Genomic DNA, 56547 nt, shown 5'->3' on the forward strand with positions numbered 1-56547 from the left:
CGATACCGTCTTCATCACACCAGATGATGCCAAAATCCACAGGTTCGATGACAAGGGCATCGCGATATGACGCCTCAAGTTCAGGCCTCGTCGATCCTGACACCGTTTCGGTCAAAAACATGAAGCCGTTCCTGCGGGAAACCGACCCGCATGGACTTGCCCGGCTGCAACAGCGCCCGATCAGACGAAAACAGCTTGAAGGGCAATCCATGCACGGTCAGGTGCAGGATGATGCCGAGACCCGTCGGCTCGACGAGATCGACGGTCGCCTCGACAGCACCATCCGCAGGCGAGACGGTGACATGTTCCGGCCGGATACCGAGTGTGACCGGCTCACCATCGGCAAGCTTCACGTCGCGGCCGAGTTCGAGGCGTGTGCCATCGCCGAGCACGACGAAACTACCGCCATTCTCCCGCCCGAGCCGTCCTTCCAGAAAATTCATGCCCGGCGAACCGATAAAACCAGCGACGAACAGATTGGCTGGGCGATCGTAGAGATCGAGCGGTGCGCCGATCTGCTGCACATGGCCGGCATTCATCGCGACGATACGGGATGCAAGCGTCATCGCCTCGATCTGGTCATGGGTGACATAAACCGAGGTAGCGCCAAGATCAGCATGCATGCGCTTGATTTCGGCCCGCATCTGCTCGCGAAGCCGTGCATCGAGGTTGGAGAGTGGCTCATCGAACAGAAAGGCCTTAGGCTGGCGCACGATGGCCCGGCCCATGGCGACGCGTTGGCGCTGGCCGCCGGAAAGCGCCTTCGGACGGCGTGCCAGATAGGGATCGAGACCGAGTTTCGCCGAAGCACCGGCCACGGCCGCCGCGATTGTTTCCTTGGTGCTGCGGCGCAGGCGCAGGCTGTAGCTCATATTGTCGGCGACGCTCATATGCGGATAAAGCGCATAGGACTGGAACACCATGGCGATATCCCGGTCCTTCGGCTTGCGGTCGTTGACGCGCTCACCGTCGATGGTCAATTCGCCTGCTGAAATCTCCTCCAGACCGGCGATCATTCGCAGCAGTGTGGATTTTCCGCAGCCGGATGGGCCGACGAGGACGATGAATTCTCCGTCCTCGATCTTCAGATCGACCCCGTGCAGGACCGCAAGGTCGCCATAGGTCTTGCCGACATTCTTCAGCTCGATGGAAGCCATGGGATTATCCTTTCACCGCGCCGGCCGTCAGGCCCTGCACGAGATAACGTTGAATGAGCAGGAAGAAGAGACAGGCCGGAATGAGCGCCAGAACACCCGCCGCCATCATCTGCCCGAAATCGACGGAAAACTTTGAAACGAAGGTCAACAGCCCGACCGGGAATGTGGCGCTCTGGTTGCCCGAAATCAGCATCAGCGCAAACAGCAACTCGCTCCACGCGGCGGTGAAGACGAAGCCCAGCGTCGCAGCGATGCCCGGCAATGTCAGCGGCAGGATGATCTGGCGGAATGCCGTGAAGCGGCTTGCCCCGTCGATCATCGCCGCCTCTTCCAGATCCTTCGGAATACCGTCGAAGAATGACTGCATGAGGAAAGTGGCAAACGGCACGTTGAAGGCGGTGTAGACGATGACGAGACCCGTCAGGCTGTTGGTGAGGCCGAGCGGCGACAGCATCTTGAAGATCGGCGCGACCAGCATGACCAGCGGAAACATCTGGGTAATCAGCATCAGCGCGACGATCCAGTATTTGCCCTTGAAGCGGAACCTCGACAGCGCATAACCGGACAGTGACGAGAGTACCGTAACGGCAAGTGCCGTGGAGCCGGCAACGATGACGCTGTTCTTAAAAAATGTCGGGAAGGCACTGTTTTCTATGACATATCGATAATGATCGAGCGTCGCGTGCGACGGCCACATTCGCACGCCTTCGCTATAAAGCAGGTCATTCGGCGTGACCGAGACCTTGAGCAGCCAGAACAGCGGAAACAGCGCAAAGACGATATAGGCGAGGATCGCCAGGCGATGGGCAAGGGTGAGGAATATCCTTGATGTCATCGGTCAGTCCTTCTCGATAAGGCGTTGGCGCAGGAGCACGATGAGTATGGAATAGGCCAGAAGCAGCACCAGAAGTACCAGCGCGATGGCCGAGGCATAACCGAAATCGAGCCGCCGGAAGGCCTGCGTAAAGATGTAGCTCGCAACGATCTGGGTGCGGTCTGCCGGTCCGCCATTGGTCATGACGATGATGAGATCGGCAAAATTGGCGATCCAGACGGTGCGCAGCAAAACGGTGATGGCGATGGTGGGTGCGAGAAATGGGAGGGTGATAGAAGTAAAGCGCTGCAACGGGTTTGCCCCATCGATGGAAGCGGCCTCGTAAAGATCACGCGGGATCGCCTGAAGTGCGGCAAGCAATGTGATGGCGAAGAAAGGAATGCCCCACCAGACATTGGCGATGATCGGCCCCCACATGGCAAGCTGCGGATCGGCAAGAATATTGTTGGGCGCGGAGAGAAGCCCGAGCGAGACCATCCAGTGCGGCAGCGGTCCTATGACCGGGTTGAACAGCCACGCCCAGTTGAGACCGGCAAGAAAGGTTGGCACGGCCCATGGAAGAAACACCAGCGCCTGGGCCAGCCCCCTGCCCGCGAACGGCTTGTCCAGCAGCAGCGCCAGAATGAGACCAAAGAAAAACTGCAGGAATACCGAAGCCCCCGTCCACCACAGCGTATTTTTCAGCGCCCGGTAAAAGGCCGCATCCTGCGACAGTGCCTCCAGATGTTTCAAGCCAACGAAACCGCCGGAAAAAGGATTGAGCAGCTGCACGTCGCGAAACGCATAGGACAGGCCGAGCACCAGCGGCACCAGCATGACGGCAACAATGAGCACGAGAACCGGCGCACTATAGAGCCAGGGTTCGGCCCAGTCGGCAAAACGCTGCATTGCCGGCTTGCCGGCGCGGTTGCGCGCGGCCACGGGTCCGGCGCCATGGGCATAGGACATGATTGATCGCTCCTGATCGGACGGCGGGGCGGACAGGTTTTTCTAACGCTTCTGGCCAGCCGGTCCGCACGTTTTGAAATGGGGCCTGCCGTTGGTGACAGCCCGCAAGAACGGCCGCGCGGGTTCAAACCTCGCGCGGCCAACCGTGTGGTTTATTTGGAGGCGAGGAACTTCTGCTGCGCCTTCGTCATATAGTCAGCCCATTGCTTGGCGAGGTCTTCCGGTGAGATATCGCCAAGAAGCGCTTCCTGCGATGTCTTGATAACCAGTGAATCCTTGAAGAATGCGAATTCCTCAAGATAGGTCGGCATCTTCGTCGGCACGGCGTTCTTGTCCGCCAGTTCGTCGAACCAGCCCTTGAACTGCTCGCTGGCGTAGAAGGGGTCCTTCTCCGCCGACTTGTGCACCGGCAGCGCACCCGTCTTCTTGTTCCACTCGATATTGCCTTCCGGCCCTTCCAGCGTCTCGACCAGTTTCCAGGAGAGGTCCTTGTTGGCGGATGCCGACATGATCGACCAGCCGGCGAAACCGATGGTCGGGAAGGTCTTGCCGTCAGGTCCCTTCGGCATGGTCATGACGCCGAAATCTTCCGGCTTCATGCGCTGGGCAATTGCGATAAGGGCGTCCGGATCCTGATCGAGGAAGGCGCAGGTGCCGGAATAAAAGCCCGCGACGATCTCGTTGAAGCCCCAGTTGACGCTGTCTTTCGGTGCCAACCCGTTCTTGTAGAGATCGATCACATAGGTCAGGCCTTTCACCCAGCCAGGGCTGTCGAAGGTGGAGGTGCCGTCCTTGGTGAAGAACTCGTTCGATCCCGCCATGGACGCGCCGAACATGACCCAGCCGTTAAGTCCGCCCGGCCCGCCACGCAGGCAATAACCGTATTTGCCGGGAAGTGCTGCAACCTTCTTGGAGGCATCGGCGAATTCGTCGAGCGTCTTCGGCGGCTCCTTCACTCCAGCCTGTTCCAGCAGTTTCTTGTTGTAGAACATGGCCCGGAGATAAAAGCCGTAGGGAAGCATATAGGCCGTGTTCTTCACATCACGGCCCAGTTCCAGCGTGCGTTCACTCAGACCCTTGGTGTATTCCCATTTGGCGAGGTAGGGTTCGAGACTTTCGAGCATGCCGTTATTGGCATAAAGCGAAAGCCAGGTGTCGGGCATTTCCATGACATCAGGCACATCGCCGGCGGAGACCATCGTGGCGAATTTCTGGAAGGCCTCGCTCCAGGGCAGCGAGATGATCTCCACCTTGGTGCCGGGATTGGCACTTTCGAACTTCGAGACGATGCCCTTCAGCGTTTCCGTCCGTTCGGGACTTGTAATGACCTCTACCAGTTTCAAGGTCGTATCCGCCAGCGCCGTTCCGGTCATCAGGGCGGTAAAGATTGCTGCTGCTACCAGTTTTTTCATGTCGTTCTCCCCTTTTTGTCGTCAGTTTTAAGACGCGTCAGACGGCCGAGGCCGCCTTGATCGCGGGTTCGAGATCGTTCCAGAGCGCTTCTGTGCCCTCCAGTCCGACATGCAGGCGCACGGAACGCGCGCTGATGCCGAACGTGTGCGCGGAGTTTGGCTGCGCCTTCTGTTCAAGCACCACTTCACCCGGGACGATCAGGCTTTCATGCCCACCCCAGGAAACACCCAGTTTGAAAAGTTTGAGGCGGTCGGCAAAAGCGCGCACATCCACCCCTTCCTTGAAAATGAAGGAAAACAGGCCGGACGTACCGTTGAGGCCGGGCGGCAGGCGGTTCGCCAATCCCGGATGGCAAACCTTTTCCACCACATCGAGCGCCTGCAGGCGGCTGGCAATATCCAGCGCCGATGCCTGATGCGCCTTCATGCGCAGCGGCAGGGTGCGCAAGCCGCGGATGAGCAACCACGCATCGAAGGGCGACATCTTGCCACCGAGATAGGGATAGGTCTCTGCACGAATGCGGTCGATCATTGCCTTTGAACCGGCAACCACGCCGGAGACCACATCGCTGTGCCCGCCGAGATATTTCGACGCCGAATGCACGACGAGATCCACACCGAGCGAGATCGGCTGCTGGAAGACAGGGCTTGCCCAGGAATTATCGATGACGGTGACGGCGCCATGGCGCTTGCCGATCGCGGCGAGCGCACCGACATCATGGGCCTCCATCACCCAGCTGGTCGGGCTTTCCATGTAGAAGAGCTTCGCGCCGGGCATAGCCTTTTCAACCGCCGCCTCGTCGCGGCCGTCGACATAGACCACCTCGACATTCATGCGCTTCATGAAGGTGCCAAACAGGCGAAACGCATCGGGATAGACATGGCGCACCGCGACGATGCGGTCACCCGGCGAAACGAAGGAGAGAACGGTGGAGGAAATGGCCGACATGCCGCTGGCGAAGCCAAGCGCATCTTCCGCGCCCTCAAGCTTTGCCAGCATTTCCTCAAACATCCTGACGGTCGGGTTGAGCCCTCGCGTATAGACCGGCCGCACCTTTTCGCCGCGATAGGTGGAAACCATTTCGTCGTAGCTGGAAAAGGTGAAAAGCGAAGTCTGCACAAGGGGCGGCACCACAGCTTCGAAAGCGTGGGTCTCGTCATGGGCGACGATCAGGGAGGCGGGATCGAAGAGATCGTTGCCTTGGTTCATTTCGACATGTCCTTGATATCCTCCTCGACGACAGCGAGGATTTTCAGTGTTTCTTCACGGGCGGTCTCCGCATCGCCGGCGGCGATGGCGTTGAACAGCGTGCGGTGAAAGGGGAAGGAGCGGCTTGCAAAGTCCGGCCGGTCGAAAGGCTTCAGCCAGAAACGTTCGAAACCTTCGCGCATCTGCTCGAGCAGCTGCTTGAACAGCGAATTATGCGTGGCGTCATAGATGGAGAGGTGGAAGGCAAGGTCGGCCTTGCCGGACGTGCCTTCAGCCAGATGCACCCGCTCCATCTCATCGAGCCGCGCTTCCATCGTGGCGATATCCTCCACCGTGCGCCGGCGCGCCGCAGCCATCGAGGCCTCAACCTCGATGCCACGCCGGACTTCCAACGTCATCAACAACGCATCGCGCAGGCTTTCGGCATCGATGGAGATAGGCATATGCACGGTTGCGGCGGAAATCGGCTTAAGCAGATAATTGCCGCTGCCCTTGCGGCTGTCGATAACGCCCAGCGCCTGAAACTTACGGATGACCTCGCGAATGGTGGAACGGCCGACACCCAGCGCCACCATCAGCTCTCGCTCGGCCGGCAACCGATCTCCAGCCTTCAGTCCCGCCCTCTCGACGTAATCGGAGAGTGCCGCCTCGACTTGGCGCACACGGTCGCTGGGTGGAATAGGCTGCATCAGTTCGCGGCTGGATCTATCCAAGACTTACCCTTTGAATTGGTCTGACATCTTACCATTTCAAACGGCTGATCGATTGTCAACGGGGAACGCAAGCAGCCTAAACAGGGAGATCACATCCCTGTGGAACCGCGTATTCGGGGAAAAATAGAAGGAAATTAGAGATTTGGGCGTTGGTAACGCTGGAGAAGGCTTACCGGCTGGGCAAAATTTGCGAGACGGCACAATCGACCGTAGGGCCTAGGACAGAAGGAAAAAACTTCTCCTCCGTCGTGCTCGGGCCTATCGCGAGCATCTGCCAGCTATTGATTTTACGATACGTGACTGGATCCTCGGAATGGGCCTGAGGATGACATCGAGTGTGGGGATACGTTAGTCAGGTGTCTGAGGGTGGCTGGTGCCACCCTCGCCCGTTTTGTCTTCTTACTGGCTAAGCACGGCCGCCTTGATGGTATCGATGTTGTGGTTGACCATATCGATATAGGTTGCGGCCGGGCCGTCGGCTGTCGAGAGCGCGTCGGAATAAAGCGTTCCGCCAACTTTCAGGCCGGTTTCCTTGGCAATCTGGTCCATCAACCGCTTGTCGGTGATGTTTTCGACGAAGATCGCCGAAGCCTTGTCGTGCTTGATCTGATCCACCAGCTTGGCGACGTCGGCGGCAGACGCTTCGGAATCCGTCGAGATACCTTCCGGCGCCAGGAATTCGAGACCATAGGCATGCTCGAAATAACCGAAGGCATCATGTGAGGTGATGATGTTGCGTTTTTCCGGCGGAATGGCGGCGATCTCGGTCTTCACCTTCTCGTTCAAAGCCGCGAGCTTGGCGATATAGGCCTGTGAATTGGCGGTGTAAGTTGCGCAACCGGCCTTGTCGACCTCGCAAAATGCGCCAGCGATGTTCTTCACGTATATTTCCGCATTCTTGATTGACTGCCAGGCATGCGGATCGAATTCACCGTGATTGTGTCCCTCATGGTCATGCGCTTCCTCTGCCTTGTGGTCGTGACCCGCCTCTTCCTCGGCTTCCGGATGTGCGTGACCGGCTGGCTCGTCGGAAATCCTGAGGGGTTTCACGCCCTTTGTCAGCTCCACCACCGGCGCCTTTGTGCCGCTGGTATCGATCAGCCGCTTCAGGAAGCCTTCGAATGCAAGGCCGTTCACCAGCACAACATCCGCCTTGCTGACGGCAACGGCATCGGCCGGGCGCGGCTCGTAAACATGCGCGTCGCCGTCAGGTCCGACGATCGTGGTGATTTCGACGCGGTTGCCGCCGACATTCTTCGCGAAGTCGGCAATGATCGAGAAGCTGGCCACGACCTTGAGTTCAGCCGCAGAAGCCTGCGCCATCAGGACTGGGGAAAGGGAGAGAAGGCTTACGCAGGTAGCAAGACGTAGGGTTTGGAACATGAAGGGTTCTCCTTTTTTCAAACGCTGTTTTCAGGCCGTTCTGTGACGACCGGAACCGAGAAGATCGCGAAGCACACCGCGTGTGCCGACGACGATGGACAGGACATAGATGACGCCTGCGGACAGGATGATCGCCGGACCTGATGGCAGCGACGCGTGATAGGACAGAAGCAGGCCTGCAAAACACGAGACCATGCCGATGCCGATCGAGATGAAGCACATTGGCGCGACGCGATTGGACCAGAAGCGGCTGGCGGCAGCGGGCAGCATCATCAGGCCAACCGAAAGCAGGGTTCCGAGCGCCTGAAACCCGCCGACCAGATTGAGGACGACGATGGCGAGGAAGAGGAAGTGCACGGGGCTCCCCCAGTTGCTGACCGAGCGCAGAAACAGGGGATCGAGGCATTCCGCCAGCAGCGCGCGCCAGAAAACCATCATCACCGTCAGTGTGACGACACAGATACCGCCGATGAGGCCGAGCGCTTCATTGTTCAGTGCCAGCACCGTGCCGAAAAGCACATGCATGAGATCGACACTGGAGCCGCGCCAGGAGACGAGCAGCACGCCGAGTGCCAGAGAAATGAGGTAAAAGGCTGCAAGCGAGGCGTCCTCCTTCTGGATGGTGAAGCGCGAAACCGCACCGGCACCCAGTGCCACCAGAAGACCGACGACCAGCCCGCCGATGGTCATCGGCAAAATCTCCAACCCGTAAAACAGAAAGCCCACCGCCGCCCCCGGCAAAATGGCGTGCGACATGGCATCACCCGTCAGGCTCATGCGGCGCAGCATCAGAAACACCCCGACCGGCCCGCAACTGACAGCAAGGATCAAGGCACCGGCAAGCGCACGCTGCATGAAGACATACTGGATGAATGGCTCGATGAATAAATCAGACATGGATATGCGAATGCGCCTGCGAGTGTTTGTGGAAATCCTGCGGCTTTTCCGCCAGGTCGGCGTTCACCGTCGCTGCTGCGGGTTCGCACCATGGGGCGTCGCCGTCCCATGCCTCGTGAAACCGTCGTGCCTGCTGCATCATTTCGGGCCTTAGAACCTCCCGTGTCGGGCCAAAGCCCACCAACCGTCTGGCAAGCAGAAGCGTTTGCGGAAAATGCTGACGCACCAGCTCGTAGTCATGAAGAACGGCCAGAACCGTGCGCCCCTCGGCAACCCATGCTTTGATCAGCACCATTAGATCGGCGACGGTGCGCTCATCGACAGCGTTGAAGGGCTCATCCAGCAAAATCAGCTGCGCATCCTGCAACATGGCGCGGGCAAAAAGGGCGCGCTGCATCTGGCCGCCGGAGAGTGAATCGATATTGCGTTTTTCAAAGCCGGAAAGTCCGACCGCTTCCAGCACATGGGCCATGGCCGCCCGGTCCGACTGGCGATGGCGAGCGAGCAGGCCGCGTTTGGGCCAGAGACCAAGCGCGACCAGATCGCGCACCTGTGCCGGAAAGGAACGGTCGAGTTCAGACTGCTGCGGTAGATAGGCGACGGAAACGCCTGGAGTAACCCGGCATTCACCGCCAAGTGGCTTCAAAATGCCGGCGATGCCCTTCATCAGCGTCGATTTTCCCGACCCATTGGCGCCGATCACCGCCGTGAGCGACCCTTTGGCAATATCGCCATCCAGATGATGCACCGCCGCGCGGCCGGCATATCCGAGTGTCAGATTTTTAAAGGCAAGGCACGGATCGTTCATCGATCCCTCCGGGGCATGATGTCATTTGATGACCCCCTCATATGTAATGTTATTACATTCGTCAAACAAATATGTAATGAAATAACATTAACTATCGGAAAGGTAGGCTCCATCTCACATTGGACGAAACCTCCAGGATCACCTCGGGGGTATGGTCGTGCCAGGTTCTGGATTCCAAGGACAAGCCGAAGGAAGCATCCGGCAAGCAATCTTCCTAAAGCCAGTTGACACGTTGCGCTTATGTAATGTTATTACGTTACACGCAACAAGCGATGTGACCACCAGCCCCGTCGTTCTCTACCGCAAGTCGTGACGACGATGACTCCCACGCTACCACCGCTAATAAAACGAGGCCCGCATGTCGAAAAAACTTCCCGTCACTGTCCTCTCCGGCTTTCTTGGTGCCGGAAAGACAACGCTTCTCAACCATATTCTCGCCAACCGCGACGGTCTGCGGGTCGCGTTGATCGTCAACGACATGAGCGAGATCAATATCGATGCGGCGCTTGTGCGAGATGGCGGCGCCAATCTCTCGCGCACCGAGGAACAGCTTGTGGAAATGACCAATGGCTGCATCTGTTGCACGCTGCGCGACGACCTTCTGAATGAGGTACGCGCGCTCGCCGAGCAGGGCCGGTTCGATTATCTGCTGATCGAATCCACCGGCATCGCCGAGCCGCTGCCAGTGGCCGCCACTTTCGATTTTCGCGATGAAAACGGTCGCAGCCTTTCCGATGTCGCGCATCTGGACACGATGGTAACGGTGGTGGATGCCGCCAATCTTCTCAACGACTACGGTTCCTCTGACTTTCTTGCCGACCGTGGTGAGACGGCAGGCGAAGGCGACAACCGAACCATCGTAGACCTCCTGGTCGAGCAGATCGAATTTGCCGATGTCGTCGTCCTCAACAAGATCGGCACTGCCACGCCGGATGAGCGGGACGCCGCCCGCAAGATCATCGTCGGGCTGAACCCGGATGCGAAACTCATTGAGGCCGATTTCGGCAAGGTGGAACTGAAGGAGGTGCTGGGCACCGGCCGCTTCGATTTCGCCAAGGCCGAAGAACACCCGCTGTGGTTCAAGGAGTTGCACGGTTTCAAGGACCACATTCCCGAAACCGAGGAATATGGCATCCGCTCCTTCGTTTACCGCGCCAGGAAGCCTTTCGATCCCGTGCTGTTCCAACGTTTTATCGACCGCGCCTGGCCCGGTGTGGTGCGCGCCAAAGGCTTCTTCTGGCTGGCCACGCGGCCAGCTTATGTCGGCGAGATAAGCCAGGCCGGCGCACTGGTGCGCACCGGCAAGATGGGCCTTTGGTGGTCCGCCGTGCCGAGCGAGCAATGGCCGCGCGAGCAGCAGTTCCTCGACATGATGAAGCCCTATCTCGACCCGGTCTTTGGCGACCGTCGGCAGGAAATCGTCTTCATCGGTTCCGATCCCATGAGCGAAGCGCGCATCCGCGCGCAGCTCGATGCATGCCTGATTGACACAGATGCCTTCACCCCGGACGCATGGCGACACCTGCCCGACCCCTTCGCCAGCTGGGACCGGCAGGCGGCTTGATTGGTTCTCAACTCCGACCTTTTTGACCAGTGCATGCCTCTTTCGCCTTCTCCCCGACGGGGAGAAGGTATCGGCAACGCAATTCAAAGAAAATTCAGTGTCACCAGCGTCAGCACAAGATAACGCCCAACCTTGGCAATGGTAACAAGCAAAAGAAAGACCGGCAGCGGCTCCTTCATGATGCCGGCCGCAACCGTCAGCGGATCGCCGATAAGCGGCGCCCAGCTGAGCAGCAGCGACCACTTGCCGTAACGCCTGTACCAGTTCTGGGCACGTTGCAGCGCGGCTTCCCCCACAGGAAACCACCGCCGATGCCGGAAGCGTTCGATGCCACGGCCGAGCAGCCAGTTGGCGAGGGATCCGGCGACATTGCCGGCGCTGGCAACAGTAACCAGCAGCCAGACCGGCTGGGACTTCAAAAGGATCAGGCCGGCAAGTGCGGCCTCCGACTGCATGGGCAGGATGGTTGCCGCGACAAAAGCCGTCAGAAACAAACCCGCATATACCGCCAGATCGGCCATTCCGTACCCTTCACCTTTAGCGAATCCCGCTGCTCCTGAAGTGCCGGATGACGACACCTGTCGTCAAGCGCCATGGCGTTCGATACAGACGGCCTTACGGAGGATTGGCGGCGACGGCTCTGACGATATCATCACGCTCTATATCCAGCAGCGCCTGGTGAATTGAGAATTGCCGGGTTTTGCCGGATGCGGACAAAACGAGGATTACCGTTTCCTTCGGCGGGCAATCCGGCTGTACGCAGGCAATCTCGTTGACGGAAACGATCTCGTCTTCGCGGAGGGCAAGCAGTTCCCGCGTCCAGTGTTTCAGAAGACGGGCCTTAGAGACTATCGTAGAGCCGCTGCGTGCAAGCGGATTTGCTCTTGCCGTCATCGGGAAACCCTTCTTGCCGCATGCGAGGCCAATGCCTCGAAAAGATCGCGGATCGGCTGCTGCGGCATATCCATGCCGATGAGGACAACACGGGTTGCACGGTTGCCATCTGGCCAGCTTTCCAGACGGCTAAGCGGATAAAGCCGGTGCTGCACGGCATGGGCGACCACTGGACGGTCCGGATCATCCGTCGCACCGAAAATTCCCTTGAGCCGCAGCAGACCGGAATGCACATTGCTGGTGACGAGTTCGAGAAAGGTAACGATCGCCTGCGGATCGAAAGCCCCATCGAACGTCAAATCGAACGCCTCTACCCCCGCACCATGACGGTTGATATCGTGCCCGTGCGCGGCATGCAGGCTCAGCCTGTCGGCGGCAAGCCAGCCCGTCACGTCTTCCGGCTTGTTACGCAACGAATAATCCGCCGGCGCAAACAGCGACATCAGATTGAAGTCGCGCGCGTTGCGGTCATGCAGACGCGCGGCAGGATTGAGATCGGAGAGGCTCTCACAGCCCATCTCCGCCCCGTCAGTGAGATCGGTTTTGGTCAAAACAATGTGATCGGCAAAGGCAAGCTGTTTCCAGCCCTCGATGAAACTGTCGAGCATCGCCTGGCCGGAGGTAATGTCGAAAGCAGTAACGACACCGGAGAGATGAAAGTGGCGGGCGACGATATGGTCGCGCAGGCCGGCGGCAGGCGTACCGCCGGGAATCAGGCTGTTGATGATCGGCGCAGGATCGGCAAGGCCGGTGGTTTCAATGACGACACGAGATATTTCCGGCACCACCCCTTCCAGAAAGGCCTGATGCAACTCGTAAAGCGAGGTGCGGATATCGCTGGTGGCGGTGCAGCAGATGCAGCCGGTCGTGGTCCTGAAATAACGCTCCGAACCGGTGCGGACCAGGCCGTGATCGATGGGCACCGAACCGAATTCGTTGACGATGACGGCGGCACCACGCATTTCCGGTTCGCTCAGAAGCTCGTTCAGAAGCGTGGTCTTGCCCGCCCCCAGAAAGCCGGTAAGCAGTGTGACAGGCACCGTTCCGGTGGATGGGGTGACGGACGAGACGTCTTCTGGTGCAACCGCCTTCTTCCGCTTCATTCCGAACACATCCGCACCTTCAAGCAGCAAATCTTGGAGAGACTTAATACGTAATGTAATAACATATCAATACCCCTTGTTAGAAGTTCCTCTTGAACATGGCCTCGGCAGACCGCTTCCGGTATCCCGTCCCGAGCCATGCCCACAAGCACACGAAAAAACCAAAGCGGACCCAAAATGGAATAATAAAACCGTTTCGTTCACTTTCGTTTTTTTCGTTCCACCATCTATTGCATTTTCATTAGAGTTCGCTTTAAATCAGGCCGCTAATACAGAAAAGCTCGCCCGCAGCTATATCGAGGAGGATAGGCTGCAATAAGGGGCTGTATCTTTTACTGTTTTTAAAATGGGAGGAATCGCCTTGAAAAAACTCAGCTACCGTCTTGCTGCGGCATCTGCGCTTTCGTTTTTTGTCACATCGAACGCATTCGCCGCGACGGAAATTCAATGGTGGCATGCCATGACCGGCGCCAATAACGAGGTCGTGGACGCGCTCGCGAAAGAGTTCAACGATAGCCAGACAAACTACAAGATCATGCCCGTCTTCAAGGGCACCTATCCGGAAACCCTGAATGCCGGCATTGCGGCCTTCCGCGCCAAGCAGCCGCCGGCGATCATTCAGGTCTTCGACGCCGGTTCCGGCGTGATGATGGGTGCTGCCGGCGCAATCAAACCGGTGGCGGAAGTACTGAAGGAAGGCGGCTACACCTTCAACAAGGAAGAATATCTGGCCGGCATCGTCGCCTATTATTCCAAGCCTGACGGCACCATGCTGTCCTTCCCCTATAATTCGTCCTCGCCGATCCTGTATTACAACAAGGACACCTTCCAGAAGGCAGGCCTTGATCCGGCAAATCCGCCGAAGACCTGGCCGGAAGTTTTCGAAGCGGCCAAGAAGATCAAGACAAGCGGCGCTGCCCAATGCGGCTTCACCTCAACATGGTTGACCTGGATCCAGACCGAAAACTTTGCCGCATGGAACAACGTCTCCTATGGCAGCAATGAAAACGGGCTGGGCGGCACCGATGTGAAGCTTGCCGTCAACGCGCCGCTCTTCGTCGAACACTTCCAGGCCATTGCCGACCTTGCGAAAGACGGCACCTTCCGTTACGGCGGGCGCACTTCGGAAGCCAAGCAGCTGTTCATGTCCGGCGAATGCGGCATCCTTACCGAATCCTCCGGCGGCCTTGGCGATATCATCAAGACCGGCATGAATTACGGTATCGGCCAGCTTCCCTATTACGAGGGTCATGGTCCGCAGAACACCATTCCCGGCGGCGCGAGCCTCTGGGTCTTCGGCGGCAAGAGCGATGCCGAATATAAAGGTGTGGCCGAGTTCTTCCATTTCCTTTCCCAGACCAAGATCCAGTCTCGTCTGCATCAGGTCTCCGGATACATGCCGGTAACGATCGCGGCCTATGAGGAAACCAAGAAATCCGGCTTCTATGACAAGAATCCCGGCCGCGAAACGCCACTTCTGCAGATGATGGGCAAGCCACCGACAGAAAACTCCAAGGGCGTGCGCCTCGTGAACCTGCCGCAGGTCCGCGACATCATGAACGAAGAGTTCGAGGCGATGCTGGCCGGCAAGCAGGACGCGAAATCCGCACTCGACAAGATTGTCACGCGCGGTGATGCGGCCATCAAGCAGGCAACCGGCAACTAAACGATCCCTGCCCCCGCCCGCATCCTTACCCGGTGCGGGCGGTATTCCCATTTCATCAGGAGATCGCCGTGCAAAGCGTCGTATTCCCCAACAAGATCCTGCCCTATCTGCTGGTCGCGCCACAGATCATCCTGACGGTGATCTTTTTCTTCTGGCCCGCAAGTCAGGCACTCTACCAGTCGACCATGCGCGAGGATGCCTTCGGGCTGAACAGCAATTTCGTCGGGCTGGCCAATTTTTCCGCCGTACTTTCGGATGACAGCTATCTGAACGCGCTGCACGTCACGGTCATTTTCAGCGTCCTGACCGCACTTGTCTCGATGGGGCTGGCATTACTTCTGGCAACGGCGGCAGACCGCGTGGTGCGCGGCAAGGGTTTTTACCGCACCATGATGATCATGCCCTATGCTGTGGCACCCGCCGTCGCTGGCATGCTGTGGCTGTTCATGTTCAATCCGGCCATGGGAACCTTCTCCTATATCCTGCGCCGCAACGGCATCATGTGGGACCCGCTGCTCAACGGCAATCAGGCCATGCTGCTCGTGGTCGCAGCCGCCGCATGGAAGCAGATCAGCTACAATTTCCTGTTTTTTGTCGCAGGCTTGCAGGCAATTCCGAAATCATTGCTGGAGGCGGCCTCCATTGACGGCGCACGTGGTTCGCGGCGCTTCTGGACTATCGTTTTCCCGCTGCTGGCGCCGACAACCTTCTTCCTGCTGGTCGTCAACACCGTCTATGCCTTCTTCGATACGTTCGGCATCATCCACGCAGTTACTGGCGGCGGCCCTGCCAAGGCGACGGAAACACTGGTCTACAAGGTCTACAATGATGGCTTCGTTAACCTGAACCTCGGCTCTTCCGCCGCGCAATCCGTCATCCTGATGGTGATCGTCATTGCGTTGACCGCCTTCCAGTTCCGCTTCGTCGAGAAGCGCGTGCACTACGGCTGAGGATTTCCTGATGATTGAAAATCGCCCGGTCGCCCGCGTGATCGCCCATCTGATGCTGGTTCTCGGCATCATCATCGTGGCCTTCCCGATCTACTACACCTTCATCGCGTCATCCATGACGTCGAATGACATCATTCGCCCACCGATGTCGCTGCTGCCCGGCGACCATCTTGGTGAAAACTATACAGACGCCATGGTCGGCGGCGTCGAAAGAGTGGTCGGCGTCAGCCTTGAACGGCTGCTGTTCAACAGCTTCGTGGTGGCGCTCGCCATTGCCATCGGCAAGATCGTCATTTCTTTCCTGTCGGCTTTCGCAATCGTGTTTTTCCGTTTTCCCTTCCGCATGGGCTTCTTCTGGATGATCTTCATCACGCTCATGCTGCCGGTCGAGGTGCGTATCCTGCCCACCTACAAGGTCATCGTCGACCTCGGGCTTATCGATACCTATGCGGGACTGACGCTTCCGCTGATGGCGTCCGCGACGGCGACGTTCCTGTTCCGGCAGTTTTTCCTGACCATTCCCGGCGAAATGGTCGAGGCGGCTCGTATCGACAATGCAGGGCCGTTCCGCTTCATGCGCGATATTCTGCTGCCGCTGTCGAAAACCAATATCGCCGCTCTCTTCGTGATCCTGTTCATCTATGGCTGGACCCAGTATCTCTGGCCGCTGCTCGTGACCAACGACGCCAAGATGAACACGATCATCATCGGCCTCAAGCGCATGGTGGATTTCACCGACGCTTCGACGCCCTGGAATTATGTGATGGTGACGGCGATCCTCGCCATCATCCCCCCGATTATCGTTGTGGTGCTGATGCAGCGCTGGTTCGTCAAAGGTTTGGTGGAGACCGAGAAGTAATGGCAAAAATTGCGCTGAAAGACGTCCGCAAGGTTTACGGCGGCAATGTCGACGCCATCAAGGGCGTATCGATGGATATAGCCGATGGCGAGATGATCGTATTGGTCGGCCCCTCTGGCTGCGGAAAATCGACATTGCTGCGCATGATCGCCGGGCTGGAAAGCATATCGGGCGGTGAGATCGTCATCGGCGACCGCGTCGTCAACGATCTCGAACCGTCAGACCGTGATATTGCCATGGTGTTCCAGAACTACGCGCTATACCCGCATATGACAGTGCGGCAGAACCTCGCCTATGACCTCAAGAACCGCAACACGCCGAAGGACGAGATCGACCGGCGTATCACCGAGGCAGCCAAGGCGCTGGAAATCGAACAATATCTGGAGCGCAGGCCGCGCCAGCTCTCGGGTGGCCAGCGCCAGCGCGTGGCGATGGGCCGTGCCATCGTGCGCAAGCCCGCCGCATTCCTGTTCGATGAGCCGCTGTCCAACCTCGATGCCAAGCTGCGCGTGCAGATGCGCGTCGAAATCCGCCGCCTGCAACGCTCTCTCGCCACCACCAGCGTCTACGTAACCCATGATCAGATGGAAGCCATGACGCTGGCCGACCGCCTGGTGGTGCTAAATGCCGGCCGCATCGAGCAGATCGGCACTCCGATCGAGCTTTACGAAAAACCGGCCACCACCTTCGTCGCCACCTTCATCGGTTCGCCCTCCATGAACCTCCTGCCCTACGGCCCCCCATCGGCTAACGGCGCATCCGGGTGGTCGGTGAATGGATCAGGCGCGCTGCCGCAAACCACCGCAACACTGGGCATCCGTCCGGAAGACATTACGCTCGCGGAAACAGAAGTTCCCGATGCCGCTTTCACTGGCACCGTGCGGGTGGACGCCGTGGAATTGGTGGGCGCGGAAAGCTACGTGCATGGCTCCTTCACCGACGGCACCACCATCGTCTTCCGCGTTCCTGGCCGTTCGCAGCTTGGCATCGGCGAGAACCTGCGGATTGCCGCCCAGACGAAGGACTTCCATCTGTTCGATGCGGCGGGGAAGCGGATTTAGGGTCTTACGAAGGACAAGGAGACACCCGCCTCTCGGCGGGTGCTCGGACTACCAGACCAGCTCAACCTGTGGCCTACCGTTGGAGGTTTTCTCCACCGTGCGTCCGGACGTATCGATATTGCAGTGGATACGCTGCCGGAAAGCCGAGAAGCTTTCGAAGGTCACCACATCCACGGGATCGTCGAGATGCAGGGTCAGCCGGTAGCGTTCCGGGTCGCCGCCTAGCGTTTGCACGCCCAGAACGGATGCTACGAAGGGCTGGCCTAGATAGAGGCCTTCCACCCGGGAACCAAGAAGATAGGGATTGAATGCGGGACGGTTTCCCGCCGTGGCATGCAGGGTGTTCCAGTCGCGGAAGCCATATTGCGCGGCGATGAGTTCAAGCGCCTTTGAATGGGTGATTGCCTGCCCCTGCCCTTCAAGGGCGGCGCGCAGCCGTTTTGCCTGCTCTTTCAATCCCTCAAGCGCGGGAAGCGGTTTGGACACGTTCATAACGGTTCTCCAACATGCGCATGCCGTATTTTTCCGAAGGGGTCCGCGTTGCCATCGACGACATGCAAAACATGGGGATGACCGTTATTCCAAAAAGAGCTTCACCAAGGGCGTAAACGCCTGCGGACGGCCGGGGCTCTTCTGCCCGTGGCCGTCCATATAGCTCAGAAAGCGCCGCCCGTCAAAGGCAGCGACGGCGCGAGGCCAAGGGGTCAGAAGCGATAGGTGATACCCGCACCGATCAACCAGGGATCGAGTTTCGCTTTGCCACTGATTGGCGTGCCGCCAAGTTCTGCGGTCCAGTCGGTCTTCAGGAAAATCTTCTTCACGTCGAAGTTCACGCCCCAATGTTCGTCCAACATATAGTCGAAACCTACCTGCACGGCCGCGCCGAACTTGTTCTTGACATCAAGATTGCTGAAGCCGGGTTTTTCGGACTGGTTGTAGAACATCGAATAGTTCACGCCCGCGCCGATATAGGGCTTGAAGGCGCCGAAATCAGTAAAGTGATATTGCAGGGTCAGCGTCGGCGGCAGCAACCATGTCTTGCCCACCGGCGTGCCGGCCAGCACACCCTCGCCGTTGATTTTGGCGTATGTGGTGCCAAGGATGAGTTCGGCAGCGATATTCGGGGTGAAGAAATAGCTGATGTCGAGTTCAGGAATAACCGTATCCGAATATGAGAGACCCGCACCCGGCACACCGTCAACGCTGCCGCTGTCATGGGTGATGACCCCGAGACCACGCACGCGCAGCATCCATGGGCTCGCCGCCGCAATCGCCTCTTCAGCGGTGGGGGCTGGTGCCGGCGGGGCCAGATCTGCCGCCATCGCGTTGGCCGACATCAGCATCGCCGCGACACTCACCGTCACACTGGCAAGCAAGGCGGTTTTTTTCTTCCTGTTCGTCATTCCATCTCTCCTATCGCGCGCCGCAGCCGGGCAAGCCCGGGAAACCGGCTGATGGCGGCGGGCCTTCGCGAATCCTCGCTTGCCGCAGCCGCTACGGCCACTATCTCCAAGGGAGAGGTGAGCGGATTGAGATGGATCAAACCGAAAGGCGAACGATAAGCCAGGGCAGCTACCCGGTGCTTGGTGTGACAAATACGCAACGGATAGCCATGACAACGGTCAAAATAGCGGACCCGGCAGTCGGAAGTCGGCCTGCTTTCACAAGCCTTCTCCTTTGCAATCTCAGGCGGCCTGCGGTGCCAAAGTCGCGGAACCCGGCTTTTTGAGAAGCAGTACCGAGACAGCAGCGATCATGCACATCACGCCGGCAATCTGCAGTGCGGGCATGTATGTGTCGAAGTCGCTCTTGAAGAAACCTGCGCCAAAGGCAGCGGTGGCGGCCCCCAACTGATGCCCCGCAAACACCCAGCCGAAAACCAGGCCCGCTTTTTCGCGGCCGAAACTCTCAGCGGCAAGCTTCACCGTTGGCGGCACGGTTGCCACCCAGTCCAGCCCGTAAAACACGGCGAAGACCGAAAGCTCCACGAAGCTGAAGCCCGAGAAGGAGAGATAGATCAGGGACAGCCCGCGCAGACCGTAAAACCAGAAGAGCAGGAAGCGGTTGTCGAAACGGTCGGAAAGCCAGCCGGCGAAGATGGTGCCGAAGAAATCGAAAATGCCGATCACAGCCAGCGTGCCGGCCGCCGTGACCGCCGCCATCCCGAAATCACCGCAGATGGAAATCCAGTGTGTCTGGATAAGGCCGTTGGTAGAAAGTCCACAGACGAAGAACGTACCGAAAAGCACCCAGAAAACCGGGTTTCCGGACACGCTCTTCAACGTCAGTATCGGGGATGCCAGTGTTGCAAGAAACTTGTGGTCCTGCTTCGGCGGTTTTACCACCACCGTCTCGCCATAGGCTGGCAGGCCGACATCGGCGGGATGGTCACGCATCAAGAGCAGCACGAGAATCATGGCGATCGCAATCACCGCAACGGATAGCGTCAGCGCGGTGCGCCAGCCATAAGCCTCCGTCAGCGCCGCGAGCAAAGGCAGAAAAACCAGCTGGCCGGTGGCGTTGCTGGCCGTCATCAGGCCGATCACCAGTCCCCGGCGCTTTGAAAACCAGCGCGATGCCACGGTCGCGCCCAGCACCAGTGCCGTCATGCCGGTGCCAACACCGATCACCACGCCCCATAACAGCAACAGCTGCCACACCTCAGTCATGAAGAACGAGACGACGATGCCGCCCATGATCAGCGCAAGGGCCGTCGACACGACCCGGCGAATACCGAAATGGTTCATGAAGGCAGCGGCAAAGGGCCCAAGCAGGCCGAAGAGCACCAGCCTGACCGCCATGGCAGATGAAATATCGGCAATATCCCAGCCGAACTCCTGATGCAGCGGCTGGATCATCACCCCGGCCGATCCCATCGCGCCGGCGGTTGCCAGCATCGTCAAAAAGGTGGTTGCAGCAACAAGCCAGCCATAATGTATGTTTCTGTCGGCCATCCAGCTGGCAAGGCGTGTGGAGAGCATGTTCGAAATCCCTTTCCAGCGGCCAGCGGCCGAAATTTTACGGGTATATACCCTATATTGCGGGCAGATACCCGTTTTATCATCAAAAAAAATTACAGGGCTGCGAGTAGTTCCTGCAATTGAGCGGTTTTTTCCGGGCCGAGCCGGGCCTCGATTTCGTCCTGTACTCCGTCCCAGAGGGGCGCGCCTGCTTTCAGTATCTCCTGCCCTTGCTCCGTCACAGTCAGCATCGCTTCGCGCTGATCCTCGCCATGGCCGATGGCCACCAGCCCCATCCGGGCCAGCACCTTGGTATTACGGCCAACGGTAGAGCGGTCCAATTCTACCCGCGCGGCGAGATCGGTGAGCGACACCGGCGCCATGCGGTTGATGTTCCGCAACAGGCTGAACTGGCCGATATTGACGCCAAGCGGCGCCAGCGCCTCATCGTAATAGGACGAGATCTTACGGGATGCTTTGCGCAGCAGGATGCAGTGACAACTATCGTTTGGCATTTGTCTCGGGTATATACCCGCAAATTCTACTGCGCAAGAGATGTTCGGAAATTATCGGCAATCAAAGGCCGTCCGCCAGGCCACAGGGTAGAAAGAAAAACCCCGGCAATAAGCCGGGGTTTCATATCAGTGACAGGGCTCGTCTCAGGCAGAGAGCCTGCGGCCGCTTGCGACCAGCATACCAGCCGCACCTTCCAGCCAGCCGGCTTTGAGTTCAAGCGCCAGAAAACGGCTGCGCTCGAACGGGCCAGGCATGATCAGGTGCTGGGCCTTATCGGCAAAAAAGCCGAAGCGCTCATAATAGGCGGCGTCGCCGACCAGAAGAATGCCGCCATGGCCACGTTTGGTTGCCTCGGAGATTGCCGCACGCATCAGCGCCGAACCGATGCCCTTGCCCTCATGGGCAGCATCAACCGCAAGCGGGCCAAGCAGCAGCGCTTCGACAGCGCGGCCTTCGCGCGAAATGCCAGCTTCGACATTCCACAGGCGCACCGTGCCGATGACATGGCCGTCCTCGTCACGGGCAACGAGCGCCAGACCTTCCGCTGGCACGCGGCCGGCGCGCAGCTTTTCGGAAGACTTGCGGCGGCGGCCAGCGCCCATGGCGCGGTCGAGCAGGTTTTCACGGGCAACGACATCGCCCGGATTTTCCTGATCGACATGAAATGTCTGCGGGGTGAAAAATGCACGTACCGAATTCAGAAGAGCGGCCATCTCTCGGCCCTCCATCACACAACCGCCCACACGCGGCCCTTGATCAAAAATGGTGGAGCCGTTCCGGCCCGCCGACACGCTTTCCTCGGCTGGAAGAGGAGCAGCAAGCAGGGATTTGCGCAACAGCACAATCGGCAAAGCCGGAACGGAAGCTTGTTCGAGACGCCGCCTTACTCAGCGGGCGGCGTTCGGATCAGATGACGTAGGCTTTCAGCGGCTCGAAACCGTTGAAGGCAACCGCCGAATAGGTCGTCGTATAGGCACCTGCGCCTTCGATCAGAACCTCGTCGCCGATGGTCAGAGAGACCGGCAACGGGTACATGTTCTTTTCGTACAGCACGTCGGCGCTGTCGCAGGTCGGACCGGCCAGAACGCAAGGCTCCATCTCGTCCTGATCGCGCTCGGTGCGGATCGGGTAGCGGATAGCCTCATCCATCGTCTCGGCGAGACCGCCGAACTTGCCGATGTCGAGGAACACCCAGCGATGGTTGTCGTTGTCGGACTTGCGCGACACGAGAACAACTTCCGCCTTGATGACGCCAGCGTTACCCACCATGCCACGGCCCGGCTCGATGATCGTCTTCGGGATCTGGTTGCCGAAGTGCTTGCGCAGCGCCGTGTCGATAGCCTGGCCGTATTCTTCGGCAGCAGGAACGTCGCGCAGGTACTTGGTCGGGAAACCACCGCCCATATTGACCATCTGCAGGTGAATACCCTGCTTGGACAACGAAGCGAAAACGCGCTTGGCATCGCCCAGCGCTGCATCCCATGCGTCGAGATTCATCATCTGCGAACCGACATGGAAGGAAACGCCGTAGGATTCGAGGCCCAGCTGATGTGCGTAGACCAGAACATCAACAGCCATCTGCGGTACGCAGCCGAACTTGCGCGACAGCGGCCATTCGGCACCTTCACCGTCCGTCAGCACGCGGCAGAACACGCGCGCGCCAGGAGCGGCACGGGCAACCTTCTCGACTTCCTCATGGCTGTCGACGGCGAAGAGATCGATGCCGAGCGCGTAAGCGCGGGCGACATCGCGTTCCTTCTTGATGGTGTTGCCGAACGAGATCCGGTCGGACGTTGCACCTGCATCAAGCGCCATCTGGATTTCAGCCACGGAGGCGCAATCGAAGTTCGAGCCGAGCGAAGCAAGCAGCTTCAGGATTTCGGGAGCCGGGTTTGCCTTGACCGCATAGTAGATCGCGCTGTTCGGCAGGGAATGCCGGAACGCGTTGAAATTGTCGCGCACGACGTCGAGGTCGACGACGAGGCAAGGGCCTTCGGGACGTCGGGTCTTGATGAAATCGAGAATGCGTGCAGTCGTCATCGATATATTCCCTATAAAACCGGCTCCGGAAAATCCGGAGGACAAAGGACGCTCGAGATATGCATACGAATCAGCCGGTGGAGGCGCAGAATCGATAGCATACGCTCAAGGCGCAAATATGAATGACGCCCTGCCAGAGCATCATTCGGCTTTGTCTGCCATCGATTGGAGGGAATGACCCGACCGCACTTCAGGCAATGATGGTGTGCCTCTTCAGTACCCCGGCTGATGGAAAGCCGGCAGAGAACCAGAAAGGCCCGCACCGTCGTTGCTTCATATGTCCTCGCATTTCCCGGTTGGCCGGAATAGCGACTGGAGGGGTTAGTTCCAGGTACCTTACCGAACTCCTCACCACATCGAGGACTCGGCGGACACACATGGGCACGTGCGACTTTGGGCAGCACGGGAGATAAGAATATTCGCCGTCATAATCAAGAGGATTTTTTCACCATATAGCGGATTTTTTCGGCAACCATTTTACGGGTTGAACAGTCACGGCTCAGCGTTCAATTATATAGAACGAACCGGAGGATTTTCATGGACACGCTCACCCGCATCCGCGCCTTTATCGACGTTGTCGAAGCGGAGGGTTTTTCCGCCGCTGCCCGCAAGACAGGGCGTTCCAAAGCGCTTTTGTCCAAATATGTCCGGGAACTGGAAGATGATCTCGGTGCACTGCTTCTCAACCGCACCACCCGGCAATTCTCGCTGACGGAGGCCGGCCATACGTATTATCGCACCGCCTCCGACATTTTGAAGGAGATCGACAACCTCGCCGATCTGGTGCGCGAGAAGAATGCCGATCTGAAGGGCAAGCTCAGAATATCCGTTCCGCGCACCTTCATCGACGCCGATGTTGGCCAGAGCCTCATCGATTTCGCCAAGGAAAATCCGGAACTGTCTCTGGAAATCGTCGCCGATGACCGATTCGTCGATCTGATCGAGGAAGGGTTCGACCTTGCGATTCGCATAACGCGTCTGGAAGATTCAGGCCTCATCGCCCGCAAGATCTCCGATTTCCGGGTCTATGCAGTGGCGACGGCGGATTTTGTCGCCAGACACGGCCCGCTCAATGGTCCGCAGGACTTTTCCCGCGTGCCCTTCATCATCGACACCAACACCCGCTTCCACAACACCGTGCGTTATCTTGAAGCGGATGGCGGCTCGAACTCCGTTACCATCAGTGGACCGATCGAGGTGAACAGCCCGCAGGCGACACTCCGGGCCGCCCGCGCAGGGCTTGGCATCGCCATGGTGCCGGACTTCATTGCAAGACCCTTCATCCAGTCCGGCGAGCTTGTGACCCTGTTCGACGACTATATTTCCAAAGACCGCGGCATATATGCCGTCTACCCCCACCGCCGTTACCTTCCCGCCAAAGTGCGCAGCTTCGTGGATTATCTCTCGGCGTGGTTCAGGAAAAATGGATGAAGAGCGGGGGAGCGGTATAGTTTCCGCCGACCTTCCCCTCGTCATGCCGTATTTAATCCGGCATCGAGCCGCGGCGCGCCCGCGCTATGAAGGACTCTATCGCGATCAACGACCTGATCGCGCTGCACCCCGAATCTGGTCCGGGGTGCAGGAGTGCGGATGCAACGCCTGCCTTTCAGCGGGCGTTGCTTAGCCGGAAACGGCTTATCAGAACGGCGAATCCGGGAAGTAGAACTGCTTGGCATTGTCCTTGGTGATGAGCGTAGCGTCGAGAATATACTCGCCAGCAACAGGCACCTGATCGTAAAAATGACCTGCCGTAAGCTGCATGGCGGTCGCCACCATCGCCGGCGGATAGAGCACGTCGACCGGAATTAGCTTGTCGCCGTCCATTACGCGCTTGATCATGTCCTTGGAACCGGCGCCAGCAACGATATACTTGATATCGGTGCGTTTCGCCTGCTGGATTGCCTCCAGCACGCCAACCGCCATGTCGTCGTCCTGACACCAGACCACGTCGATCTTCTTGTATTTGGTCAGGTAGTCCTGCATCACGCGGAAGGCGTCGTCGCGGTTCCAGTTGCCGTACTGGCGGTCGAGAACCTTGACGCTGGAGCCGGCAATACCCTTGTCGAAACCATCCTGGCGCTGCTGGTCGATCGGAATCGGCAGACCGCGAATGACCACCACTTCCGCATCAGGCGTGGTTTTCTTGATGTATTCGCCTGCCACTTGTCCGAGTGCCGGATTGTTACCCGCAACGTAGAGATCGCGGATCGAATTGTCGTTGACGCTCGGCGCGCGGTCGACGAGCGCGACAAAGGTGCCCTTGTCCTTGATCTCCTTGATGGCGTTGACGAGCGGATCGGGATCAGACGGCAGCACGACCAATGCGTCCAGCCCCTGCACGGCAAGATCCTGAAGCGCGTTTGCCTGGTTGGCGGCATCCGGCGAGGTCTTGACGATGACGTTCAGACCCGGATGCTCCTTCATCAGAAGCTTTGCCACCCGTTCGGCATGGTAAACGACGCCCGCCGTCCAGCCGTGGTCGGCCGCCGGAATGGATACCCCGATCGTTACCTTCTTCTCCTGCGCATGGGCAGAACCCGCAAGAACGGCAGCCAGCGCGACAAATGCCACGCCGATGAATTTTCTACGCATAGTCTATTTCCTCCCAAGACCGGGGCGTTCCTCCTGTTTAAACCGCGCATGCCCCAGATTGCGCGGCCAGATGTCTCATCGATCGTCCGGCTATCTGCGGCTGAGCGAACGCTGCACCAGCATGGCGATGATGATGATCGCGCCCTGAATGGCACCGATCAGATATTCGCTGACGAAGTTCGACAGGATCATGATGTTGCCCACGATTTCCAGAATGAAGGCGCCGCAAATCGTACCCCAGATGCGGCCCACACCACCCCGTAGCGCCGTGCCGCCGACGACGACGGCGGTGATGGCCTGCAACTCCCACAACATGCCTGTAGTGGCCGAAGTGGAGGCAAGACGCGGCACGTAAAGCAGGACGGCAACGGCGACGCAAAGCCCCTGAACCACATAGGCAATCGTGCGGACGCGAACGACCGAGATACCGGAGTAACGCGCCACATCCTCGCTGGAACCCACCGCCGTCAGATGCCTGCCGTAACGGGTACGATAAAGCACGAAAGCGGCGATGGCGGCAGTGACGAAGATGACAATGACCGGCACCGGCACACCGATCACATTGCCGAAATAGACCGGGCGATAAAGCGTCTGGATTTCCGGGTTGCGCAGCGTGATCGCGCCACCCTGCGACAGCCAGGTGGTCAGCCCACGATAAATGCCCATGGTGCCAAGCGTGGCGATGAAGGGCTCGATGCGGCCGATGGTGGTGATGAGGCCGTTTGCAAGCCCGCAAGCGGCGCCGATGGCGATAGCCAGCGCCATGGCGGCCAGTAGCATCACCAGCGGATTGGCAATAACGCCACTGTTCATGAACAGGATCATCAGGCTGGCAACGAAAGCCACCATCGCGCCGACGGAGAGATCAAGTCCGCCGGATGTGATGACATATGTGGCGCCGAGCGCAATGATGGCGATGAAGGCGCTGCGGGTAACCACGTTCAGCAGATTGTCGATGCCGATGAAATTCGGATTTGCGACGGCGCCGAGAACCAGCAGCAAAGCCAGCGCCACAAAGGGCGCAACGGCGCGCAGGTCCCAGTCTTTCGAGGTCTTCGGCGTTTTGCCGTTATCAAGTGCGGCCTCAGTCATATTTCCCCTCAATTGTCTTTTCTTCAGGCCAATCTGCCGGGACATCAGCCCTCAGGCGAACTCCTGCGTGTGCACGCCAGTCGCGAGTGCCACGATATCGTTTTCGGTCATGCGTTCCCCCGTCACCTCGCCGACGATCCTGCCGGAGCGCATTACAAGGACGCGGTCGCAGATGCCGATCAGTTCCGGCATCTCCGAGGACACAACGATGGTCGACCTGCCCTCGTCTGCAAGCTTTGCTATGAAACGGTAGATCTGTTCCTTGGTGCCGATATCGATACCCCGTGTTGGCTCGTCGATGATGACGATCGATGGATCGAGCAGCATCATCTTGGCGAGCAGCAGCTTTTGCTGGTTACCGCCGGACAGCTGGCCCGCGAGCAAGTCCTTGCTTCCCGTGCGAATATCGAAATCACGCACCGCATCATCGAGCGCTGCCTTCTCTCGACGGATATCGATCTGGAACAGGCGGCTGAATTTCCTCAGCGAGGCGAGTGTGAGATTGACCCGCAAGTCCTTCGTCAGCAGCAATCCCTTGCCCTTCCGATCCTCGCTCAGATAAACGATACCGGCCTTCAGACTGTCTTCCGCCTTTGCAAAATGCACAGGCTTTCCGAGATGGCGGATCGTCCCCCGCCCTGGACGCAGGCCAAGCACGCCCTCCATAAGCTCCGTTCTGCCCGCGCCGACGAGACCAGCAAAACCGAGGATTTCGCCCTTTCGCAGGCTGAAACCGGCATCCTGCGCATAGCCGGGAACGGTGAAATGCTCCACCTGTAAGACAGGCTTGTGCTCGCCGCCGGCGTTCCTGTCCGGATAGAGCTTGGCGACATCGCGTCCCACCATCAACCGCGCCATATCGGCGGGCTCAAGCGCCGATATTGGGTGGGAGCCGACCAACCTGCCATCGCGCAGAACGGTCACACGGTCGGCAATCTCCTTCACCTCCGGCAGGCGGTGCGAAATATAGAGCACGGCCACGCCCTTTGCCCTTATGTCCCTGATAACGTTCAACAGCGCATCGGTTTCAATGGGCGTGAGGCTTGCGGTCGGCTCGTCGAAAATGACGACGCGATGCGGCACGAGCAGAACGCGGGCTATCTGCACCAGCTGGCGCTGGGCAATCGACAGGCTGCCGACGACGGCATCGGGATCGATCGTACCGCCGAGATCGGCGATAGCCCTCAGGGCGCCGGCACGCATGGCGCGGTCGTCCATCATCGGGCCTTTGCACAATTCGCGGCCCAGATAGATGTTCTGAGCCACCGTCAGATCCGGGGCCAGCAATATTTCCTGATGCACGAGAACGATGCCGCGATGTTCGGCGTCGACAGGTCCGCTCAGCGTAACTGCCTCGCCATCGATCCTGATTTCCCCACTTGAAGGCTTCTCATTGCCCGCAAGCAGTTTCATCAACGTCGATTTACCAGCCCCGTTCTCGCCAATGATGGCGTGAACTTCACCGGCGCGCACGGCAACCTCTATATCCTTCAGAACCTGGACGGGACCGAAAGACTTGGACAACCCGACAGTCCGTATAAGGACCTGATCTGGAGATTCCTCAGCAAAAGCCATGTGTCGTCACCGGTACCCGGTGCGAATGAACGGATCTTGCCCCTCGATTTTACTTGAAATCATCATGCACGAACTCCTCCCAAAGCTCTTGGGAAGAAGCTAACGTCCGTTTTGAGGTACGTAAAGCAAATTTCGCTGGTCTTTTAGAATACACTCAAATTTGACCAGGACGATGGTGCCTAAGGGCTAAAAAATAGGCGGCCATGGTCCCGCAGAGCGTTGAAAATCCTCAGTGAGGCAAGGCACCCATGGGATGCCTGTGGCTAGAGAAGGCGCTTCAGGGAGCTGGCTTCCGGTTGCGGGGAGGCCTTCGTTGTATCGCTGTTGTCGGCAGACCTGTTGCGCATCGCGGCGTAATAGGCGTTTTTCTGCTCGTACATATGCATGTCTGCACGGCGCACCAGCGATTCCATTGTCTCTCCAGCCTCGCTGGTTGCCACGCCCAGCGAAAGACTAAGCGGCGCATTGGAGTAGAACTGGTTGTTTATCTTCAGCAGTTCGTAAATGGTATCCACCATCGCCGCGGCGATCTGCTTGTCTGCGCCAGGCAAAAGGATCGCAAATTCATCACCGCCAATGCGCGCAGCATGGTTTGGCGCAGTAACGACACCGTTCAGGACTTCGCCAAGGCGCCGCAACAGCGCGTCGCCTGCGTCGTGCCCGAGCTTGTCATTGGCGTCCTTGAGGCCATTGAGATCGATGACGATGGCCGAAACGGGCCGGATCGTGCTGCGTTCCAGCCTGTTCATTTCGTCCGAATAGAAGGCGCGATTGTGCAGCTTGGTCAGCACATCGTGCTTGCCGAGATATTCGAGATAGGCTTCCGCCTTTTTCCGCGCCGTAATATCAGTCAGCGCGACCTGCACCAGTGACCAATCGCGTTCGTGGCCCGGAAAAACGGAGAAATGCAGCAGCACGTGCCGCTCTGAACCATCCAGCGCGTAGTTCACCACTTCGCGATGATGGTTAAGATTGCCGTTCCACAGCTCCATCAGCTGTTCGCGGAAGGGCTTTTCCATTTCACCCCGGAAAATATCGCCAAGCCGCTGCAACAGAACCTGACGGTCCGGTGCACAAAACAGGTCCAGTGTCGCCCGGTTGACGTCGATCACGCGGATTTCGCTCATACATTGGCGCACGAATTCGGGATGCACATCCATGAACACCCGGAAGTCGATGATGCCGCGTTCCCTGACCTCCTCGATCAGACGCCGAACCCGGCTGAAATCCTCCACCCAGAGGGAAACGGGCGAATGTTGGAACATGCCTTCAGCATAACGGCGGTTGAAAAGCTCCTTGCGGCGAGCCTCCTCACGTTCCGTCACATCCTCTGTGGTCAGCAGCAACCGCCCGAGTGTCTGTTCGTAGCCGGGTATGACCGCACCGCGCAGCTGGATATCCAGCCGCTTTCCGCCAATCGAGTAATTGACGGCGTTGCTGATGAATTCGGTTTTTCCAGCCCAAAGCTCGGAAAGCTCGTTCACATGGCTTTCAAGCATGTCATCGCGGAAAATCCGGTGCAGATTATCGATCAGATGCGCCTTGTCCCGCGCTTCGAACAGTTCAAGTGTCTTGGCATTAACCTGCACAACGCGGATTTTCTGCGAGCACGCCGCCACCCGCGATAGATCTTCCAGCAAAAACGCCCGGATGTCCTCGACGCCCTGCGCCCGCCAGATATCGAACTGGCTTTTCACCTCGCTGAAATCCTCGATCCACATCGCCACAGGGGCAAGATTGAAGATATTGGTATCGATCGTTTCAATCATACGGGCAGTCTTCTTCAGGATAATAAGGGCGGATGCCGAATGCCGAAATCGTGCGAGACAGCGATGACTGACCGCATATCTGGATTTATTAGGGATATTCGATCCAACGCAAGCCTTTATCGCGCAAGCCAACGGATTGCGCGATAAATCTCGGTTTCGCCAAGATTCCGCCCGTTACCAGAGCTTCACGTGGCGGTTCACATCCTTGTAGAGCAGGTAGCGGAAACGGCCCGGCCCGCCCGCATAGCAAGCCTGCGGGCAAAAAGCGCGCAGCCACATGAAATCACCCGCCTGCACTTCCACCCAATCCTCGTTCAGCCGGTAAACCGCCTTGCCTTCCAGCACGTAAAGACCGTGCTCCATGACATGGGTTTCCATGAAAGGAATGGTAGCGCCCGGCTCCAGGCTGACGATGTTGAGGTGCATGTCGTAACGCACGTCGTCGGGATCGATAAACCGGGTGGTCGCCCATTTGCCGTCCGTATCGGGCATCGCCGACAGAGCGCGCTCATCTTCATGCGTGAAGATCGCCGGCGGCGGCTCCAGCCCGTCCACCGCCTGAAACGCCTTGCGGACCCAGTGGAACTTGACTGGTGCCGTGCCGGAATTGCGCAGCTGCCAGCGCGAGCCGGCGGGCAGGAAGGCGAAGGAGCCGGTCCGCAATGCATGCTGCACACCCTCAAATTCCACGGTCATTTCACCATCAACGACAAAGATCGCCGCTTGCGCGCTTGCGTCCGGCTCCGGCCGCTCACTGCCGCCGCCAGGCTGGACTTCAACGATATATTGCGCAAAAGTCTCGGAAAAACCGGTCATCGGTCGGGCGATGATCCAGGCCCGGGTCCCTGTCCAGTGCGGGAGCACGCTCGTCACGATATCGGACATGACGGTTTTGGGGATGACCGCATAGGCAGTCTTGAAAACAGCCTTGCTCGACAGCAGTTCCGTCTGACCCGGCAGACCGCCCATATCCGAATAATATTTCTTCATTTCAGCCATTCCATTCTGCAACGCATTTCGCGCGAATTCTTAGGCCTGTAGCGACGTTTAATCAAATAATTATTGGCGTGCACAGGCCTTGCCGCCCGCATGGTAAAATGCGGGCGGCCTATTTCGCGCGGACATGCGAAACGAGGTTGGGCTCAGGCCTTTTTGCGCATCGTGGCATAGACGATATTGTGGTTTTCGCCGAAAAATACCTCCGCCTCGATACTTGCGGGATCGGCGCTGGCGTTGACGATCCGCCACATATCCGCCTTCGAACGCAACAGCAGCGCCCAGTTCATGAACGTCTCCATGTAGCCATCGACCACAATGTCTTCGGAGAAGTTGGCGAAGAGGAACATTCCACCGGGCTTCAGCATCTCCATGCAGCGCCGCGTGAGCTTGATCGCCACCTTGTCATTCAGGTAATCGTAAAGACCGGCGGCATATACCAGATCGAATTTGCCGAGCTCGTGCGAACGCAGGACAATGTCACGCACCGAACCGTCAATCGCCTCGATGCAGCTGCCGTTGAAATCGCGGGCAACGGAACCGACACTCAGGGGATCTTGATCGAGCGCCACCCAGCGCCGGATCTTGCCCTCTTTCAAGGCCACGGATGCATCCGCCTCGCGCAGATGTCCCGAAGCAATGGTGAGGATTTCCGTTTCGCTTCCATGCCGGGCCGCAGCCTCGTCAACAAACCGGGTCAGCAAATCCCGCCGCTCGCGGACAGCGACCGAGGAACTGGCGTCCTTCGTATAATTGTAGAGAGCCGCGCCAAGCGGCGTTGCGTTCTTCACCTTATCGGCAACGCTGTCGTGACCGTAGATGAAGTCGAGAAGCTGCGCATCGCCCGAATAGCCCCGCGGCTTTTCGAACGACCAGCGCGTGAAGGGATCTTCCAGAAAATAGTCCGACACGGAGTGATTCTGCACCAGAGGAATTAGTTCAGCCCACACGCTTGAGTGGAGCTTTTCGCGCAGGCCATGCAGTGCGCCTGCCGTTCGATGTATTATCTCATGTGCTGAAACACCATTTTCGAACTGCTGTTGTGCCAATTCGAGAATGATCGCGATCTCTGCTTTCGCAACTGCGAAATGCTCATCGAACGCTTCCGTTTTCCGTGCAAAAATCTCTTTTGCGACAGTATCAGGAGTGATCAGACTTGCCCCGTCCAGATTTCTTTTCTTTACCTGCCTCACTTCAGCCTCCAGTATTAACACATTGTTAACTATACGTTTCTGGGAGACGGAAGGCCACTCGCTTTCGATTTTTGAGCAGTGTAGGGATACATTAGTTTATTAGCGTATTTTTTTGGTCACACTCGTGGACCGGAGGAGAAAGCGGATACGCGATTTAGTGAAACTTAATGTTGCGAGCGTATGATGCGCTCTTGCTTTTCATGTTTCCGCCCGCATGGAGAGAAATCGGCAGGAAATCGCGCTTATCGTGAAAGTACACGCAAAGGTCGAATAAGCAGTTACTTGATAAAGTATACGCAACACTATGGGAAAGTGCATGAAGCACACGTTAGGCGAGGTGAGTGGACAGCAAGAATATCGGCGGCCGGACGCCCGGTTTTCTGATGAACTTCTTGCCCTTTACCAGCAGGAAGGTGAGCGTAGCCGCCGGGGTTCGATCAGGCGGGGCCTGTGGACGGCTGTTTTCATCTATCTGCTATTTGCCATTACCGACATCATTCTGGTGCCCGACGTCGCATTTTACACCATAATCGCAAGAGTTATCGTCGTCCTGACGTCCCTGCTCACACTCGAAATTCAATTGCGCATGGGCGCGAGCACCGCCGCACTTGACCTCACCTGCGCCACTGCGCTCGTCATGGGCTATATTGGCTGGCTTGTGCCCTCGCTCTTGACCGACAATCTCGAAAACATGTCCTATTACATGGTTTTCGGGGCGATCTTCATGATGGGCGCCAATCTGTTTTTCACCTTCCGCTTCCATCTTTCGCTCGTGTCATCGGGCATCATTCTCGTCACCTACTTTCTGGCGGCGACGCAGTTTCCCGAAGATGCGTTCTACAAGCTCGCTTTCGGCACCTTCTATATCTCCTGCTTCGTCTTCACCTCTTACGTGAACTGGAACCTGAACCGGGAACGCTACCACGTCTTTCTCAACGCACTGGAAGCCAAGGCCCAGCAGAAAGCGGCGGACGAGCGCGGGCAGGCGCTGTTGCGGCTTTCAAATACCGATTCCCTGACAGGCCTGCAGAACCGCCGCGCCATCGACCAGCATCTGCGCCTGTTGTGGGACAATTGGAGCAAGAAGGGGGAAGGTTTCGCCGTCTTTCTGATCGACGTGGATTTCTTCAAGAAATACAATGATCGCTACGGCCACCAGGAAGGCGACAAGTGCCTCGTGACAGTGGGCAACGCCCTGCAGGACGCGATCATCGACCATGGCGCCTCCATCGGCCGTTATGGCGGTGAGGAGTTCATCGTACTCGCTCCGTTCAAGTCCAGACAGCAGGTGGGTGAGCTTGCCGAAACCATCCGCCACACCGTCGAAGACCTGTCGCTTTCGCACGATCAGCGCCGGGACGGAACCTTCATCGTCACCGTCAGCATTGGCGCGTCTTTCACCCGTCCCAATCCGGATGGCAAGCTCGAAAAGATCATCAACGAGGCCGACCGGGCGCTTTATATTGCCAAGGCCAATGGCCGCAATTGCATGAAGCTGTTCGATCCGGACGATCCGCAGACCAGCGACGAAACCGAAAATATCGCCGCACTTCTGAAAATCGCTGTCGCGGAAAACCTCGTTTCTCTCGTCTATCAGCCGATCCTCAACATATCGACCAACGAGACGGCAGGAGCCGAAGCGTTGATGCGGCTTCGCCTGCTCGACGGTGGCTCCGTTTCGCCCGGCACCTTTATCCCGATTGCCGAACGCACCGGCACGATAATGGAGCTCGGTCTCTGGACCATAAAGACCGCCTGCCGGCAGATACTGGCCGATGACAAGGTATCGGTGGTCAGCGTCAACGTATCGCCGATGCAGCTGAAGAACCCTGGTTTTGCCACTTCGGTCGCAGCGATCCTCGTTGAGGCGGGGATTGCCGGCGGCAGGCTGGCCTTCGAGATCACCGAGGGTCTGGATATGGAGATGCATTCGGATGTATTGCGCTGTCTGAAAGATCTGAAGACGCTCGGCATCAATATATGGCTGGATGATTTCGGAACCGGATTTGCGGGCCTTTCCTGGCTGCGAATGACGGATTTCGATACCGTAAAGATTGACCGCTCCTTCCTGCATGACAGCAAGACACCCCGTGGCCGGGCGATGTTGCAGGACATGATCCGTCTCATCCGCAATCGCGGCCACAAGATCCTGATCGAAGGCGTGGAGACGGAAGAGCAGCTGAGGCTCGTGCGCCAGCTAGAGATCGATTATGCGCAGGGTTATTATATCGGACGCCCGGTCGTCGCCGAAAGGCTGAACGTGGCGACTACCCCCTACCCGCAGCCCAAAATGCTACAGCGCCCCGCCTGACGATGCGATGGCGGCGGCAAGCCACCGTCACCGACAGGCCCCGTCTTAGTGATATGCGGGCGGAATGATCGAGAATTTTGCTGCAAGTTCCGAAAACGCAGCACGCGTGACGGGATCGACAGGTGCGCCCTCCCTCTCCCGCTTTGCCGCTACCGCCCATTCACGATCGCCCGGCGCCATGACCTTGCAGTCCTCCCGCGCTGGCGATCCCCGCAGTACCTCGAGATAGCGTTTCATGCCCTCGTCGAACACTTCGCGTTCAAGGAAGGCTTCCGGCTTCAACGCCAGAACGAAGGCCCCAAGCCCGCGCGGCTTGGAAAAATCAGGCCCCGACATTGGGGCGATATCGAAACTGAGCTTCATGCCGCTGAGAACGGCGCTAAAGATTTCCACCATTCCCGCAAGCGCCGCTCCCTTGAAACCGAAGGCACCGCCCAGCGGAGCCAGCATTTCAACGGCATTGGGGTTCTGCGTGTCGATACCGTCGCCATCAGACGCAACTCCTTCCGGCAATTGCTGTTCCAGGCTGCGGTAAAGCAGAACCCGGTTATAGGGCACGGCGCTGGTGGCCATGTCCAGAAGCCAGGGCATGTCATCGGCTGCCGGCACGCCGACTGCAATGGGGTTGGTGCCGTGGAAACGCATCGCGCCGTCATGCAGGCGCACGAAACTGTCGGAGTTGCAAAAGGCAATGCCGATATACCCCTGCCGCGCCGCCTCCAGCACGTAAGCGCCAGCGGGGCCGAAATGCGAGGAATTCCTGATCGCAACGGCGCCGATGCCGAATTTCCCAGCAAGCGCCATGGCGCTGTCCATGGCCGCATAGGTAGCGCGGGCGCCATGGGCATGGTCGGCATCGATCGTCTCCACTGCGCCGAAGCCGGACACGCGGCTGATCTGCGGCCGCGGATTGAGACGCCCGCCTTCAAGTCCTGCGACGTAGTGAGCAAGAAGCCGAACGCCGTGGCTGTCTACGCCCAGCCGTGTGCCATGCATCATGGCGCGGGTCGCCGCATCGGCGGTTTCATCATCGGTGCCGACAGCCAGGAAAACGGAACGGCAAAACCGCTCCAGTTCATCCAGCCTTGCGAGGACGGTGACATTTTCATTGCTGTGCGACATCAGGGGAACCTCCCGATTCCAGAATCCATGCCGCACAAGCTAGTCACGGGGCGCGTTTTTGCAATCGAATATCGCGCCCCGAATGGATCAATCAGTCGTCGCCGCCAATCGCCTCGTAGGTGTCGCGCTCACCGGCGATGATGGCGCGCTTGCCGACATGGTTGGCGGGACCGACAATGCCTTCCTGCTCCATGCGCTCGACCAGGGAGGCGGCACGATTGTATCCGATCGACAGGCGGCGCTGGATATAGGAGGTGGAGCATTTCTTGTCGCGCATCACCACCTTAACGGCCTTTTCATAGAGATCGTCGCTATCGTCGTCGCCCATCGATGTCTTGTCGAAGACCGCCGTTTCCTCTTCCGCCTCGTCGTCAGCCTCGTCGGCGTCTTCCGTAACGGTGCCGAGATATTCAGGCCGACCTTGGGTCTTCAGATGCGCCACGACCTTTTCCACTTCCTCGTCCGACACGAACGGACCGTGGACACGGGAGATGCGGCCGCCACCCATCATGTGCAGCATGTCGCCCTGGCCGAGCAGGTGTTCGGCACCCTGTTCGCCAAGGATGGTGCGGCTGTCGATCTTCGAGGTCACCTGGAAGGAAATGCGGGTGGGGAAGTTGGCCTTGATCGTGCCGGTGATGACATCGACCGAGGGGCGTTGGGTGGCCATGATGAGATGGATACCGGCAGCGCGCGCCATCTGCGCCAAGCGCTGGATCGCGCCTTCGATCTCCTTGCCTGCGACCATCATCAGGTCGGCCATCTCGTCGACGATGACGACGATATAGGGCATGGCGGTGAGGTCCATTTCCTCCTGCTCGTAGACAGCTTCGCCGGTTGCGCGGTCGAAGCCGGTCTGCACGTTGCAGAACACCGTCTCCCCTTTGGCGCGGGCGGCAGCGGCCCTTGCGTTGTAACCGTCGATATTGCGCACACCGAGACGCGACATTTTGCGATAGCGGTCTTCCATTTCGCGTACGGCCCATTTCAGTGCCATGACCGCCTTCTTCGGATCGGTGACGACAGGGGTCAGAAGATGCGGAATGCCGTCATAAACCGAAAGCTCGAGCATCTTGGGATCGACCATGATCAGCCGGCATTCCTCCGGCTTCAACCGGTAGAGCAGCGACAGGATCATGGTGTTGATGGCGACCGACTTGCCCGAACCGGTGGTACCGGCAACGAGCAGATGCGGCATCTTCGCCAGTTCGGCGATGACAGGTTCGCCACCAATGGTCTTGCCAAGGCAAAGGGCTAGCTTCTGGCGGGTCTCGCTGTAATCGGTCGCTTCGATAAGCTCGCGCAGATAGACCGTCTCGCGCACCGGATTGGGAAGCTCGATACCGATGACATTGCGGCCGGGCACGACGGCGACACGCGCCGAGAGCGCCGACATCGAGCGGGCGATATCGTCCGACAGGCCGATAACGCGCGAGGACTTCACGCCGGGGGCGGGCTCGAATTCGTAAAGCGTCACAACTGGGCCGGGGCGCACATCGATGATCTCGCCCTTGATGCCGAAATCCTCCAGCACGCTTTCCAGCAGGCCGGCGCTTTGCTCTAGCGCCTCCGGCGTCATGGTCGTGGTCTGCTGGACGCGAGCCTGCTGCAGAAGATCGATGGAGGGGTATTCATATTCGCCGTCTGCAAAGACCGGCGCTTCCCGGAACATAGGCTGCGAGGCCTGGATGGGCGCGCGGGGCGTGAAACGTGGCTCGGCAACGACTCTTTCCGCCAGCTGAACCTGCTCAACAGGTCTCTGCGGCTCAGCAACTGCGACCGTCTCCACGACCGGCTGCGGAGCGACCTCTGGTTCAACGACCTGAGTTGGGGCTGGAATTGCAGGATGATGCACGCCGATTTCGCGGTAAAGCCTGATCGCTGAACCACCCGGAATCCTGATGACCGGCGGTACGGCCGAAAGCCGGATTGCCGGAGCGGCCGGAGATGCGGATGCCAGCGTCGGGGCAATCGCAGGCGCTGTCAGCAACGGGTTTGCGAGAACGGTGCGCGCAGATGCGGGAAGGCCTTCGCCGGCGTCATCCGGCAGATCGAGCGTCATCACTTCCCAGAAAAGCTCATCCGGCAGATGGGCGGCAAAGGCGGGAATGGATGCCTGCGGCGTTACAACTTGTTCGACAGATGCAACCGACGCGGCGGGCAGCGGCTGAACAGGTGAATCGGTTCCCGGCACCGGCGCTTCGAAGACGGCGGCTGCATCAACCGGCTGAGGCGGCATCAGCGCTGCTGCAGCGGCTTCTTCCGCCTGTTTGCGCGCAAGCTCCAGTCGCAATTTGTAGGTCAGCGCCCTTGCGCCCCGCGCATCCGGCGGCTGCGGCAGAAACGGCATGCGTGGCGGTTGAATGCGCGGCTCCGGCGACTTTACGACCGTCGCAATTGCAGGCTCCTGTACAGCAGCCTCCGGCTGCACGACCATCTCAGGCTCGGCAGCTTCAGACAGGATGTCGGCGGGTGCCTCCTCTTCCGCAAGATGCGGCGTCTCGACCGGCATGCGCCGGCTAAAGGCGCTTTCCGGCGTGCGGGTGAAACGCACATTCGGGCCAAGCACGAAAGCATTCTGCCAGCCCGGCATTTCAGCGCGGCCTTCGATGGCGTCGGCAGCACTGACATCGGCATTCGGCCGGGGCACAACACCCGCCTTCATTGCCGCGGCCTGCTCCTGACCGGCAACGGCCTTGCCGCCGGCATGACGAGCCTTATCGCTCCCCTCCCCTACGCTATTGGACGAATTCTGGAATCTGGATCGGGAGAAGCTCATGGCAGCGTGCACACTCATCATAAACGTACATATTTCGGTCTCCCTGAAATAGAAAATAAAGGTTAATTACCCCTTTCCAAACCGGGTCACGCAGGCAGAATTTCGCTTTAGCCACAGGTGAGACGTGACATGCACCAGCAAGGAATCGGCACTCCAAGCCTCTATATTTATTGCGTTAAATCAGTTTTTCATCGCCGTTTTACGGCAACGGGCGCGGCTTAAGAAAAGGGGAGTGGCGCCTTGAAGCATATTGTTTCCGCAAGCGGTCGCGCAACGTAAAATCATTGCTGTAAAGCCCGTGAATTAACGTGGACACTGCTGCGGTTGCAGTCTTAAGATCGGGCAGGCCGCGGCCCAGCGGAAAGGCCCGCCCGCCCTCATTCCGGAGTGAACCTCATGTCGCCTGTCCACCTGTCCCGCCGCTCGCTTCTAAAGACCTCGCTCCTTCTTGCCGCAACCACCGGACTTGCGGGCATCGCCGCCGCGCAGCAGTCAAAGCCCGGTGGGCGGTTGATCGTTGCGGCCGATTCGGAGCCGAAGAACCTCAACCCGGCCATCGTTGCCTCCAACGGCGTGTTCTATATCTCGAGCAAGATCGTTGAGCCGCTGGCGGAAGCCTCCTTCAATGGCAGGGACGGGCTGGAACCAAGGCTTGCGACGGAATGGCATGGATCGGAGGACGGTTTGAGTGCCACGTTCAAGCTGCGCGAAGGCGTGACCTGGCATGACGGCAAACCCTTCACCTCCGCAGATGTGGCCTTTTCCGCACTTTCGGTTTGGAAGCCGCTGCAAAACCTTGGGCGGCTGGTCTTTGCCAATCTTGAAAAAGTGGATACGCCTGATGACCACACGGCCATTTTCCGCTTCTCCAAGCCGACACCCTTCCAGCTCATCCGCAACGCTTTGCCGGTTGTTACCAGCGTCGTGCCGAAACACCTTTATGAAGGCAGCGATATCGCCACCAATCCGGCCAATACGAAACCAGTCGGCACCGGACCTTTCGTTTTTGCGGAATATAAGCCCGGCGAATATTACCGCCTGACCCGCAATCCCAATTACTGGGGCAAGAACCAGCCGCAACTCGATGAGATCATCTATCGCGTTCTGCCCGACCGGGCGGGCGCCGCTTCTGCGCTTGAAGCCGAAGAAATCCACCTCGCGGCCTTTTCCGCCGTGCCGCTTGCCGATCTTGCCCGCATCGCGAAGGAGCCGGGCATCAAGGTCATCCCGGAGGGTTACGAAGCCCTCACCTATCAGCTCGTCGTGGAAATCAACCACCGCCGCAAGGAGCTGGCCGACCTCAAGGTCAGGAAGGCGATCGCCCACGCCATCGACAAGAAATTCGTCATCGACAAGGTCTTCCTCGGTTACGCCACTGCATCGACCGGCCCCGTACCGAAAAATGCACCCCAGTTTTACACGGGGGACGTCGAGACATACGATTTCGACGTCGCCAAGGCGAACGCCCTGCTGGACGAGGCGGGTTATGCACGCGGAGCGAACGGAACGCGATTTTCACTGAAGCTTTTGCCGGCCCCTTACTTCAATGAAACCAAGCAATTCGGTTCCTATCTTCGCCAGGCGCTACAGGAAATCGGCATCGATGCTGAGCTGGTCAACAATGATGCCGCCGCGCACCAGAAGGCCGTCTATACCGACCATGCCTTCGATCTCGCCATCGCGCCCCCGGTCTTCCGTGGCGATCCGGCGATCTCCACCACCATTCTCGTTCGCTCCGGCATTCCTGCCGGCGTCGGCTTCTCCAATCAGGGCGGCTATGAGAACAAGGCGCTCGATGCACTGATCGACAAGGCGGCGGAAACCGTGGACACGGCAGCCCGCACGGTACTCTACAAGGATTTCCAGAAGCAGGTCGCCGCCGATCTGCCGCTGATCAATGTCGCCGAATGGGGTTTCATCACGGTTGCGCGCGATACTGTCAAACACGTCGCCAGCAATCCACGCTGGGCCGTTTCCAACTGGGCGGATACGGTGGTCGGCACCTGAGGAAGCGCCGTGAGGCGCGCGGCGACATTGCTACGGCGAAGGGTGATCAGCGCCATTCCAGTGCTGCTGATCGTTCTAGTCTTTACCTTCGTGCTGCTTGAAAACGCATCCGGTGACGCGGTTGACGCCTATCTCGTCTCCATCGGTGGCGGCGACGCCGGACTGCGGGATGCCCTGCGCGAGCAATATGGTCTGAACGGTTCGGTGTTGGCCCGCTTCTGGCTTTACGCCAGCTCGGTGCTGCGACTCGATTTCGGCTGGTCGCTTGCGTTTGACCGACCGGTGCTGGGGCTGATACTCGAACGGCTGCCGAACACGCTGCTCCTGATGGGCAGTGCCACCGCACTTGCTTTCATCACCGGCACCGCGCTCGGCATCCTGGCGGGCGCCCATCCCGGCGGGTTGACCGACCGGGTACTCTCGGCCCTGTCGCTGGCGCTCTACGCCACGCCGGGGTTCTGGCTCGGCCTTGTGCTCGCCATCGTCTTTGCCGTGCAACTGAGGTGGCTGCCAACATCCGGCATCGAAACCATCGCATCCGGAAAACAGGGATTTGCAAGGGCGCTCGATATTGCCCGCCATCTTGTCCTGCCGGTCGCCAGTCTCGGCCTGATCTATCTGGCGCTTTTCCTGCGTGTCATGCGTACTGCCATGGCGGCGGTCTGGCCGCTGGATTTCGTACTCTTCGCCAAGGCCAAAGGGCTTTCGAGACGGCGGATCGTGCTGCGCCATGTCGCACGCAACGCCGCACTGCCCCTCGTCACCGTGCTTGGCCTGCAAGCGGCAACCATGCTCGGCGGCAGCGTGGTGATCGAGAGCGTTTTTGCGATTCCCGGTTTTGGCCGGCTTGCGCAGGAAGCCGTCAGCGGCCGCGACACACCGCTCTTGATGGGCATTATTCTGACAAGCGCCGTTTTCGTTATCCTGATCAATCTCGTCGTTGATATTCTCTATGCCGTGTTCGATCCGCGCATCGGCAGCGGGGAGCAACAGACATGAGTTTCACCCTCCGGCTCCTGCGCAGTTTCGAAGGTGCAGCAGGCGCCATCATCCTGACACTGCTAGCTGTGACAGCGCTCGCCGCTCCCCTTCTGTTTCCCGGTGACCCGCTGTCGATCGTCGGTGAGCCGCTCATCGCGCCCTTCTCCGACGCCGCCTTCCCCCTCGGCACCGACCGGTTGGGCCGCGATGTACTGGCGGGACTTTCCCACGGTGCGCAGGCATCCCTGCTCGTCGGCATCGGCGCTGCCGCTGCCGCCCTCATGATCGGCACCGTCGTCGGCACAATTGCCGGATTTGCCGGTGGCCTCGTAGATGAGGCGCTGATGCGTGTTACCGACGCCTTCCAGATCGTGCCGAATTTCCTTCTGGCGCTCGCCTTCGTCAGCACCATCGGCCCATCCATGCCCATCGTCATCCTTGCGATTGCGCTTGGCGCCTGGGCGGATCCAGCACGACTGATGCGGGCGCAGGTGTTGAGTATCCGCGAGCGGGATTACGTGCAGTCCGCCCGCGCCATCGGCATGTATCCGCTGGAGATCGCGTTTCGGCAAATACTTCCCAATGCGCTGCCGCCGGTTCTGGCGCTCGCCGCCATCATCGTCGCTGCCGCTATCTTAACCGAGGCGGCATTGTCCTTCCTCGGCCTCGGCGATCCGAATATCGTCACCTGGGGTTCGATGATCGCGGAAGGACGCAACGTCCTGCGCTCGGCGGCGTTTCTCTCTGTCATCCCCGGCATCGGTCTTCTGGTCACGGTTCTCGGCGTCTATCTTCTCGCGGAGGGAATCAACAAAGCGATGGCGACGAGGAAAGAAACGCCATGAGCGGCAATGCACTCTGCAGGATCGACGATCTCAGCGTCCGCTATGCGGCCGGCGACGGACCGGCGCTGCAGGATATTTCGCTGACGATCCGGCAGGGACAAAGGTTGGCGATCATCGGCGAAAGCGGTTCGGGCAAATCGACGCTCGCCAAGGCAATTGCCGGGCTTCTGCCTGTGAGCGCACGGGTTTCCGGCGATATTTCCTGGAGCCGCGACAGCGGTCTTTTCACAGACAGGCCGCAGCCGGGTCGCGATATCGGCTATATTTTCCAGGATACCGGTGCGACGCTGAACCCGGTTCTCACCATCGGTGAACAGGTGGCGGAAGGCGCTGTCCGGCATCTTGGCCTTTCATGGAAGCAGGCACGAGATCTTGCCCGCGATCTTCTGGAACGGGTGCGGTTGCCGCATCCCACCCATCTCCTCGGCGCCTATCCGCACCAGCTTTCCGGCGGGCAAAGACAGCGTGTGGCGATTGCAGCCGCCATTGCCGCGCACCCCGCAATCCTGATCGCCGACGAGGCGACAAGCGCGCTGGACACGGTAAGCCAGGCCGCGATTGCCGCACTGCTGGATGGGCTGGTGCGTGAAGAAGAAAGAACGCTGGTCTTCATCACCCATGATATTGGTCTTGCTTCCGGCCTTGCCGACGAGATCGCCGTTCTGCATGCCGGACGGCTGGTGGAGCACGGCACCACCAGGCGGGTGTTATCCGCGCCTGCGCACGACTATACGCGCGCACTGCTCTCAGATTATCTCGACCTTTCGACACCGCCTCTGATCAATGAGGCCGCATCATGAACGAAGCCCTTCTGAGCGTAGAGAACCTCTCGAAAACCTACCGGACCGGCGCACGCACGGTGGAAGCACTGTCCGATATATCCTTTTCGCTTCAGCCCGGCGAGACGCTTGGGCTTGCCGGCCCCTCCGGCTGCGGAAAATCGACACTGGCACGCATCCTGATGCGGCTGATCCCGGCCGACGAAGGCACGGTCCGTTTTGAAACTCGCGACTGGCTGACGCTTGATGGCGGCGAACTGCGCGCGGCGCGGCGGCATATGCAGATGGTGTTTCAGGATACGCATGGCGCGTTCAACCCGCGCGCCAGCGTCGAGGATGCCATAGGCGAACCGCTGCGTATTCATCGCATCGTCGAACGACGCGAACGCCCGGCGGAAATCCGCCGCCTTCTCGAGCGAGTCGGGCTGCCCGCCAGCTATGCCGGCCGCTCGGTGTTCGAGCTTTCCGGCGGCCAGCGGCAGCGCGTGGCAATTGCCAGAGCCATCGCACTCAGACCATCCCTTCTCATTCTGGACGAAGCCGTTTCAGCGCTCGATGTCTCCGTACGCAGGCAAATTCTAGAACTGCTGGTCGAAATACAGCGAGAGACGGCCGTCGCCTGTATTTTCGTTTCCCACGACCTCGCGGTCATCCGCGCCGTCTGCCACCGCGTCGCCATCATGGAGGCGGGTCGGATCGTCGAGATCGGCAGGACAGCAAACATCGTTTCCACGCCGCAATCCTCGACCGCCAGAACCCTGATCGAGGCTGCGCCGCGCCTGACCATCACCACGCAAGGATAAGACATGCCCGCCCCGGATTACGCATTGCTGCTCGACCCGCCCGCCTTTCCAGCAGACCGTTACGCCGCTCTCGCCGACCGGCTGGCGGCGCTGATGGGCACGAATAACGATGTGCTTCTGGTACAGGCGGAAGCAGTGCTTGCGCTTGAAGCTGCGGCCACCAGCCTCGCGCGGCCTGGTCTGAGAACGCTCAATATCGTCACTAGTCCCTATGGCGCGTGGTTTGGGGGCTGGCTGGAGCGTGGCGGCGCAACGGTTCGCAACCTGACCACCGCTCCGGCAAAGCCGATATCACTTCACGAGGTCGAGAGAGCGCTGGACGAAGGGCCAGGTTTTGATCTTCTCGCTATCGTGCACGCGGAATCCGCAAGCGGCATTCTCAACCCCCTGCCCGCCATTGCCGCGCTCGCCAAAGACAGAGGCGTCGTCACGGTCGTCGATGCCGTCGCTTCCATCGGCGGCCATGCCTTCGAGGTTGACCAGCTCGGCATAGATATTGCGGTCATCGGCCCGCAAAAGGCGCTGGCAGGCCCGGCGGGCTTATCCGCCATCTCCGTCAGCGAAAGTGCCTGGAAACTTCTTTCACATGGCAATGCACCTGAGAACTCCATGCTTTCACTTCTCGACCAGAAGAAACTCTGGCTCGATACCGGCCGCGGCGCGCTCCCGGGAACACCTGCGCCGCTGGAATTCTATGCGCTGGAGGCGGCGCTCGACCGGATAGAGGCAGAGGGTCTGGCATCCGCCAATGAACGCCACGAACGAGCGGCGACAGCTACTCGTAACGGCATCAGGGCCCTTGGCATGTCGACGTGGGTGGAGGAGACTGACGCGTCTGCTCTGGTTTCGACAGCGATCTTGCCGGACACGGTGGATGCCGGCGCATTTCTGGCGGCTGCGTCCAGGGAGCAAGGTGCGGATGTCTCGGGCGGTGTCGGTCCCGGTGCGGAACGGCTGATAAGGCTCAATCACACCGGCCGGCGCGCCAACCAGGATTCGGTGCAAGCCAATATCACCGCTGTTTCAAGCGCCCTGAGAAGCCTCGGCCATGCCGCAGATACCGATTCCGCGCTGGAAGCGGCCGAAAAAAGCTATTCCGGCACCTCCTCGAAGCGACTCTGACAGCGCCGATAAACGTTCGTTGCGCGAAATCGGGTGCTGGCGGAACGTCAGTCACGCCATTGTTGTTAAAAATGGTAGACAAATTCCTTGGCCAATCTTGACGAAATCATGGCAACGCGCGAAACTTAACGCACTGTTAACTCGCGTGAAGAAGGGAAATGGCCATGGTAGCAGGGTTCAACATGCTCTCCTTTGACCTCTTTGGCATCGGCCGAAGAACGCCCGCCATAAACGAGCGGGTCGAGAAGGATTTGCAGGACAGGACGCCACGCAGACCGGACGACCAGTCCAACGATGACGACCGTGATCAGGAATACGAACTGTTCTTCTGGTCGCTTTATCCTGTGATTTAAGTTTTTAAGCGCAGGCTGACGGGGCGGTTGAAACGTCGTTTTCCCGTCCTGCGGCCTTGAGCCGAAATGTGTTCAGCGTAGCCTCAAACACGGTGAAACAGGCGATCCGTGACGTACACTTTAAACATGCAACGTCATCATCGGGCTTGACCCGAGGATTTACAAAATCTCGAAAAATCAAATATTTGCAGATGCTCTGGACAAAGTCCGGGCATGACGATGGAAAGGGCAAAGCCCTTTCCATCAAAGAGCCGTAAACGACCCTGCCTTAGTGGTTGTCGCGCGGCAGACCCTTGGTCTGGGCAATGCGCTGATACTTCACGGCCGGTTCCAGAACCGCGCCGGTTTCCATCTGGCTGACGATGCCGCGCTGGATTTCCTGCCATGGCGTCTGGTGATCGGGGTACTTGAAGCCGCCCTCGGCGGAGAGCGTTTCGTAACGCTTGGCCAGTTCCTCGCCGGAAATCAGGATGTCGGCCTTGCCACGACCCACATCGATACGAACGCGGTCACCCGTCTGCAAGATGGCCAGACCACCGCCTGCCGCTGCTTCCGGAGAAGCGTTGAGGATGGACGGGCTGCCAGACGTGCCGGACTGGCGGCCGTCACCGATGCAGGGCAGCGAATTGACGCCTTCCTTCAAGAGATAGTCCGGCGCACGCATGTTCACCACTTCTGCCGCACCCGGATAACCGATCGGACCGGCACCGCGCATGAAGAGAACGGTGTTGGCGTCGATCTTCAGCGACGGATCGTCGATGCGGTGATGGTAATCTTCCGGACCGTCGAACACCACGGCACGGCCTTCGAAGGCTTCCGGGTCGTTCGGGTTCGAGAGATAACGCTTGCGGAATTCTTCCGAGATCACGCTCGTCTTCATGATGGCAGAGGAGAACAGGTTGCCGCGCAGAACACGGAAACCGGCGCGCTCCTTGAGCGGCTGGTCATAGGGACGGATGACCTTTTCGTCTTCGATGATGGCACCACGGCAATTGTCGCCGATGGTTTTGCCATTCACGGTCATGGCGTCTTCCATGATGAGCCCCTGGGTCATCAGCTGGTTGACGACAGCCGGAACGCCGCCGGCATGGTAATAATCCTCGCCGAGATATTCACCGGCCGGCTGCAGGTTGACGAGCAGCGGCACGTCTTCACCGTAGGTCTGCCAGTCATCGACCGTCAGTTCAACGCCGACATGGCGTGCTAGGCCGTTCAGATGGATCGGCGCGTTGGTGGAGCCACCGATGGCCGAGTTGACGCGGATGGCGTTGATGAAGGCATCCTTGGTCATGATGTCGGAAGGCTTAAGGTCTTCCTTGACCATTTCGACGATGCGAAGGCCGGTGAGATAGGAGATTTCCTGACGGTCGCGGTAAGGCGCCGGAATGGCGGCCGAGCCGGGCAGCTGCATGCCGAGTGCTTCGGCAAGCGAGTTCATCGTCGTCGCCGTGCCCATGGTGTTGCAATAGCCGGTGGAAGGTGCGGAAGAAGCGACGAGCTTGACGAAGCCCTGATAATCGATTTCGCCCTTGGCCAGCAGTTCACGCGCTTTCCAGACGATGGTGCCGGAACCGGTGCGCTCGCCACGGAACCAGCCGTTCAGCATGGGGCCGACGGAAAGAGCGATGGCCGGAATGTTGACGGTGGCCGCCGCCATAAGACAGGCAGGCGTGGTCTTGTCGCAGCCGATGGTCAGAACAACGCCGTCGAGCGGATAGCCGTAAAGCACTTCCACGAGGCCGAGATAGGCGAGGTTGCGATCGAGACCCGCCGTCGGGCGCTTGCCGGTTTCCTGGATCGGATGCACCGGAAATTCAATGGCAATGCCGCCCGCTTCACGAATGCCTTCGCGCAGGCGATGCGCCAGCTCCAGATGGTGGCGATTGCAGGGCGAAAGGTCCGAGCCGGTCTGCGCGATGCCGATGATAGGGCGATCGGACTGAAGCTCGGCCTGGCTGAGACCGAAGTTCATGTAACGCTCGAGATAAAGCGCGGTCATATCAGCGTTTGCGGGGTTATCGAACCACGCGCGCGAACGAAGCTTGCCTTGGGTTGCGGGCAGATTGTCGGATTTGGTCATGATGCGGTCTCCAGCCGGAAGTGGCCAACGGTAAAATATTACGAAATGCGACAAGCTTATGTTGTGCGCAAGGAAAATGGAATCAGCTTCTCGGAAGCACGCATAACCGACAGACGAGCGCCAGACGAGTGACCTGGAGCCGTTCTTCAGCTTTAGCCGAATATTTTTCGGTGTTTACGACCATACCGACGTTGCGCAATGGCCTCTTCCCTCCCTGCCTTGCCGGATTGTAACTGACCCGAGGCCCCACATTCCGTCACGACCTGACTTGCTTATTTGTATTACTATTAGATAGCGGCGCGGCCTGTCAAGCCGGATCAGACTATATTGCGGGCGAGTTTTGCACGGCGCAGAAATTAGAATACACACAATAAGCCATTGATTTGTAATTGTTTAATTCTGCACCTCCATAAAATCGGCATGACGTGAATTGGAAATCCGCTAAAAAACCCCTTTTCAAGAGTATTACTATATGCTCATAGTGACGTCGTCACGCTGACATCATTTCTGGGAGGATAAGATGAGAAAAGCTCTTGCGGCAATCACTGTCGCCGTTTCCGCATGCCTTGCATCCAGTGTTTCCGCACAATCGCTGACCGTCGGCTTCTCGCAGATCGGCTCCGAATCCGGATGGCGCGCCGCTGAAACCACTGTCACCAAGCAGCAGGCCGAAAAGCGCGGCGTTACGCTGAAATTCGCCGACGCACAGCAGAAGCAGGAAAACCAAATCAAGGCCGTTCGCGGCTTCATCGCGCAGGGCGTCGACGCGATCTTGATCGCACCTGTCGTCGCAACCGGCTGGGACGCCGTGCTGAAGGAAGCAAAGGAAGAAAAAATCCCTGTCATCCTGCTCGATCGCCAGATCGAAGCGCCGGATGATCTTTACCTGACCGCGGTCACCTCGGATCAGGTTCACGAAGGCAAGGTTGCCGGCGACTGGCTCGTCAAGGATGTCGGCGCGAAGGACTGCAAGGTTGTCGAATTGCAGGGCACGACCGGCTCTTCGCCCGCCATCAACCGTAAGAAGGGCTTCGAAGAAGCCATCGCTTCGCACAAGAACATCAAGATCGTGCGCTCGCAGACGGGTGACTTCACCCGTACCAAGGGCAAGGAAGTGATGGAAAGCTTCATCAAGGCCGAAGGCGGCGGCAAGGATATCTGTGCCGTGTACGCTCACAATGACGACATGGCCGTCGGCGCGATCCAGGCGATCAAGGAAGCCGGCCTGAAGCCGGGATCCGACATCAAGGTCGTGTCCATCGATGCCGTACCTGACATCTTCAAGGCCATGGCCGCCGGTGAAGCCAATGCGACGGTGGAACTGACACCTGACATGGCCGGTCCTGCCTTCGACGCTCTCGAAGCCTATCTGAAAGACAAAAAGGCACCGGCGAAGTGGATTCAGACCGAATCCAAGCTCTACACAGCGTCTGACGACCCGATGAAGGTCTACGAGGCGAAGAAGGGTCTGGGCTACTAATAGACCCCTTATCTTCGGAAGGAGCGGCATGTCATGCGTGCCGCTCCGTCACAGCTTCTTTCATGCAGGGCCTGCGCAATGTCCGAAACGGCACCACTTCTGGAAGCACGCGCCATCGGTAAATCCTTTCTCGGGATAACGGCGCTGGACGGCGTCGATTTTTCGCTCGGGCGCGGTGAAATTCACGCGCTTCTCGGCGAAAACGGCGCGGGGAAATCAACACTCATCAAGATACTGACCGGCGTTTACCACCGCGACAGCGGCTCCATCTTTCTGGAAGGTAGCGAGATATCGCCCACCAATGTCGGCGAAGCGCAGGCCCTCGGTATCGGCACCGTCTATCAGGAAGTAAACCTTCTCGAAAATCTGACTGTTGCCGAAAACCTCTTTCTCGGCCGCCAACCGCATCGCTTCGGGCTCATTGACAGAGCCTCGATGCAGAGACAATCGCAGGCGCTGCTGTCCCAATACGGGCTTTCGATCGACGTCAACGCCCTGCTTTCCAGCTATTCCGTGGCTATCCGCCAGATCATCGCCATTGCCCGCGCCGTCGATCTTTCGGGCAAGGTGCTGGTGCTGGACGAGCCGACCGCCAGCCTCGATGCCCATGAGGTCGAGATGCTGTTCGGCGTGCTGCGAAAATTGCGCGCCCGCGGCATCGGCATCGTCATAATCACCCACTTCCTAAACCAGGTCTACGATATCGCCGACCGGGTGACGGTTCTGCGCAACGGCCGCCTCGTTGGCACGCGCGACATCGGCAACCTGCCGAGGTCCGAACTCATCGCCATGATGCTTGGTCGCGAGCTTCAGCACATCACCCACGAGCATCAGGCCACTGACGACACGGTTGCCGAGGGCGAACCGCCGATCCGTTTCGAGGGGTACGGCAAACGCGGCAGCATCGCCCCCTTCGACCTCGGCATTCGTCCGGGAGAGATCGTCGGCGTCGCCGGTCTTTTGGGGTCGGGACGAACGGAAACGGCTTTCCTGCTGTTCGGCATCGACAAGCCCGATACCGGCAAGGCCACGATAGACGGAAAGACCATCGCTCTTTCTTCGCCTGAAGCCGCAATCACGGCCGGGTTCGGTTTCTGCCCGGAGGAGCGCAAGACTGACGGTATCATCGGCGACTTTTCCGTGACCGACAATATTGCTCTGGCTCTCCAGGCCCGCCAGGGGTGGGCGCGGCCGCTTTCGCGCCGGCAGAAGGTGGAACTGGCCGAAAGCTTCATCAAATCGCTGGACATCCGCCCGGCCGATCCTGACCGGCCGATAAAATTCCTGTCCGGCGGCAACCAGCAGAAAGCCATTCTGGCGCGCTGGCTTGCAACCCATCCCCGGCTTCTTATCCTCGATGAGCCGACCCGTGGTATCGATATCGGCGCCCATGCGGAAATCCTCAAAATGATCGAAAAACTCTGCACCGAGGGCATGTCGCTCGTCGTCATCTCGTCCGAACTGGAAGAACTGACCGCCGTTGCCCACCGGGTCGTCGTGCTGTCCGACCGCCGGCATGTCAGCGAATTGAAGGGCGGCGAGGTGACGGCCGACAACATCATGCGGGCAATTGCGGATGCGGCCAGAACGGAGGCGGCATGATGGTGGCTGTGACACGGCGCCTGAAAAGGCTTGCTCCCCAACTGATCGCCCTCTTCGTCATTCTGGCAGCGATTACAATCGTTTCGCCGGGCTTTCTGCATGTTTCGTTCCAGAACGGCAGGCTTTACGGCAGTCTGATGGATATTCTCGTGCGTGCCGCACCCGTGGCGCTCCTGACCATTGGCATGACGCTGGTGATCGCTACCAAGGGCATCGATCTGTCGATCGGTGCTGTTATCGCTATTTGTGGCGCGGTGGCGGCAACACTCATCAGCAACGGCCATTCCATCCCAACCGTCATCGCCATCTCGCTTGCTGTCGGCATCGCCTGCGGCCTGTGGAACGGGGTGCTGGTCGCCCTTCTCGACATCCAGCCGATCATCGCCACGCTGATCCTGATGGTGGCGGGGCGCGGCATCGCCCAGCTCATCACCGAAGGCGTCATTCTCACCTTCAACGACGACAGCTTTTCCGCCATCGGCTCCGGCTCCTTCGCAGGCATTCCCCTGCCCGTCATCATCTGGGTGGCGGCGGCACTGGTAATCGGCCTTCTGGTGCGCAAGAGCGCGCTCGGTTTTCTGATCGAGGCAACCGGCATCAATCGCCGCGCGGCGGCACTTGCCGGTGTGCGGGCACGGTTCCTCCTGTTTTTCGTCTACGCCGTTTCCGGTCTCTGCGCGGCCATCGCCGGCATGATCGTGACCGCCGACATTCGCGGCGCGGATGCCAACAATGCCGGGCTGTGGCTGGAACTGGACGCCATATTGGCGGTGGTGATCGGTGGTACATCGCTGAATGGCGGCCGCTTCTCCATCACCGCATCGCTGATCGGCGCGCTCATCATCCAGACCATCAATACCGGCATTCTGGTCTCCGGTTTCCCGCCGGAATTCAACCTCATCATCAAGGCTGGCATCATCATGGTGGTGCTCACGCTGCAATCGCCGGCAATCATGGCGGTTCTGGGCTTTGTCAAAACGCCAAAGCCACACGCAAAACCGGCCACGGCTAACGGAATGACCAAGGAAGGTACCGCGCGATGATCCACAGCCGCAATCTTCCGTTCCTCACCACACTAACGATCTTCCTTATCGCCTATCTTCTGTGCGTGCTGCAATATCCAGCGATCCTGTCGACACGGGTGATCGGCAATCTATTGACCGACAATGCCTTTCTCGGCATCGCTGCCGTTGGCATGACTTTCGTGATCCTGTCGGGTGGCATCGATCTGTCCATCGGCTCCGTCATCGCCTTCACCAGCGTTTTCGTAGCTGTCATGGTCGGCACCTATAATATTCACCCGCTGCTGGCCTTCGCCATCGTGCTCGTGATCTCGACGCTGTTCGGCTGCCTGATGGGGGCGATGATACGCTTCCTGTCGATCCCGCCATTCGTGGTGACGTTGGCGGGTATGTTCCTGGCGCGTGGCGCGGCCTATCTGATCTCGACGCAATCCGTGCCGATCTCGCATCCCTTCATCGATGCGATACAGGGATTTTATTTCCGCTTTCCCGGCGGCGGCAGGCTGACAGCACTTGCTATTGTCATGCTTCTCGTCTTTGCCGCCGGCATGCTGATTGCCAGCCGCACCCGCTTCGGCGCCAATGTCTATGCACTTGGCGGTAACCCGCAATCGGCCGAACTGATGGGTGTGCCGATCGGTACAACGACAATCGGCATCTACGCACTTTCCGGGTTCCTGTCCGGCCTCGCCGGCATCGTCTACACGCTCTACACCTCATCGGGTTATTCCTTGGCGACCGTGGGCGTGGAGCTGGACGCTATTGCAGCTGTTGTCATTGGCGGAACGCTTCTGACGGGTGGAATGGGGCTGGTGGCGGGAACCTTCGTCGGACTGCTGATCCAGGGGTTGATCCAGACCTACATCGTTTTTGACGGAACCCTGTCATCCTGGTGGACCAAAATCGTTATTGGCGTGCTGCTTTTTGTCTTCATCGTGTTGCAGCGCGCAATCATCTGGTATTCAAACAGGAGACTGGCCGGACCACGTCCGGCATAACCAACACGGAGGCTTTATTGGGGCTGCTCGAAACGACGATAAGCGGGCGAAAACGCCGGAACAGCCACGCGCATGTGGTCTCCGAACTCGGCAGCGCCATCGTCTCGGGCAGGATTGCGGAAGGATCCCTGCTGCCTAACGATGCCGAACTGTCTCTCCGTTTCGGGGTCTCGCGCACAGTATTGCGCGAGACGATGAAGACGCTGGCGGCCAAGCGGCTGGTCGAACCCAAGGCAAAGGTCGGCACCCGCGTTCTCGACCGTTCGAGCTGGAACTTCTTTGACCCGGATGTGCTGGGCTGGCGCTGCGAAGCCGGAATAGACCAGGAATTCGTGACACATCTGGCGGAAATCCGCCTCGCGCTCGAACCGGCGGCGGCGGCAGCTGCCGCGCTTCAGGCATCGAATGACGATATCGTTTCCCTTTATGTGATTGCCGCCAAGTTCGACAATCCGCAGCATACGCCGGAAACCATCGCCAAGGTCGACCTCGAATTCCACCTCGCCGTGGCGCATATGTCCGGCAATCCCTTCATGCGTTCGGCAAGCGGGCTGATCGAAGCCGCCCTTGCGATCTCATTCCAGCTTTCATCCCCGGCCTCGTCGCCCGGAACCATCGCCGAGATCGCCGCAAACCATCTGCGGATCGTGCACGCCATCGCCGCCCGTGATGCGGACGCCGCCGTGAAAGCCATGCGCCATGTAATCGAGGTCGGCAAGGACCGGACGCGAAAGGCAATCAAGACGCCTTGAAGGCGAAAGGCCTATCGACATCCCTTCTGTCACCCCGGGCCTGATGCCGGCATGACGGAGGCGGGGTTTGCTTTTCATCATAAAATTCGGGCCCGCACGGATGCGGACCCTTTTTCTTCCGGCAACTATCTTACCCCTGCGACGCTTCAATCTGCGGCACCACGCCACGGCGCGATGCCATGAGCGATGCGCCGAGGAGTGCTGCAATGCTGACGAAAACGAAGACCATGGTCGCACCCTGAAGGTCGATCAGCAGTCCGCCCAGAACAGCGCCGCTGGAAATGGCTATCTGGAAGGTGGTGAGCAGCAACGCGCCCGCACTTTCGGCCTCATCTGAGGCGACGCGGGTGATGAAGCTCTGTACGCTGACAGGAAGCGCACCGAAGGCGAAACCCCAGGAGGCAATGGCAAAGCCAGCGACAACGGGAGATGCACCGGCAATCACCAGCACGGAAGCGGATGCGGCAATCAGGGTGGCAGCAAACGTCACGGCCCATGCCGTGTTCTTCTCGGCGAGGAAGCCGCCGAAGAGATTACCGAAAAAACCGCCCACGCCGTAAGCCAGAAGAACGAGCGAGATTGCTTCGACGCCAAGCTGCGGCACGTCTTCGAGGAAGGGGCGAACATAGGTGAAGCCGGCGAAGTGACCCGCGACGATGAATAGCGTCGTCAGAAGGCCGATCCTGACCTGCGGGCGCTGCAATAGCCGGAACATGGTGGACAGGCCGGGCGCACCGGCCGGCGGCAGCGAGGGAACGGTGAGCAACTGCACGACAAGTGCGATGACACCCAGCACGCCGGCGACGGCAAAGGCCGCACGCCAGCCAAGCGTCGCGCCGATCCACGCTCCGACAGGGGCTGCGCAAACGGTGGCAACCGAAACGCCGGTTAGGATGATGGCCATGGCGCGCGGCATCTTATCCAGCGGAACAAGCCTTAGCGCCAGCGCCGCCGACATGGCCCAAAAGCCGCCGAGGCCGATGCCGAGCAAAACGCGCGATGTAAACAGCATGAAAAGACCGTTGGCAAAAGCGGCCAATGTGCTGGAAATGATCAGCAACGTCGTGAGGCCAAGCAGGGTCCACCGGCGATCAATGCTGCGCGTGCCGATGACGACGCCGGGACCGGCAACCGCTGCGACCAGTGCCGTGACAGTGATGGATTGGCCGGCAATGCCGGAGCTGATGGAAAGATCGGTCGACAGTGGCGTCAGAAGGCTGACCGGCAGGAATTCCGCTGTTACCAGCCCGAAGACACCGAGCGAAAGCGAAACCACCGCCGCCCACTTCGCATCCGGCTCCTGTCTGTGTGGCGCATATTCAAGTTCGTTGATTGTTCGGTTATTCATGAAAATCTCCTGATGCGCATTCTGGGAACGAGCCCTGAAACGGAATGGCAAAACGATGAAGCCGGTGGGAGCCCGGTGCGTCGCCTCACAAATCGATGGTCGTAAGCTACGCGTGACAGCTCGGCGTTTCCATGCTAAAAAATCCGCATTCCTTAACCAAACGTCCGAATTTGTGAGTTGCCATGAATGATGCATTGACGGAAATGCTGCGTGGTCTGCGGCTTGACGGCGTGGAATATGGCCGCTGCCGCATGGCAACGCCCTGGGCGACGGCCTTTCCCGAGCAGGAGGCGGCGCGGTTTCATTTTATTGGCGTGGGCCAGGCAAAATTACGCAAACCTTCCGGAGAATGGCTGACGCTTACGTGCGGCGATGCAGTGCTTCTTCCCCGTGGCCACGCCCATGTGCTGGGCAGCGGCGAGGATGTGACACCCGCCCTCTTCGACCGGTTCGGTAAAAAGGAAGTATGTCAGGGCATTTTCGACATGGAATGTGCCGGTGCCGGCGGCGACACGGTAGCCTTTACCGCCTCGATGCGTTTCAACATGGATAATCTGCATCCGCTTTTGCAACTGATGCCGGACGTGATGCTGACCAGCGATCTCGCCAAAAGCGATCCGGCCATTCCGCATCTCCTGGAAGCCATGGCGCGCGAAGTGGAACTGAACCGCGTTGGTGCCGGTGGCATTCTGGCGCGGCTTGCCGATGTCTTGACGGCAACACTGATCCGCACATGGGTAGAATATGGTTGCGGCGATTCCAGCGGTTGGCTTGCCGCCGTGCGCAATCCCGAACTCGGACGGGTGCTTGCAGCGATCCACCTTACCCCCGAGAAAGACTGGAGCGTGGAAGAGCTTGCCTCCCTGATGGGTGCATCCCGCTCGAGTTTTGCAGAACGCTTCACCCGTGTGGTGGGTGAAAGCCCAGCCCGTTATGTCGTTCGCATACGCATGCATCAGGCGCGACTGTGGCTGCGCGAGGGTATGCGTGTCACGTTGGCGGCGGAAAAGCTCGGCTACGATTCCGAGGCATCCTTCAGCCGCGCCTTCAAACGCGTGATCGGCGCGCCGCCCAGCCAGTTCCGCAGGAAGGACACCTCTGGTCTGGAAGATGCGGCATAGACCGCATCTTAGAGCACGTCCGGCTTAAACAGAATCTTTGGACGCGCTCTATCTCTTTGTTTTTACGCATTTTCCGGACGTAAAACCGCTACGCATTTTTACTGGAAATGCTCTAATGGAAATTGCGGGAAATTACCTTTATCCGCTCCACCTCATCTCCATCCTGGGTCGCAGGCGGTGGACGTTTCCTGATGTTGCGATGATCGTCCGGCGGAATACCGTGGTGGAACTCGTCGCCGCGCCCATGCGGCAGAGGAAAGGGGTGGTTGCGCTCACCCACGCTTGCCAGCGCCTCTGACAGATCGGTCAGCCGGTGGGCGACCAGATGCACCACCTCGCCTTCCCGTTGGATCTTGCCGTAAATACCGACCATCCCGGCGGAAAGCACCACGCGCCGGTATTTTTCGAAGGTCTTTACCCACAGAACCGCATTGGCAATACCCGTCTCATCCTCCAGAGTCATGAAGATCACTCCCTTTGCCGAGCCTGGGCGCTGGCGCACCAGAACCAGCCCCGCCGTTTCCAGCCACGTTCCATCACGGACGCGCACCGCCTCCGCGCAGCTGACGATGCGCCGGCGGGAAAGATCGCGCCGCAGGAAGGACATGGGGTGTTCGCGCAGGGTCAGCCCCACATGGCCATAATCCTGCACCACCTCGCCGCCATCAGTCATGGGCCGCAGCGCGACGGAGGGTTCGGAAAGCTCATCCACCACAGCGTTTTCCCGGCTGGCAGCGGCAGCAAAAAGCGGCAACGGCTCATCCCGCAACGCCTTGATGGCCCACAGCGCCTCGCGTCTGGAAAGCGACAGCGACGGCAGAAAGGCATCGGCCTCGGCGAGACAGACTA

49 protein-coding genes are annotated in these 56547 nt (G+C 59.1%); 20 read left to right on the top strand and 29 right to left on the bottom strand.

Going from position 1 to position 56547, the window contains the following annotated elements; genetic code table 11:
• Positions 1-80: 80 nt before the first annotated feature.
• From T18_RS08835 to aztA, 9 genes are all read right to left on the bottom strand, one after another.
• Entirely contained in the window at positions 81-1157 is a 1077-nt protein-coding gene (locus tag T18_RS08835; RefSeq protein ID WP_025595914.1) for an ABC transporter ATP-binding protein, read from the bottom strand.
• Between the two features lie 4 nt (positions 1158-1161).
• Entirely contained in the window at positions 1162-1992 is an 831-nt protein-coding gene (locus T18_RS08840) for a carbohydrate ABC transporter permease (protein ID WP_003510396.1), read from the bottom strand.
• Between the two features lie 3 nt (positions 1993-1995).
• Positions 1996-2940 (bottom strand): carbohydrate ABC transporter permease, encoded by a 945-nt coding sequence (locus T18_RS08845; RefSeq protein WP_038493862.1) that lies wholly within the window; start codon positions 2938-2940, stop codon positions 1996-1998.
• Positions 2941-3092: 152 nt separating this feature from the next.
• Entirely contained in the window at positions 3093-4352 is a 1260-nt protein-coding gene (locus T18_RS08850; protein ID WP_019564577.1) for an ABC transporter substrate-binding protein, read from the bottom strand.
• A gap of 37 nt (positions 4353-4389) precedes the next feature.
• Positions 4390-5562 carry a PLP-dependent transferase gene (locus T18_RS08855; protein WP_025595912.1) on the bottom strand — a complete coding sequence of 391 codons (1173 nt, stop codon included), beginning with the start codon at positions 5560-5562 and terminating at the stop codon, positions 4390-4392.
• Complete coding sequence (locus tag T18_RS08860; RefSeq protein WP_003510624.1) at positions 5559-6251, bottom strand: FadR/GntR family transcriptional regulator; 693 nt, start codon at positions 6249-6251, stop codon at positions 5559-5561. Before T18_RS08860 ends, T18_RS08855 begins: the two co-directional genes overlap by 4 nt.
• Before the next feature lie 423 nt (positions 6252-6674).
• A complete protein-coding gene (gene aztC, locus T18_RS08865) occupies positions 6675-7658 on the bottom strand; it encodes a zinc ABC transporter substrate-binding protein AztC (protein ID WP_003510626.1) in 984 nt (327 codons plus the stop codon).
• A gap of 30 nt (positions 7659-7688) precedes the next feature.
• Positions 7689-8555 (bottom strand): zinc ABC transporter permease AztB, encoded by an 867-nt coding sequence (gene aztB, locus T18_RS08870; protein ID WP_029658870.1) that lies wholly within the window; start codon positions 8553-8555, stop codon positions 7689-7691.
• Positions 8548-9363, bottom strand: a complete 816-nt coding sequence (aztA, locus tag T18_RS08875; RefSeq protein WP_038493871.1) for a zinc ABC transporter ATP-binding protein AztA — start codon at positions 9361-9363, stop codon at positions 8548-8550. The genes aztB and aztA overlap by 8 nt, the downstream gene beginning before the upstream one ends.
• A 358-nt stretch (positions 9364-9721) precedes the next feature.
• Here aztA and zigA point away from each other — a divergent pair, with 358 nt between their 5' ends.
• Positions 9722-10927: a zinc metallochaperone GTPase ZigA gene (zigA, locus tag T18_RS08880; protein ID WP_003510636.1), complete on the top strand. Its 1206-nt coding sequence runs from the start codon at positions 9722-9724 to the stop codon at positions 10925-10927.
• 83 nt (positions 10928-11010) lie between these two features.
• Here the strand turns inward: zigA and T18_RS08885 are convergent, their stop codons facing one another.
• The 3 genes from T18_RS08885 to T18_RS08895 form a co-directional block, all read right to left on the bottom strand.
• Complete coding sequence (locus T18_RS08885) at positions 11011-11448, bottom strand: YqaA family protein (protein ID WP_003510639.1); 438 nt, start codon at positions 11446-11448, stop codon at positions 11011-11013.
• A gap of 94 nt (positions 11449-11542) precedes the next feature.
• Positions 11543-11821 carry a hypothetical protein gene (locus T18_RS08890; protein ID WP_038493874.1) on the bottom strand — a complete coding sequence of 93 codons (279 nt, stop codon included), beginning with the start codon at positions 11819-11821 and terminating at the stop codon, positions 11543-11545.
• Entirely contained in the window at positions 11818-12924 is a 1107-nt protein-coding gene (locus T18_RS08895) for a CobW family GTP-binding protein (RefSeq protein WP_038495778.1), read from the bottom strand. Before T18_RS08895 ends, T18_RS08890 begins: the two co-directional genes overlap by 4 nt.
• 355 nt (positions 12925-13279) lie before the next feature.
• On the opposite strand from T18_RS08895, the gene ugpB reads away from it, so the two are divergent.
• The 4 genes from ugpB to T18_RS08915 all read left to right on the top strand — a co-directional run bounded on the left by ugpB (position 13280) and on the right by T18_RS08915 (position 17460).
• On the top strand, positions 13280-14590 hold the full coding sequence (gene ugpB, locus T18_RS08900) for a sn-glycerol-3-phosphate ABC transporter substrate-binding protein UgpB (protein WP_173865420.1): 1311 nt from the start codon (positions 13280-13282) through the stop codon (positions 14588-14590).
• Between the two features lie 68 nt (positions 14591-14658).
• Entirely contained in the window at positions 14659-15540 is an 882-nt protein-coding gene (ugpA, locus tag T18_RS08905; protein ID WP_038493877.1) for a sn-glycerol-3-phosphate ABC transporter permease UgpA, read from the top strand.
• A gap of 10 nt (positions 15541-15550) precedes the next feature.
• Positions 15551-16399, top strand: a complete 849-nt coding sequence (gene ugpE / locus T18_RS08910; protein WP_003510648.1) for a sn-glycerol-3-phosphate ABC transporter permease UgpE — start codon at positions 15551-15553, stop codon at positions 16397-16399.
• Positions 16399-17460 (top strand): sn-glycerol-3-phosphate import ATP-binding protein UgpC, encoded by a 1062-nt coding sequence (locus T18_RS08915; RefSeq protein WP_038493880.1) that lies wholly within the window; start codon positions 16399-16401, stop codon positions 17458-17460. The genes ugpE and T18_RS08915 overlap by 1 nt, the downstream gene beginning before the upstream one ends.
• 48 nt (positions 17461-17508) lie before the next feature.
• On the opposite strand, the gene T18_RS08920 is transcribed toward T18_RS08915, so the two are convergent.
• The 6 genes from T18_RS08920 to odc2 all read right to left on the bottom strand — a co-directional run bounded on the left by T18_RS08920 (position 17509) and on the right by odc2 (position 22976).
• Positions 17509-17952, bottom strand: a complete 444-nt coding sequence (locus T18_RS08920) for a glyoxalase superfamily protein (protein WP_003510652.1) — start codon at positions 17950-17952, stop codon at positions 17509-17511.
• A 212-nt stretch (positions 17953-18164) separates the two neighbouring features.
• Entirely contained in the window at positions 18165-18863 is a 699-nt protein-coding gene (locus T18_RS08925; protein ID WP_019564584.1) for an OmpW/AlkL family protein, read from the bottom strand.
• 282 nt (positions 18864-19145) lie between these two features.
• Positions 19146-20441, bottom strand: coding sequence for an MFS transporter (locus T18_RS08930; protein ID WP_038493883.1), 1296 nt, complete (start codon positions 20439-20441; stop codon positions 19146-19148).
• A 92-nt stretch (positions 20442-20533) separates the two neighbouring features.
• The gene (locus T18_RS08935) at positions 20534-20935 is read right to left on the bottom strand and encodes a MarR family winged helix-turn-helix transcriptional regulator (protein WP_038493885.1); all 402 of its coding nucleotides are present in this window, start codon (positions 20933-20935) and stop codon (positions 20534-20536) included.
• A 144-nt stretch (positions 20936-21079) separates the two neighbouring features.
• Complete coding sequence (locus tag T18_RS08940) at positions 21080-21649, bottom strand: GNAT family N-acetyltransferase (protein ID WP_013761478.1); 570 nt, start codon at positions 21647-21649, stop codon at positions 21080-21082.
• 193 nt (positions 21650-21842) lie between these two features.
• Positions 21843-22976 carry an ornithine/lysine decarboxylase gene (gene odc2 / locus T18_RS08945; RefSeq protein ID WP_003510663.1) on the bottom strand — a complete coding sequence of 378 codons (1134 nt, stop codon included), beginning with the start codon at positions 22974-22976 and terminating at the stop codon, positions 21843-21845.
• A 537-nt stretch (positions 22977-23513) separates the two neighbouring features.
• Here odc2 and T18_RS08950 point away from each other — a divergent pair.
• Positions 23514-24407: a LysR family transcriptional regulator gene (locus tag T18_RS08950; RefSeq protein WP_003510664.1), complete on the top strand. Its 894-nt coding sequence runs from the start codon at positions 23514-23516 to the stop codon at positions 24405-24407.
• A 207-nt stretch (positions 24408-24614) separates the two neighbouring features.
• Here T18_RS08950 and T18_RS08955 read toward each other — a convergent pair whose 3' ends face one another.
• From T18_RS08955 to T18_RS08980, 6 genes are all read right to left on the bottom strand, one after another.
• Positions 24615-25568, bottom strand: coding sequence for a substrate-binding domain-containing protein (locus tag T18_RS08955; RefSeq protein WP_003510665.1), 954 nt, complete (start codon positions 25566-25568; stop codon positions 24615-24617).
• A 90-nt stretch (positions 25569-25658) separates the two neighbouring features.
• A complete protein-coding gene (locus tag T18_RS08960) occupies positions 25659-26660 on the bottom strand; it encodes an ABC transporter permease (RefSeq protein WP_025595778.1) in 1002 nt (333 codons plus the stop codon).
• A gap of 51 nt (positions 26661-26711) precedes the next feature.
• On the bottom strand, positions 26712-28235 hold the full coding sequence (locus T18_RS08965; RefSeq protein WP_038493890.1) for a sugar ABC transporter ATP-binding protein: 1524 nt from the start codon (positions 28233-28235) through the stop codon (positions 26712-26714).
• Between the two features lie 263 nt (positions 28236-28498).
• Complete coding sequence (locus T18_RS08970) at positions 28499-30004, bottom strand: sensor domain-containing diguanylate cyclase (protein WP_003510668.1); 1506 nt, start codon at positions 30002-30004, stop codon at positions 28499-28501.
• Between the two features lie 174 nt (positions 30005-30178).
• Positions 30179-31003 carry a bifunctional allantoicase/(S)-ureidoglycine aminohydrolase gene (locus T18_RS08975; protein WP_035199372.1) on the bottom strand — a complete coding sequence of 275 codons (825 nt, stop codon included), beginning with the start codon at positions 31001-31003 and terminating at the stop codon, positions 30179-30181.
• Positions 31004-31146: 143 nt separating this feature from the next.
• Positions 31147-32193, bottom strand: coding sequence for a class I SAM-dependent methyltransferase (locus T18_RS08980; protein WP_038493893.1), 1047 nt, complete (start codon positions 32191-32193; stop codon positions 31147-31149).
• Positions 32194-32509: 316 nt separating this feature from the next.
• Between T18_RS08980 and T18_RS08985 the strand changes: the two genes are divergently transcribed.
• Entirely contained in the window at positions 32510-34504 is a 1995-nt protein-coding gene (locus T18_RS08985; protein WP_038493896.1) for a putative bifunctional diguanylate cyclase/phosphodiesterase, read from the top strand.
• 45 nt (positions 34505-34549) lie between these two features.
• Here the strand turns inward: T18_RS08985 and T18_RS08990 are convergent, their stop codons facing one another.
• Both T18_RS08990 and T18_RS08995 read right to left on the bottom strand, forming a co-directional pair.
• Positions 34550-35626 carry an Ldh family oxidoreductase gene (locus T18_RS08990; protein ID WP_038493899.1) on the bottom strand — a complete coding sequence of 359 codons (1077 nt, stop codon included), beginning with the start codon at positions 35624-35626 and terminating at the stop codon, positions 34550-34552.
• Positions 35627-35717: 91 nt separating this feature from the next.
• Complete coding sequence (locus tag T18_RS08995) at positions 35718-38426, bottom strand: DNA translocase FtsK (RefSeq protein WP_038493902.1); 2709 nt, start codon at positions 38424-38426, stop codon at positions 35718-35720.
• Positions 38427-38801: 375 nt separating this feature from the next.
• On the opposite strand from T18_RS08995, the gene T18_RS09000 reads away from it, so the two are divergent.
• From T18_RS09000 to T18_RS09030, 7 genes are all read left to right on the top strand, one after another.
• Positions 38802-40412 carry an ABC transporter substrate-binding protein gene (locus tag T18_RS09000; protein WP_035199376.1) on the top strand — a complete coding sequence of 537 codons (1611 nt, stop codon included), beginning with the start codon at positions 38802-38804 and terminating at the stop codon, positions 40410-40412.
• A gap of 9 nt (positions 40413-40421) precedes the next feature.
• Positions 40422-41411, top strand: coding sequence for an ABC transporter permease (locus T18_RS09005; protein WP_038493905.1), 990 nt, complete (start codon positions 40422-40424; stop codon positions 41409-41411).
• Positions 41408-42238 (top strand): ABC transporter permease, encoded by an 831-nt coding sequence (locus T18_RS09010; protein WP_038493908.1) that lies wholly within the window; start codon positions 41408-41410, stop codon positions 42236-42238. The genes T18_RS09005 and T18_RS09010 overlap by 4 nt, the downstream gene beginning before the upstream one ends.
• A complete protein-coding gene (locus T18_RS09015; protein WP_019564598.1) occupies positions 42235-43038 on the top strand; it encodes an ABC transporter ATP-binding protein in 804 nt (267 codons plus the stop codon). Before T18_RS09010 ends, T18_RS09015 begins: the two co-directional genes overlap by 4 nt.
• Positions 43035-43820: an ABC transporter ATP-binding protein gene (locus T18_RS09020; RefSeq protein ID WP_038493911.1), complete on the top strand. Its 786-nt coding sequence runs from the start codon at positions 43035-43037 to the stop codon at positions 43818-43820. The genes T18_RS09015 and T18_RS09020 overlap by 4 nt, the downstream gene beginning before the upstream one ends.
• A gap of 3 nt (positions 43821-43823) precedes the next feature.
• A complete protein-coding gene (locus tag T18_RS09025) occupies positions 43824-44942 on the top strand; it encodes a pyridoxal-phosphate-dependent aminotransferase family protein (protein ID WP_038493914.1) in 1119 nt (372 codons plus the stop codon).
• A 158-nt stretch (positions 44943-45100) separates the two neighbouring features.
• Positions 45101-45295 (top strand): hypothetical protein, encoded by a 195-nt coding sequence (locus T18_RS09030; RefSeq protein WP_013761494.1) that lies wholly within the window; start codon positions 45101-45103, stop codon positions 45293-45295.
• Between the two features lie 268 nt (positions 45296-45563).
• Here the strand turns inward: T18_RS09030 and T18_RS09035 are convergent, their stop codons facing one another.
• Positions 45564-47375, bottom strand: a complete 1812-nt coding sequence (locus tag T18_RS09035; RefSeq protein ID WP_003510695.1) for an IlvD/Edd family dehydratase — start codon at positions 47373-47375, stop codon at positions 45564-45566.
• Between the two features lie 520 nt (positions 47376-47895).
• Between T18_RS09035 and ytfQ the strand changes: the two genes are divergently transcribed.
• The 5 genes from ytfQ to T18_RS09060 all read left to right on the top strand — a co-directional run bounded on the left by ytfQ (position 47896) and on the right by T18_RS09060 (position 53229).
• Positions 47896-48855 carry a galactofuranose ABC transporter, galactofuranose-binding protein YtfQ gene (gene ytfQ, locus T18_RS09040; RefSeq protein WP_003510698.1) on the top strand — a complete coding sequence of 320 codons (960 nt, stop codon included), beginning with the start codon at positions 47896-47898 and terminating at the stop codon, positions 48853-48855.
• A gap of 78 nt (positions 48856-48933) precedes the next feature.
• Positions 48934-50457: a sugar ABC transporter ATP-binding protein gene (locus T18_RS09045; RefSeq protein WP_025595758.1), complete on the top strand. Its 1524-nt coding sequence runs from the start codon at positions 48934-48936 to the stop codon at positions 50455-50457.
• Complete coding sequence (locus tag T18_RS09050; RefSeq protein ID WP_038493917.1) at positions 50457-51500, top strand: ABC transporter permease; 1044 nt, start codon at positions 50457-50459, stop codon at positions 51498-51500. The genes T18_RS09045 and T18_RS09050 overlap by 1 nt, the downstream gene beginning before the upstream one ends.
• Complete coding sequence (yjfF, locus tag T18_RS09055; RefSeq protein ID WP_075807612.1) at positions 51497-52477, top strand: galactofuranose ABC transporter, permease protein YjfF; 981 nt, start codon at positions 51497-51499, stop codon at positions 52475-52477. Before T18_RS09050 ends, yjfF begins: the two co-directional genes overlap by 4 nt.
• A gap of 17 nt (positions 52478-52494) precedes the next feature.
• Positions 52495-53229, top strand: a complete 735-nt coding sequence (locus T18_RS09060) for a FadR/GntR family transcriptional regulator (protein ID WP_013761497.1) — start codon at positions 52495-52497, stop codon at positions 53227-53229.
• 130 nt (positions 53230-53359) lie between these two features.
• On the opposite strand, the gene T18_RS09065 is transcribed toward T18_RS09060, so the two are convergent.
• Complete coding sequence (locus tag T18_RS09065; RefSeq protein WP_003510707.1) at positions 53360-54577, bottom strand: MFS transporter; 1218 nt, start codon at positions 54575-54577, stop codon at positions 53360-53362.
• Positions 54578-54759: 182 nt separating this feature from the next.
• Here T18_RS09065 and T18_RS09070 point away from each other — a divergent pair, with 182 nt between their 5' ends.
• Entirely contained in the window at positions 54760-55698 is a 939-nt protein-coding gene (locus tag T18_RS09070) for an AraC family transcriptional regulator (RefSeq protein WP_013761499.1), read from the top strand.
• Positions 55699-55810: 112 nt separating this feature from the next.
• On the opposite strand, the gene T18_RS27630 is transcribed toward T18_RS09070, so the two are convergent.
• Positions 55811-56547, bottom strand: a 737-nt coding sequence (locus T18_RS27630; RefSeq protein WP_323455215.1) for an OB-fold nucleic acid binding domain-containing protein, incomplete at its 5' end; no start/stop codon positions are given.

Source organism: Rhizobium sp. TBD182 (assembly GCF_001950375.1).
Classification (GTDB): domain Bacteria; phylum Pseudomonadota; class Alphaproteobacteria; order Rhizobiales; family Rhizobiaceae; genus Agrobacterium; species Agrobacterium tumefaciens.

What these genes read in the sequence shown, in the direction of transcription:
- T18_RS08835 (WP_025595914.1), bottom strand. Translation starts at nt 1,157, where the DNA reads ATGGCTTCCATCGAGCTGAAGAATGTCGGCAAGACCTATGGCGACCTT.
- T18_RS08840 (WP_003510396.1), bottom strand. Translation starts at nt 1,992, where the DNA reads ATGACATCAAGGATATTCCTCACCCTTGCCCATCGCCTGGCGATCCTC.
- T18_RS08845 (WP_038493862.1), bottom strand. Translation starts at nt 2,940, where the DNA reads ATGTCCTATGCCCATGGCGCCGGACCCGTGGCCGCGCGCAACCGCGCC.
- T18_RS08850 (WP_019564577.1), bottom strand. Translation starts at nt 4,352, where the DNA reads ATGAAAAAACTGGTAGCAGCAGCAATCTTTACCGCCCTGATGACCGGA.
- T18_RS08855 (WP_025595912.1), bottom strand. Translation starts at nt 5,562, where the DNA reads ATGAACCAAGGCAACGATCTCTTCGATCCCGCCTCCCTGATCGTCGCC.
- T18_RS08860 (WP_003510624.1), bottom strand. Translation starts at nt 6,251, where the DNA reads ATGCAGCCTATTCCACCCAGCGACCGTGTGCGCCAAGTCGAGGCGGCA.
- aztC (WP_003510626.1), bottom strand. Translation starts at nt 7,658, where the DNA reads ATGTTCCAAACCCTACGTCTTGCTACCTGCGTAAGCCTTCTCTCCCTT.
- aztB (WP_029658870.1), bottom strand. Translation starts at nt 8,555, where the DNA reads ATGTCTGATTTATTCATCGAGCCATTCATCCAGTATGTCTTCATGCAG.
- aztA (WP_038493871.1), bottom strand. Translation starts at nt 9,363, where the DNA reads ATGAACGATCCGTGCCTTGCCTTTAAAAATCTGACACTCGGATATGCC.
- zigA (WP_003510636.1), top strand. Translation starts at nt 9,722, where the DNA reads ATGTCGAAAAAACTTCCCGTCACTGTCCTCTCCGGCTTTCTTGGTGCC.
- T18_RS08885 (WP_003510639.1), bottom strand. Translation starts at nt 11,448, where the DNA reads ATGGCCGATCTGGCGGTATATGCGGGTTTGTTTCTGACGGCTTTTGTC.
- T18_RS08890 (WP_038493874.1), bottom strand. Translation starts at nt 11,821, where the DNA reads ATGACGGCAAGAGCAAATCCGCTTGCACGCAGCGGCTCTACGATAGTC.
- T18_RS08895 (WP_038495778.1), bottom strand. Translation starts at nt 12,924, where the DNA reads ATGAAGCGGAAGAAGGCGGTTGCACCAGAAGACGTCTCGTCCGTCACC.
- ugpE (WP_003510648.1), top strand. Translation starts at nt 15,551, where the DNA reads ATGATTGAAAATCGCCCGGTCGCCCGCGTGATCGCCCATCTGATGCTG.
- T18_RS08915 (WP_038493880.1), top strand. Translation starts at nt 16,399, where the DNA reads ATGGCAAAAATTGCGCTGAAAGACGTCCGCAAGGTTTACGGCGGCAAT.
- T18_RS08920 (WP_003510652.1), bottom strand. Translation starts at nt 17,952, where the DNA reads ATGAACGTGTCCAAACCGCTTCCCGCGCTTGAGGGATTGAAAGAGCAG.
- T18_RS08925 (WP_019564584.1), bottom strand. Translation starts at nt 18,863, where the DNA reads ATGACGAACAGGAAGAAAAAAACCGCCTTGCTTGCCAGTGTGACGGTG.
- T18_RS08930 (WP_038493883.1), bottom strand. Translation starts at nt 20,441, where the DNA reads ATGCTCTCCACACGCCTTGCCAGCTGGATGGCCGACAGAAACATACAT.
- T18_RS08935 (WP_038493885.1), bottom strand. Translation starts at nt 20,935, where the DNA reads ATGCCAAACGATAGTTGTCACTGCATCCTGCTGCGCAAAGCATCCCGT.
- T18_RS08940 (WP_013761478.1), bottom strand. Translation starts at nt 21,649, where the DNA reads ATGGCCGCTCTTCTGAATTCGGTACGTGCATTTTTCACCCCGCAGACA.
- odc2 (WP_003510663.1), bottom strand. Translation starts at nt 22,976, where the DNA reads ATGACGACTGCACGCATTCTCGATTTCATCAAGACCCGACGTCCCGAA.
- T18_RS08950 (WP_003510664.1), top strand. Translation starts at nt 23,514, where the DNA reads ATGGACACGCTCACCCGCATCCGCGCCTTTATCGACGTTGTCGAAGCG.
- T18_RS08955 (WP_003510665.1), bottom strand. Translation starts at nt 25,568, where the DNA reads ATGCGTAGAAAATTCATCGGCGTGGCATTTGTCGCGCTGGCTGCCGTT.
- T18_RS08960 (WP_025595778.1), bottom strand. Translation starts at nt 26,660, where the DNA reads ATGACTGAGGCCGCACTTGATAACGGCAAAACGCCGAAGACCTCGAAA.
- T18_RS08965 (WP_038493890.1), bottom strand. Translation starts at nt 28,235, where the DNA reads ATGGCTTTTGCTGAGGAATCTCCAGATCAGGTCCTTATACGGACTGTC.
- T18_RS08970 (WP_003510668.1), bottom strand. Translation starts at nt 30,004, where the DNA reads ATGATTGAAACGATCGATACCAATATCTTCAATCTTGCCCCTGTGGCG.
- T18_RS08975 (WP_035199372.1), bottom strand. Translation starts at nt 31,003, where the DNA reads ATGGCTGAAATGAAGAAATATTATTCGGATATGGGCGGTCTGCCGGGT.
- T18_RS08985 (WP_038493896.1), top strand. Translation starts at nt 32,510, where the DNA reads ATGAAGCACACGTTAGGCGAGGTGAGTGGACAGCAAGAATATCGGCGG.
- T18_RS08990 (WP_038493899.1), bottom strand. Translation starts at nt 35,626, where the DNA reads ATGTCGCACAGCAATGAAAATGTCACCGTCCTCGCAAGGCTGGATGAA.
- T18_RS08995 (WP_038493902.1), bottom strand. Translation starts at nt 38,426, where the DNA reads ATGATGAGTGTGCACGCTGCCATGAGCTTCTCCCGATCCAGATTCCAG.
- T18_RS09000 (WP_035199376.1), top strand. Translation starts at nt 38,802, where the DNA reads ATGTCGCCTGTCCACCTGTCCCGCCGCTCGCTTCTAAAGACCTCGCTC.
- T18_RS09010 (WP_038493908.1), top strand. Translation starts at nt 41,408, where the DNA reads ATGAGTTTCACCCTCCGGCTCCTGCGCAGTTTCGAAGGTGCAGCAGGC.
- T18_RS09015 (WP_019564598.1), top strand. Translation starts at nt 42,235, where the DNA reads ATGAGCGGCAATGCACTCTGCAGGATCGACGATCTCAGCGTCCGCTAT.
- T18_RS09020 (WP_038493911.1), top strand. Translation starts at nt 43,035, where the DNA reads ATGAACGAAGCCCTTCTGAGCGTAGAGAACCTCTCGAAAACCTACCGG.
- T18_RS09025 (WP_038493914.1), top strand. Translation starts at nt 43,824, where the DNA reads ATGCCCGCCCCGGATTACGCATTGCTGCTCGACCCGCCCGCCTTTCCA.
- T18_RS09030 (WP_013761494.1), top strand. Translation starts at nt 45,101, where the DNA reads ATGGCCATGGTAGCAGGGTTCAACATGCTCTCCTTTGACCTCTTTGGC.
- T18_RS09035 (WP_003510695.1), bottom strand. Translation starts at nt 47,375, where the DNA reads ATGACCAAATCCGACAATCTGCCCGCAACCCAAGGCAAGCTTCGTTCG.
- ytfQ (WP_003510698.1), top strand. Translation starts at nt 47,896, where the DNA reads ATGAGAAAAGCTCTTGCGGCAATCACTGTCGCCGTTTCCGCATGCCTT.
- T18_RS09045 (WP_025595758.1), top strand. Translation starts at nt 48,934, where the DNA reads ATGTCCGAAACGGCACCACTTCTGGAAGCACGCGCCATCGGTAAATCC.
- T18_RS09050 (WP_038493917.1), top strand. Translation starts at nt 50,457, where the DNA reads ATGGTGGCTGTGACACGGCGCCTGAAAAGGCTTGCTCCCCAACTGATC.
- yjfF (WP_075807612.1), top strand. Translation starts at nt 51,497, where the DNA reads ATGATCCACAGCCGCAATCTTCCGTTCCTCACCACACTAACGATCTTC.
- T18_RS09065 (WP_003510707.1), bottom strand. Translation starts at nt 54,577, where the DNA reads ATGAATAACCGAACAATCAACGAACTTGAATATGCGCCACACAGACAG.
- T18_RS09070 (WP_013761499.1), top strand. Translation starts at nt 54,760, where the DNA reads ATGAATGATGCATTGACGGAAATGCTGCGTGGTCTGCGGCTTGACGGC.